Annotated in this window: 43 protein-coding genes and 2 riboswitches (1 of these 45 only partly in view); of the genes, 24 read left to right on the top strand and 19 right to left on the bottom strand. The window is 66.7% G+C overall.

Annotated elements, in window-relative coordinates:
* The 3 genes from EWH21_RS21320 to EWH21_RS21310 form a co-directional block, all read left to right on the top strand.
* Positions 1-204 (top strand): IS3 family transposase (locus tag EWH21_RS21320; protein WP_277699275.1); only part of this gene is annotated, 204 nt, incomplete at its 5' end.
* A 785-nt stretch (positions 205-989) separates the two neighbouring features.
* Positions 990-1,874: a sugar nucleotide-binding protein gene (locus EWH21_RS21315; RefSeq protein ID WP_037055752.1), complete on the top strand. Its 885-nt coding sequence runs from the start codon at positions 990-992 to the stop codon at positions 1,872-1,874.
* Complete coding sequence (locus EWH21_RS21310; protein ID WP_277699274.1) at positions 1,867-2,790, top strand: NAD-dependent epimerase/dehydratase family protein; 924 nt, start codon at positions 1,867-1,869, stop codon at positions 2,788-2,790. Before EWH21_RS21315 ends, EWH21_RS21310 begins: the two co-directional genes overlap by 8 nt.
* 55 nt (positions 2,791-2,845) lie before the next feature.
* On the opposite strand, the gene EWH21_RS21305 is transcribed toward EWH21_RS21310, so the two are convergent.
* Positions 2,846-3,529, bottom strand: a complete 684-nt coding sequence (locus EWH21_RS21305) for an OmpW family outer membrane protein (RefSeq protein WP_179554971.1) — start codon at positions 3,527-3,529, stop codon at positions 2,846-2,848.
* A gap of 193 nt (positions 3,530-3,722) precedes the next feature.
* On the opposite strand from EWH21_RS21305, the gene EWH21_RS21300 reads away from it, so the two are divergent.
* From EWH21_RS21300 to EWH21_RS21275, 6 genes are read left to right on the top strand one after another with little or no spacing between them, the layout of a single operon-like run.
* Entirely contained in the window at positions 3,723-4,496 is a 774-nt protein-coding gene (locus tag EWH21_RS21300; protein WP_047584896.1) for a DUF3450 domain-containing protein, read from the top strand.
* Positions 4,493-5,845 (top strand): MotA/TolQ/ExbB proton channel family protein, encoded by a 1,353-nt coding sequence (locus tag EWH21_RS21295; protein WP_277699273.1) that lies wholly within the window; start codon positions 4,493-4,495, stop codon positions 5,843-5,845. Before EWH21_RS21300 ends, EWH21_RS21295 begins: the two co-directional genes overlap by 4 nt.
* Complete coding sequence (locus EWH21_RS21290; protein WP_037055760.1) at positions 5,838-6,386, top strand: MotA/TolQ/ExbB proton channel family protein; 549 nt, start codon at positions 5,838-5,840, stop codon at positions 6,384-6,386. Before EWH21_RS21295 ends, EWH21_RS21290 begins: the two co-directional genes overlap by 8 nt.
* Positions 6,387-6,397: 11 nt before the next feature.
* Positions 6,398-6,808, top strand: a complete 411-nt coding sequence (locus EWH21_RS21285; RefSeq protein WP_003463247.1) for a biopolymer transporter ExbD — start codon at positions 6,398-6,400, stop codon at positions 6,806-6,808.
* Positions 6,808-7,491 (top strand): energy transducer TonB, encoded by a 684-nt coding sequence (locus EWH21_RS21280; protein WP_037055761.1) that lies wholly within the window; start codon positions 6,808-6,810, stop codon positions 7,489-7,491. The genes EWH21_RS21285 and EWH21_RS21280 overlap by 1 nt, the downstream gene beginning before the upstream one ends.
* 2 nt (positions 7,492-7,493) lie before the next feature.
* On the top strand, positions 7,494-8,591 hold the full coding sequence (locus EWH21_RS21275) for a tetratricopeptide repeat protein (RefSeq protein ID WP_277699272.1): 1,098 nt from the start codon (positions 7,494-7,496) through the stop codon (positions 8,589-8,591).
* A 105-nt stretch (positions 8,592-8,696) separates the two neighbouring features.
* Here EWH21_RS21275 and EWH21_RS21270 read toward each other — a convergent pair whose 3' ends face one another.
* From EWH21_RS21270 to EWH21_RS21255, 4 genes are all read right to left on the bottom strand, one after another.
* The gene (locus tag EWH21_RS21270; protein ID WP_047584884.1) at positions 8,697-9,218 is read right to left on the bottom strand and encodes a DUF3299 domain-containing protein; all 522 of its coding nucleotides are present in this window, start codon (positions 9,216-9,218) and stop codon (positions 8,697-8,699) included.
* Positions 9,219-9,276: 58 nt separating this feature from the next.
* Positions 9,277-10,542 carry an ABC transporter permease gene (locus EWH21_RS21265; RefSeq protein WP_152489697.1) on the bottom strand — a complete coding sequence of 422 codons (1,266 nt, stop codon included), beginning with the start codon at positions 10,540-10,542 and terminating at the stop codon, positions 9,277-9,279.
* Position 10,543: 1 nt separating this feature from the next.
* A complete protein-coding gene (locus EWH21_RS21260; RefSeq protein WP_179554968.1) occupies positions 10,544-11,251 on the bottom strand; it encodes an ABC transporter ATP-binding protein in 708 nt (235 codons plus the stop codon).
* A 111-nt stretch (positions 11,252-11,362) separates the two neighbouring features.
* Positions 11,363-11,938 (bottom strand): DUF2796 domain-containing protein, encoded by a 576-nt coding sequence (locus EWH21_RS21255; RefSeq protein ID WP_277699271.1) that lies wholly within the window; start codon positions 11,936-11,938, stop codon positions 11,363-11,365.
* Between the two features lie 113 nt (positions 11,939-12,051).
* Here EWH21_RS21255 and EWH21_RS21250 point away from each other — a divergent pair, with 113 nt between their 5' ends.
* The gene (locus EWH21_RS21250) at positions 12,052-12,399 is read left to right on the top strand and encodes a hypothetical protein (RefSeq protein WP_047584876.1); all 348 of its coding nucleotides are present in this window, start codon (positions 12,052-12,054) and stop codon (positions 12,397-12,399) included.
* Positions 12,400-12,457: 58 nt separating this feature from the next.
* Here the strand turns inward: EWH21_RS21250 and trxA are convergent, their stop codons facing one another.
* From trxA to EWH21_RS21235, 3 genes are read right to left on the bottom strand one after another with little or no spacing between them, the layout of a single operon-like run.
* Positions 12,458-13,330 (bottom strand): thioredoxin, encoded by an 873-nt coding sequence (trxA, locus tag EWH21_RS21245; RefSeq protein WP_152489694.1) that lies wholly within the window; start codon positions 13,328-13,330, stop codon positions 12,458-12,460.
* A gap of 54 nt (positions 13,331-13,384) precedes the next feature.
* Positions 13,385-14,044 (bottom strand): 50S ribosomal protein L11 methyltransferase, encoded by a 660-nt coding sequence (locus tag EWH21_RS21240; RefSeq protein WP_277699270.1) that lies wholly within the window; start codon positions 14,042-14,044, stop codon positions 13,385-13,387.
* A complete protein-coding gene (locus EWH21_RS21235; protein WP_277699269.1) occupies positions 14,041-14,475 on the bottom strand; it encodes a hypothetical protein in 435 nt (144 codons plus the stop codon). The genes EWH21_RS21240 and EWH21_RS21235 overlap by 4 nt, the downstream gene beginning before the upstream one ends.
* A gap of 101 nt (positions 14,476-14,576) precedes the next feature.
* Here EWH21_RS21235 and nrdR point away from each other — a divergent pair, with 101 nt between their 5' ends.
* The 13 genes from nrdR (at position 14,577) to EWH21_RS21170 (ending at position 24,453) form a co-directional block, all read left to right on the top strand.
* Positions 14,577-15,041, top strand: coding sequence for a transcriptional regulator NrdR (gene nrdR, locus EWH21_RS21230; RefSeq protein ID WP_037055795.1), 465 nt, complete (start codon positions 14,577-14,579; stop codon positions 15,039-15,041).
* A complete protein-coding gene (ribD, locus tag EWH21_RS21225; protein ID WP_150606701.1) occupies positions 15,041-16,159 on the top strand; it encodes a bifunctional diaminohydroxyphosphoribosylaminopyrimidine deaminase/5-amino-6-(5-phosphoribosylamino)uracil reductase RibD in 1,119 nt (372 codons plus the stop codon). The genes nrdR and ribD overlap by 1 nt, the downstream gene beginning before the upstream one ends.
* A 150-nt stretch (positions 16,160-16,309) precedes the next feature.
* Positions 16,310-16,464: riboswitch (FMN riboswitch) on the top strand.
* Positions 16,465-16,590: 126 nt separating this feature from the next.
* Complete coding sequence (locus EWH21_RS21220) at positions 16,591-17,253, top strand: riboflavin synthase (protein ID WP_037055799.1); 663 nt, start codon at positions 16,591-16,593, stop codon at positions 17,251-17,253.
* An 11-nt stretch (positions 17,254-17,264) separates the two neighbouring features.
* A complete protein-coding gene (gene ribBA, locus EWH21_RS21215) occupies positions 17,265-18,344 on the top strand; it encodes a bifunctional 3,4-dihydroxy-2-butanone-4-phosphate synthase/GTP cyclohydrolase II (RefSeq protein WP_037055800.1) in 1,080 nt (359 codons plus the stop codon).
* 258 nt (positions 18,345-18,602) lie between these two features.
* Positions 18,603-19,079, top strand: a complete 477-nt coding sequence (gene ribE, locus EWH21_RS21210) for a 6,7-dimethyl-8-ribityllumazine synthase (RefSeq protein ID WP_012019761.1) — start codon at positions 18,603-18,605, stop codon at positions 19,077-19,079.
* On the top strand, positions 19,076-19,555 hold the full coding sequence (nusB, locus tag EWH21_RS21205) for a transcription antitermination factor NusB (RefSeq protein ID WP_037055802.1): 480 nt from the start codon (positions 19,076-19,078) through the stop codon (positions 19,553-19,555). The genes ribE and nusB overlap by 4 nt, the downstream gene beginning before the upstream one ends.
* A 45-nt stretch (positions 19,556-19,600) precedes the next feature.
* On the top strand, positions 19,601-20,554 hold the full coding sequence (gene thiL / locus EWH21_RS21200) for a thiamine-phosphate kinase (protein ID WP_277699268.1): 954 nt from the start codon (positions 19,601-19,603) through the stop codon (positions 20,552-20,554).
* Positions 20,555-20,569: 15 nt separating this feature from the next.
* Positions 20,570-21,097 (top strand): phosphatidylglycerophosphatase A, encoded by a 528-nt coding sequence (locus EWH21_RS21195; protein ID WP_037055806.1) that lies wholly within the window; start codon positions 20,570-20,572, stop codon positions 21,095-21,097.
* Positions 21,098-21,106: 9 nt separating this feature from the next.
* Positions 21,107-21,841, top strand: a complete 735-nt coding sequence (locus EWH21_RS21190; protein WP_037055809.1) for a transporter substrate-binding domain-containing protein — start codon at positions 21,107-21,109, stop codon at positions 21,839-21,841.
* Between the two features lie 18 nt (positions 21,842-21,859).
* Entirely contained in the window at positions 21,860-22,504 is a 645-nt protein-coding gene (locus EWH21_RS21185; protein ID WP_152489689.1) for a TIGR02281 family clan AA aspartic protease, read from the top strand.
* A 124-nt stretch (positions 22,505-22,628) separates the two neighbouring features.
* The gene (gene ribA, locus EWH21_RS21180; protein ID WP_037055814.1) at positions 22,629-23,249 is read left to right on the top strand and encodes a GTP cyclohydrolase II; all 621 of its coding nucleotides are present in this window, start codon (positions 22,629-22,631) and stop codon (positions 23,247-23,249) included.
* Positions 23,246-23,659, top strand: a complete 414-nt coding sequence (locus EWH21_RS21175; RefSeq protein WP_037055817.1) for a hypothetical protein — start codon at positions 23,246-23,248, stop codon at positions 23,657-23,659. The genes ribA and EWH21_RS21175 overlap by 4 nt, the downstream gene beginning before the upstream one ends.
* Entirely contained in the window at positions 23,659-24,453 is a 795-nt protein-coding gene (locus EWH21_RS21170) for a cobalamin-binding protein (RefSeq protein ID WP_134675793.1), read from the top strand. Before EWH21_RS21175 ends, EWH21_RS21170 begins: the two co-directional genes overlap by 1 nt.
* 204 nt (positions 24,454-24,657) lie before the next feature.
* Here EWH21_RS21170 and EWH21_RS21165 read toward each other — a convergent pair whose 3' ends face one another.
* The 7 genes from EWH21_RS21165 to EWH21_RS21135 form a co-directional block, all read right to left on the bottom strand.
* Positions 24,658-26,523 (bottom strand): TonB-dependent receptor, encoded by a 1,866-nt coding sequence (locus EWH21_RS21165; protein ID WP_277699267.1) that lies wholly within the window; start codon positions 26,521-26,523, stop codon positions 24,658-24,660.
* An 83-nt stretch (positions 26,524-26,606) separates the two neighbouring features.
* A riboswitch (cobalamin riboswitch) is annotated at positions 26,607-26,810 on the bottom strand.
* Positions 26,811-26,931: 121 nt separating this feature from the next.
* Positions 26,932-28,833, bottom strand: a complete 1,902-nt coding sequence (gene dxs / locus EWH21_RS21160) for a 1-deoxy-D-xylulose-5-phosphate synthase (RefSeq protein ID WP_037055825.1) — start codon at positions 28,831-28,833, stop codon at positions 26,932-26,934.
* Positions 28,834-28,915: 82 nt separating this feature from the next.
* Positions 28,916-29,866: an alpha/beta hydrolase gene (locus tag EWH21_RS21155; protein WP_277699266.1), complete on the bottom strand. Its 951-nt coding sequence runs from the start codon at positions 29,864-29,866 to the stop codon at positions 28,916-28,918.
* 6 nt (positions 29,867-29,872) lie between these two features.
* Entirely contained in the window at positions 29,873-33,145 is a 3,273-nt protein-coding gene (locus EWH21_RS21150) for a carboxyl transferase domain-containing protein (RefSeq protein ID WP_277699265.1), read from the bottom strand.
* 141 nt (positions 33,146-33,286) lie between these two features.
* Complete coding sequence (locus tag EWH21_RS21145; protein WP_277699264.1) at positions 33,287-34,174, bottom strand: farnesyl diphosphate synthase; 888 nt, start codon at positions 34,172-34,174, stop codon at positions 33,287-33,289.
* Complete coding sequence (locus EWH21_RS21140; RefSeq protein ID WP_037055831.1) at positions 34,171-34,413, bottom strand: exodeoxyribonuclease VII small subunit; 243 nt, start codon at positions 34,411-34,413, stop codon at positions 34,171-34,173. The genes EWH21_RS21145 and EWH21_RS21140 overlap by 4 nt, the downstream gene beginning before the upstream one ends.
* Positions 34,414-34,601: 188 nt before the next feature.
* Positions 34,602-35,372, bottom strand: coding sequence for a sulfite exporter TauE/SafE family protein (locus tag EWH21_RS21135; protein WP_277699263.1), 771 nt, complete (start codon positions 35,370-35,372; stop codon positions 34,602-34,604).
* Between the two features lie 188 nt (positions 35,373-35,560).
* Between EWH21_RS21135 and EWH21_RS21130 the strand changes: the two genes are divergently transcribed.
* Positions 35,561-36,436, top strand: a complete 876-nt coding sequence (locus tag EWH21_RS21130; protein ID WP_134675787.1) for a DMT family transporter — start codon at positions 35,561-35,563, stop codon at positions 36,434-36,436.
* Positions 36,437-36,440: 4 nt separating this feature from the next.
* Here the strand turns inward: EWH21_RS21130 and EWH21_RS21125 are convergent, their stop codons facing one another.
* The 4 genes from EWH21_RS21125 to EWH21_RS21110 all read right to left on the bottom strand — a co-directional run.
* Entirely contained in the window at positions 36,441-37,469 is a 1,029-nt protein-coding gene (locus EWH21_RS21125; RefSeq protein WP_277699262.1) for a PleD family two-component system response regulator, read from the bottom strand.
* Between the two features lie 62 nt (positions 37,470-37,531).
* Positions 37,532-38,536 carry a chemotaxis response regulator protein-glutamate methylesterase gene (locus EWH21_RS21120; RefSeq protein WP_277699260.1) on the bottom strand — a complete coding sequence of 335 codons (1,005 nt, stop codon included), beginning with the start codon at positions 38,534-38,536 and terminating at the stop codon, positions 37,532-37,534.
* Entirely contained in the window at positions 38,533-40,800 is a 2,268-nt protein-coding gene (locus EWH21_RS21115) for a hybrid sensor histidine kinase/response regulator (protein WP_277699259.1), read from the bottom strand. The genes EWH21_RS21120 and EWH21_RS21115 overlap by 4 nt, the downstream gene beginning before the upstream one ends.
* On the bottom strand, positions 40,797-41,252 hold the 3' portion of the coding sequence (locus EWH21_RS21110; protein ID WP_277699258.1) for a chemotaxis protein CheW. The gene runs 225 nt beyond the window's last position; the window shows 456 of its 681 coding nt (coding positions 226-681); its start codon lies beyond the right edge, outside the window; it ends in the stop codon at positions 40,797-40,799. Before EWH21_RS21110 ends, EWH21_RS21115 begins: the two co-directional genes overlap by 4 nt.

Below are 41,252 nucleotides of genomic sequence, written 5' to 3'. Positions count from 1 at the left end.
AACGCGGTCGCGGAGAGCTTTTTCCAGTTACTGAAGCGGGAGCGCATCCGACGGAAAACCTACAGCACCCGCGAAGAAGCTCGCAGTGATGTGTTCGATTACATCGAGATGTTTTATAACCCCAAGCACCGGCACAGCAGCGCTATGCAGCTATCGCCAGTGGAGTATGAAAAGCGCTATTTTCAGAGCTTGGAGAGTGTCTAGGAAACCTGGGGCGATTCACTGGGCTATCTCCTTTCTCAATTTTGCACGTATAAACGGGGTCGTTGGTCACAATGGCTACCTTGAATCCGCGCTGGACCAGGCAGGAGGCTACAGCAACAGTTATTGGGGACTTTCCTACTCCCCCTTTGTAGGCTGTGATGGATAGGGTTTGCCCAGACTCAGATTTAAAAATGTAATCTTTCAGTTCAGGCGGAATGGCTATGCCTGAACGGTGAAAGAAGCACCAGAGAGAGCGGTGCGTTGGATTTCTTGATGATGAGTCAAAGGTCGATTCATACGATCTCCATGTGCGGTCTTTCACTCCCGCCCAGTAGGCGGCCTGAGGCACGCTGATGAAGTTCGACTCGCGTGCATGTTTCAAGCATTTACGAAGATGATTATCCATGGTGTCTCCTCATGCGTTTTATCAAAGGATATGAGGAGGGCGAGCGCAGCAACAGTTGAGCTTTGTGCCACGTTCGCGGGCAGCGTCCCTTGAGGGCTCCTCAGCTAGATCCGCTGGGAGCCATTGATTTGCATGAGTCGGCCTGTGGGGATGAGCGTCTGGCCCCCTCCACGATTGGGATGGCACTGCTTTACAGGGTGACGGCCGCTGCTGAAACAAGCAAAATGTAAACAACCCGTCCCGTTGCAGGGGGCTTATTTACATTTTTTCTGTTCGGAGATCGTTATGTGTGTCCAAGGCCTTGATTTTCAAAGGGTATTCGACCTGTTTACGCTCTCCATGTATACAGAACCGTTCTAAGCGGAGCGGGCTCTAGCCTATGCGAATGCGCCTGATGCTGCTGGGCGGCGGCAGTGCCCTGGGGCAAGCGCTGATCCGTCTGGGTGCCGAGGAGGACATTGGCTTCCTCGCGCCCAGGCCGCCGGAGAATGGTTGGGATGCCGCGAGCCTGACCGACCTGCTCGACGACACGCGTCCTGACGCGCTGATCAACCTGGCGTACTACTTCGACTGGTTCCAGGCCGAGTCGGTCGCCGAGCCGCGCCTGGCGACCCAGGAGCGTGCGGTGGAGCGTCTGGCCGAGCTGTGCCAGCACCATTCCATCGTTCTCTTGCAACCTTCCAGCTACCGGGTGTTCGACGGCTCGCGGGTGACGGCCTACAGCGAGAAGGAAGAACCCATCCCCCTCGGCGTGCGCGGCCAGGCCCTGTGGCGCCTGGAGCAGAGCGTGCGGGCGATCTGCCCGCGGCATGTGCTGCTGCGCTTCGGCTGGCTGCTCGATGACAGTCGCGAGGGCCGCCTGGGGCGTTTCCTGCTGCGTGCAGAGCGTGACGACGCCTTGTTCCTGGCCGATGATCGGCGCGGCAACCCGACGCCGGTGGACGACGCCGCGCGGGTGATTCTCGCCGTGCTCAAGCAGCTCGATTGCGAGTCGCCGCTGTGGGGCACCTACCACTATGGCGGGCACGAGGCGAGCACGTCGCTGAGCCTGGGGCAGGCGGTGCTGACGGAGGCGCGCAACTACCGCAGCAACCTGGTCGAGGACGTATCGGCGCAAGCCCATGCCGCTCGCCCGGATGCCGCCGATGAACCGCAGCATGCGGTACTGGCCTGCAAGAAGATTCTTCACACTTTCGGTATCAAGCCGCGCGCCTGGCGTGCGGGTCTGTCCAACCTACTGGATCGCTACTATCGCCATGGCTGAATTTCTCGTAACGGGCGGGGCCGGCTTCATCGGCTCGAATCTGGTCGACGCACTGCTTGCGGCCGGTCATGACGTGCGGGTGCTGGACAACCTGTCCATGGGCAAGCGCAGCAATCTGCCGCTGGACAACCCGCGCCTGTGCTTCATCGAGGGCGACGTGGCCGACGCGCAGATCGTCGCCGAAGCCGTCGCTGGCTGTGCAGGTGTCGCGCACCTGGCGGCGGTGGCCTCGGTACAGGCCTCGGTGGATGACCCTGTCGCGACGCACCAGAGCAATTTCATCGGTACCCTGAACGTCTGCGAGGCCATGCGCCAGCAGGGCGTGCGGCGTGTCGTCTACGCTTCCAGCGCGGCCATCTACGGCAACAATGGCGAGGGCGTGGCGATCGACGAAGCCACCGCCAAGGCGCCGTTGACGCCCTACGCCTCGGACAAGCTGGCCGGCGAGCATTACCTCGATTTCTATCGTCGCCAGCATGGCCTGGAGCCGGCGGTGTTTCGTTTCTTCAATATCTTCGGGCCGCGCCAGGATCCGTCCTCGCCGTATTCCGGGGTGATCAGCATCTTTACCCAGCGTGCGCAGCAGGGTCTGCCGATCAGCGTCTTCGGCGATGGCGAGCAGACGCGCGATTTCTTCTATGTGGGCGATCTGGTCGCGTTGCTGATGCAGGGCCTGCTCAACCAGCAGGCAGTGCTCGAACCGGTCAACGTCGGCTGGAGCCAGGCGGTCAGCCTCAACCAGCTGCTGGCCGAGATCGGCACGCTGTACGGCGGCCTGCCACAGGTGACGCACCTGCCGGCACGGGCTGGCGATATCCGCCATTCGCGGGCCGACAATTCGCGCCTGCAGGCGCACTACGTGATGCCGGAACAGACGCCCTTGCGCGAAGGGCTGCGACTGTTGCTCGGGCTCTGAGCAGGAGGAAAAGAAAAAGCCGGCGAAAGCCGGCTTTTTCTTTTGCCCGGGGTTATCAGAACTTGTAACCCAGACCCACCATGTAGACGAAGGGGTCGACGTCCACGTCCACCTTGACCTTGTCGCCGGCCAGGTAGGTGGTGCCGGTGGTGTCGATATCGATATAGCGCACCTGGGCGTTGAGCATCAGGTTGTCGCTCAGCATGTAGTCCATGCCGATCTGCCCGGCCAGACCCCAGGAGTCCTTCATGTCCAGGCCGCTGAAGCCCTTGCCTTCGGCTTCGCTGCTCAGCTCGGTATCGAAGAACCAGGTGTAGTTGATGCCGACGCCGACATACGGCTGGAAGGCAGAGCTCTTGTCCAGCGGGTAGTAGATGGCGCTGATGGTCGGCGGCAGGTGCTTGAGGCTGCCCAGCTTGCCATTCAGACCGGCGAAGGCACCCGGCATGCCTTTCACGCCGACGTCATGGCTGAACGGGGTGGCAGCCAGCAGTTCGATACCGAAATTGTCGGTGACCATGTAGGCGAAGTTCAGGCCCAGCTGGGTGTCGCTGTTCAGCGTAGCGCCGCTGCCGGCGACCTTGCCCAGAACGGCGTGATCGATGTTGCCGCTGTCTTCGTGCGGATCAACGGTGATGGCACCGGCACGAACGATGATGTCGCCAGCCTGGTGGGCCTGAGCGACGGGGGCAGCGATGGCGAGGGCCAGCAGTGAGGCAGTGAACAGTGACTTGTACATAGCGAGCTCCAGTTCGAGTCGGTTGTGTCTTTGGCTGGAATCAATGCTAAGCCAAGCAACAATTCGCTTTTTGACCTGGCTCAATAGATCGGTGGGCTCTGCCACGGAGCTTTGTCCCATTGCTTAGAATGCATCTCTAGATGATAATGTTTCTCTTTTTGAAGCAAGCCTGTCTGTCGAGGACCCCCTGCGCATGAATCGCTTCCCCCTCCGTTCCCTGGCCGTCGCCCTGTTGTTGGCGAGCGGCTCGCTGGCTGCTGCGCCGCTGGATGCCGCGCTGGACGAAAGCCAGCGTCTGGCCGCCGAGGCCAAGGCCTCCCAGGGCCGCGTCGAGCAGCTGGATGATGCCAGCCGCGAGATGCTCAATGAGTACCGCAATGCCTTGCAGCAGGCTGAAGCTTTGAAAGGTTATAACAGTCAGCTGCGCGACCTGGTCGACGCCCAGCGCCAGGAGCTGGCCAGCTACCAGAAGCAGCTCGACGGCATCGAACGTACTCAGGAGGCGGTGAGCCCGCAGATGGTCAGGATGGTCGAGGTGCTGGGCGAGTTCATCGCCGCCGACCTGCCGTTCCTGCCGGAGGAGCGTGAGGATCGCCTGGCCCAGCTCAAGGACCTGCTGCCGCGTGCCGACGTCAGCCTGGCCGACAAGTACCGCCGCATCCTCGAGGCCTATCAGATCGAAAGTGACTATGGTCGCACCCTGGAAGCCTGGCGCGGCGAGCTGAGCCAGGCCGACGGCAGCTCGCGCAGCGTCGAGTTCCTCCGTCTTGGCCGCAGCATGCTGTATTACCAGACCCTGGATGCGCACGAGAGCGGCTGGTGGAACCCGCAGGCCAAGGCCTGGCAGGTGCTCGACGGCGGTGCTCGACGTCCGCTGACCCAGGCCATCGCCATCGCCCGCCAGCAGCAGGCGCCTGCCGTGCTGTCCCTGCCGATCAAGACCCTGGCCGAGGAGGCCGCACAATGAGTCGTCGTGTTGTAGCCGTACTGGCGCTCAGCCTGTTGCCAGCATTGGCCGCCGTGGCCGAAACCCTGAGTCCCGATCAACTGCTGCAGCGCATTCGCAGCGAGCGTGCGGCCGAAGCCAGCGCCATGCAACTGCGCGAGCAGGCCTTTCTGGCCAAGCGCAGCGAGCAGGCGCAACTGCTCGCGAGCGCTCGTTCCGCGCTGAATGCGCAGAAGACCGAGAGCGAACGCCTGAAGGCCGAATTCGACCGCCAGGAGGCCGAACTGGCCGAGCAGGAGAAACTGCTGGCCCAGCGTGTCGGCCACCTGGGTGAATTGTTCGGCGTGGTCCGCCAGAGCGCCGGGGATGTTGCCGGTCAATGGCAGGACAGCCTGCTCAACGCGCAGTACCCGGAGCGCCTGAAGCGTCTCAAGGCACTGGCCGAGAGCCGTTCGCTGCCGTCCGCCGATGACCTCGACAGCTACTGGATGCTGCTGCTCGAAGACCTGGCCGCCAGTGGCCGCATCGAGCGCGTGACGCTGCCGGTGGTCAATGCCGATGGTTCGCGCCAGGAGCAGCAGGTGCTGCGTGTCGGCACCTTCGGCGCCTATGGCGAGGATGCCTTCCTGCGTTACGACGCCGACGCCGGGCAGCTGGTCGCTCCGCCACGTCAGCCGTCGGGCCTGGGACAGGTCGAGGATTATCTGAGCAGCACCGAGGCGCTGGCGACCCTGCCTGTCGATCCGAGCCGTGGCAGCCTGCTGGCGCAGCTGCAGCAGCAGCCGACGTTGTGGGATCGCCTGCAGCAGGGCGGCCTGGTCGGTTGGGTGATCGTCGTGCTGGGCGGCCTGGGCCTGCTGCTGGCGCTGTGGCGGATGGTCTATCTGGCGCGCGTGGGCAGTGGCGTCAAGGCGCAGATGCATGACCTCAGCGCGCCGCGTGACGACAATCCGCTCGGGCGGGTGATCGGCGTGCTGGGCGCCAAGCCGCAGCTGGCCGACCTGGAAACCCTGGAGCTGAAACTGGACGAGGCGATCCTCCAGGAAACGCCGCCGCTGGAGAAAGGCCAGGGCCTGCTCAAGCTGCTGGCCGCCGTTGCCCCGCTGCTGGGGCTGCTGGGCACCGTGACCGGCATGATCGTGACCTTCCAGGCCATCACCCAGAGTGGTGGTGGCGGGGACTCGCGCCTGATGGCCGATGGTATTTCCCAGGCACTGGTGACCACCGTGCTGGGCCTGGTGGTGGCGATCCCGCTGCTGTTCCTGCACAGCCTGCTGGCCAGCCGCAGCAAGGGGCTGATCCAGGTTCTGGAGCAGCAGAGCGCGGGCCTGATCGCCCTGCACCTGTCGGGAGCGTCGCGCCGTGACTGATCTGTTCGCCTTCTGGCTGCGTGCGGTCGACAGCGCCTATGCGCTGCTCGACTTCATGAGCGCCGGTGGCGTGGTGATGTGGGCGCTGGCGGTGCTCTGCATCCTGTTCTGGACCCTGGTGTTCGAGCGCTTCTGGTACATGCGCAGGATCTTCCCGCTCTGGGTCCACGAGCGCCGCGAGGCCTGGCAGCAGGTGCTGGCGGACGACAACGGCAACTGGCAGCGCGCCGTGCGCCTGGCCTGGCTGGCGCAGGCGCGCCAGCAGCTGGCGGCGCCATTGCGCCTGGGCAAGACCCTGGTGGCGTTGTATCCGCTGCTGGGCCTGCTCGGCACCGTGCTGGGCATGATCGCGGTGTTCGACGTGCTTGCCCTCAACGGCACCGGTAACCCGCGCGGCATGGCCGCAGGCGTCTGGCAGGCGACCCTGCCGACCATGGCCGGCATGGTCCTGGCCATTCCCGGATTGTTCAGCCTGGCGCGCCTCGAGCGCGAAGCCAGCCAGGCCATCGAGCGGCTGGCCGACCAGCTGCGTCACGACTGAGATCGCCCAACATGAGAATGCGTCGCCACCACCAGCAGGACGAAGACACCGGCATCGACCTTACGCCGATGCTCGACGTGGTCTTCATCATGCTGATCTTCTTCATCGTCACCAGCTCCTTCATTCGTGAGTCCGGGGTCGAGGTCCAGCGCCCGCAGGCGGAAACCGCCAGCCCGCAGGACAAGGGCAACATCCTCATCGCCGTCACGGCCGACGGGCAGATCTGGATGGACAAGCAACCCGTGGACATCCGCAGCGTGCGTGCGCACGTCGAGCGCATGCGCGTCGACCAGCCGGATGGCGCGGTGGTGGTGCAGGCCGACCAGGACGCACGCACCGGTCTGGTGGTCCAGGTGATGGATCAGGCGCGTCTGGCCGGTGTGCAGGACGTCGCCCTGGCTGCCGGTAGCGGAGTCAACTGATGCGCCTGCCGCTGTCGTTTCTCGGTGCCTGCCTGATGGCCCTGGGGCTGTTCGCCCTGATGCTCTACATGGTTGCACCGCCCAGCGCGAAGGTCAGCCAGGACCCGGTCAGCGTGGCCAACTTCGTGCGCATGGATGGCAACGCCAGCGAGACGGCCAGCCGCACTCGCCAGCAGGCGCCCCAGCCACCGCAACCGCAGACCCCGCAACCGCCCACGCCGCCGACCCCGCAGACGGCCACGCCGAATGCCAACCTGCCGGCGCTGGACATCCAGCTACCCAGCCTGGCCAGCGGTATCGCCGTCAACAGCGCGCCGGCACCGAGCCTGTCCGGGCTGGCTCCGGGCGCGCCGGCACCGACCCCTCCGAGCAATGCCAGCGAGTCGGGCGGGCAGATGGGCGGTATGGAAAGCGAAGTCATGCCGCTCAATGACGTGCGTCCTAAGTACCCGGATCACGCCCTGCGCCGTGGTATCGAAGGTTTCGTCAAACTGGCTTTCACCATCAATCGCGCCGGCAGCGTGGAGAACATCCGCGTGCTGGAAGCCAGCCCCCGTAACGTGTTCGAGCGCGAAGCGCGTCGGGCCGCGGCACGCTGGCGCTTCGCACCTCGGACCGAGGGCGGTCTCGCGGTGGATCGCGAAGCGGTGAAAACCCTCTACTTCCGACTGGAAAGGAGCTGACCATGTACCGTTGGTTGTTGCTCGTGATGCTCAGTGCTACGGCCGTGCCCGGCATGGCCCAGCAAACCGTCGACCCGGCCGTTTTCCGTGCCCTGAACAGTGCGCAGGTCGCGCAGCAGAAAGGCGACTACGCGGCGGCCCGCAAGGCACTGGACGCGGTCAAGGCGTCTGGCGGCAGCCTCGAGGAGGCGTTGATCTGGCGCAGCAAGGCCTATGTGGCCTGGTCGGCGGGCAACAACGCGCAGGCCATCGACTGGCTGGACAAGGCGGTCCGCAGCGGCAAGCTGGACGACGAGATGCTGGTCGTCGAACGCCTCAACCTGGCCAAGCTCAACCTGGGCGAGCGGCGCTACGCCAAGGTCGTCGAGCTGCTGGCGCCGGGTCAGGGCAGTGCCTCCGAGGAAGTGCTGCAGATGCTGGTGCAGGCCTATCAGGGCATGAACCAGCCAGCCAAGGCGCTGCCGCTGGCAGAACGCTACGTGCAGGCCAACCCGCGTGCTGCGGACATCTGGCTGCAGTTCCTGGTGGGCGCCAATGCCGATCTGAAGCGTTATGCCCAGGCCGTGCGCTGGCAGCGCCAGTTGCTGGCGCGCAAACCGGACGATGCCAAGGGTTGGCGCCAGCTGGCTGGTCTGCAGCAGATGGCTGGCAGCAACGACAAGGCCCTGGCCACCCTGCGTGCGGCGCACAGCAAGGGCCTGCGTTTCAGCGAGTCGGAACTGGACAACCTGGTGCTGCTGGCAGGCGCTGCCGACCAGCCCTGGCAGGGCGCGAAGCTGCTCAAGGGCATGCTCGACAGTGGCCTGCTGGCCAACACGGCTGCCCGTCAGGAGCGCCTGGGGCTGTTCTGGTGGCAGGCGCGTGACCGCGTCGCCGCCGTGCGTGTGCTGCGGCCGCTGGCCGAGCGCAGCGGCAACGGCAAGCACTGGCTGTACGTGGCGCAGCTGGAACTGGAGCAGTCGCGCTGGCAGGCTGGCCTGGAGGCGCTGGCGCGTGCCGAGCGCAACGGCGCCGAGCGGTCCAAGGTGCGCTCCTGGCGGCAGTGGGCAGAAAGCGAGCTGCGCTTCGAGCGAGACAATCGCGTCGCCAGTCGTGGCTGATGCTGACGGACATGAAAAAGCCAGACGCGATGTCTGGCTTTTTCATGTCCGGGATCTGTCCGTCGTTCATTTCGCGGCTGAAGCCGCTCCTACAACCGCTCCGGATCAACTGTCGGGCAGTTCGTAGGCGTAGATCTTGTCCGCTTCCATCTGGTAGCCGACCTCGGCCAGTTCGCTGGTGACGTGCTCCACCTTCATCGGTCCCTCGACCCAGAACGGCTGGTACAGCGCATCGAGCAGCACGCCGAGCTCACTGGTGACATGCACGATCTGGTTCGACGGCGGTGGCGGTACGTGGATGCAGGCACCGAAGTAAGGCACCAGCAGGAATTCCACGACCCGCCCTTCATCGGTGACGTCGAGCGGTACGATGTAGCCTGGCAACTTGACCTTCTGCCCGTTGAGCTCCTTCACCACCGGTGCTGCCGGCGCCTGCTGCGTGGCGGCCGGGCCCGACTCGGACAGGGCATCCGCCAGCTGCGAGAGGTCGTGGATGGGCGCCGGGTCGACAATCTGCGGCGGGGCGTTGGGCGGAATCAGTTCGGACCAGGTGAGTTCGCGCACCTCGGCGGCGGCCAGTGGCAGTGCCAGGGTCAGCAGCAGGGTGGCGAGCAGGGGGCGGGACATGAAGAACCTCGTTTCAGGGGCGCCCGCGCAGTGTACGCCAGACGCCCCCTGTTTGGCCTCAGAGCCTGATCGACAGGCCGTCGGCCAGTGACTGCCGGTAGGCGCGCCAGGCGGGCACGCTGCCCATCAGCAGGGCGGCGAGGAGGATGCCCCCGAGCAATTTCCATTCGTAGCCCGTTGGAGCACTGAGTGCCAGGTACAGGCCGTAGTTGGCCTGCACATGGCCCTGAGCGAGGGCGATGCCCAGGTACAGCAGGGCGAGACCGAACAGCACGCCGGCGAGGGCCAGGGCGAAGGCCTCCAGCACCAGCAGGCTGGCGATATGCCAGGGGCGGGCACCGACCGAGCGCAGAATGGCCATCTCCCGGCGACGTTCGTTGAGGCTGGTGAGAATCGCCGTGAGCATGCCGATCAGGCCGGTCAGCACGACGAACAGCGACACCACGAACAGTGCCTGCTCGGCGGTGCCCATCAGGCTCCACAGCTCTTGCAGCGCCACCCCGGGCAGGATCGCCAGCATCGGCTCGCCACGGAACTCGTTGATCTCGCGTTGCAGGCTGAAGGTGGCGATCTTGCTGTTGAGGCCGAGCATGAAGGCGGTGATCTGCTTGGGTTGCAGGTCCATGGCGCGTGCCTGATCGGCACTCACTCGCGCATCGCCACGGGCCGGCATGCCGTTCTGCCAGTCGACGTGCAAGGCCTCCATGCCCGCCAGCGAGATGTGCAGGGTGCGGTCGACGGGGGTGCCGGTCCGCTCGAGGATGCCGACCACGGTGAAGGGCTTGTCATCGTGCTTGACCAGGCTGATGGTGGCGACGCCATGGGCCAGCACGATCTTCTCGCCGAGGCCGTAGCCCAGCGCTTGTGCCACTTCGGCGCCCAGTACCACCTCGAACGGATCGTCGGCGAAGGTGCGGCCCTGGGCCAGCCGCAACGACTGGCTGCGGGCATAGCGGTAGTGGTCGAAATAGGCGCCGCTGGTGCCCATCACCCGGTAGCCCCGGTGTGAGTCGCCGAGGGAAATGGGGATGGCCCATTTCACCTGGCGATGATTGGCGAAGTGCTCGAAGCTGTCCCAGCGGATGTTGTTGGTGGCGTTGCCGATGCGGAATACCGAGTACAGCAGCAGGTTCACGCTGCCGGAACGGGCGCCGACGATCAGGTCGGTACCGCTGATGGTGCTGGCGAAGCTGGCGCGGGCCTCGGTGCGTACGCGCTCGACAGCCAGCAGCAGGCAGACCGACAGGGCGATGGCGAACACCGTGAGCAGGGCGGTGAAGCGGCGGTTGGCCAGGCTGGCCAGGGCGATACGAATCAGGTGCATCTCAGACCTCGACGGGCTTGGCGGCGCGGTTCAGCTCGCTCAGCGAGACATTGCGGTCGAACAGCGCGGCCAGGCTCTGGTCATGGCTGACGAACAACAGGCTGGCGCCTGCGGCGCGGCATTCGGCGAACAGCAGCTGGAGAAAGGCTTCGCGGGCGTCGAAGTCCAGCGCCGAGGTGGGTTCATCGGCGATGACCAGCTCCGGCTGGCCGATCAGGGCGCGGGCCGCCGCGACGCGTTGCTGCTGGCCGATCGACAGCTCGTCCGCGCGACGCCCGAGCAGATCGGCGCGCAGGCCCAGGTGTTCGAGCAGTGCCGTGGCGGCCGCATCGATGCTGCCGTGGCGCTGTTGCGCGCGTTCGGCGCGCTGGCGCGAGAAGCGACAGGGCAGCTCGACGTTTTCGCGTACCGAAAGAAACGGCAGCAGGTTGAACTGCTGGAAGATGTAGCCGGTGTGGTCGACGCGGAAACGGTCGCGCGCGGCGGCGGAGAGCTGTGCGAGGTCCTGTCCCAGCAGGCGGATGTGACCGCTCTGGGCGCGCTGCACGCCGCCGAGCAGGCCGAGCAGCGTGGTCTTGCCGCTGCCGCTCGGGCCTTTGAGGAACAGGGTTTCACCGCGCGCCAGGGTGAAGTCGGGGATGTCCAGCAACTGCGCTTGTCCGGGCCAGGCGAAGCCGAGGTTGGCGAGTTCGATCAGAGGTTGGGTCATGGTCTGCTGCGTGTCGGGAAAATGCGCTCAGCGAGGAGCGAGCCGTGCGCTCGAACGGGCCAATGGCAACGGCGCGGCGAACAGGGCTCGCTCCTGCAACGGGACGTGGCGTCAGAAACTCAGACGCGGTTGTGCCGGTGTCAGTTGCATCCCTTGCTGGCCGTTCGGGCCGATCAGTTGTACCTGAATCTTCTCGGTCGCGGGGAAACGCTTGAACAGTTCGCTGAGATCCAGTTGCTGCAGTTTGGCGCTGCTGGCGCATTCGAAGCGATAGAAGGCCTGGATATCGCTGTGCTCGCCTTCATGCTCATGATGCTCGTGCTCGTGCTCGTGCTCGTGGTCCGCGTCGCCGAACAGCGGGCTTTCCAGTTCCACCTCGCGGGTCTTGCAGTCACCGCTGGCCAGGGCGAACAGGCCGATGGGCTGCTCCAGCTCACGCTTGGTCGCCGCGACCTTGGCTTTGTCGGCCTCGCTCTTGGCGGCATGCTCGAAACCGACCAGGTTCATGGCCGGGCTTTCCAGCTGCAGCTCCAGCAGGTTGCCGTCCAGTGCCACGTTCAGGCTGGCGACACCATGTTCATGGGCACCCAGGCTGTCATGGGCGTGTTCGTCATGGTCATGCTCGTGGGCCTGGGCGGCGACCAGGGGCAACAGGGCGAAGGGCAGGGCGAGCAGCAGGTGGCGCATGGGAGTCTCCGGCGTGAGGGCAATAAAGTTGTTACGTTATAACAACTTTATTGCTCGGCTGGCCAGCCTGTCGTCGTCATGGGAGCATGTCGGCTTCGAATGGGAGGGTGAGTATGGTGCGTATCCGTGGGCGGATCGGGGATTGGCCAGTGGACCTGACGCTGGAGCTGGATGCCGAGGACTGGGCGCAGCTGGCGCAGCGTGTCGCTGTCGCGCCCGTCGCCGCTGAGGGGCCGTCAGCCGCCCCGGTCGAAGCGGCGGACGCCCTGTGGCAGACCGCATTGCAACTGGTGCGCGATGCCGGGCAGGTCGAAGGACCGAGGTTGCTGGCGCAGTTGGCGGCGCTGGCAGGGGGCGAGGCTGCGGGCAAGCGCTTGCTGGTACGCCTGCGCCACTGCGAGCAGATTCGCATGGAGACCGGCGCGGATGCGCCGATCTATCACTGGCAGGAGCAGCGGTAAGCTGCAAGAAGACGTATGGCTCCTGATTCCGCTTGCGGCTCGAGGCTTGCAGCTGCTCTCAGTAGATCGCCTGGTACAGCTTGCGGCGGTAGGCGGTGACCAGCGGATGGTCGCCGCCGAGCAGGTCGAACACCTGTAGCAGGGTCTTGTGCGGCAGGCCGTCCTGGTAGCTGCGGTTGCGCACGAACAGCCTGAGCAGGGCATCCAGCGCGGCCTCGTACTGCTGGCGGGCCAGTTGCTGCACCGCCAGCTGGTACACCGCTTCGTCGTCCTCCGCGTTCTGTGCCAGGCGGCTCTTCAGGGTGGCGACTTCCGGCAGGTCGGCAGCCTGGCGCAGGAAGGTCAGCTGGGCCTTGGCGCCTGCCAGAGCCTGCTTGTGCTCGTCGCCTTTCACGGCGTTGAGCACGGCTTCGGCTTCACCCAGTTCACCGCGTTCGGCCAGGCAGCGGGCGTAGAGAATCAGGGCGGCAGCATGCTCGTTGTCCTCGGTCAGCACCTGCTTGAGCAGGGCCTCGGTCTCGGCGAAACGGCCTTCGCTGAACAGCGCCTGGGCGGCTTCCATGGGGTCGGCGGCGGCGGGCGCCGGCTCGGCCACGTGCGGCTTGAGCATTTCCCGAATCGCCGCTTCCGGCTGGGCACCGGCGAAGCCGTCCACCGGCTGGCCGTCCTTGAACAGCACCACGGTCGGCAGGCTGCGGATACCGAAGCGCATGACGATGTCCTGCTCGATATCGCAGTTGACCTTGGCCAGCAGCAACTCGCCGGCATATTCCTCGGTGATCTTCGCCAGCATCGGCATCAGCGCCTTGCAGGGCGCGCACCACTCGGCCCAGAAGTCCACCAGCACCGGTTTGTGGAAGGAGTTCTCGATGACCAGTTGCTCGAAGCTGGCAGCGCCGGAAATGTCGAAGATGTAAGGGGAGTCGCTCATGTTCGGTCTCGCAAGGGCAGGCAATAGTCTATTAATGCGGGCGGTGAGGCCCGGTTACAAGGGGCGGGTCGCGTGGTACAGGCTGACTTCGCGGAACTCGGCGGGCTCGGCCAGATCCGGCCAGGTACAGCCATCGAGCAGCGCCAGGCGGCGATAGAGCGGGTGCTGGAAGTCCTTGACCCGTGAGTCGGCCACCAGGGCCTGGTGCCCGCGACTGAGGAAATGATCGAGCAGTGGCAGGTTGGCGCGGTCGTAGAGTACGTCGGCGACCAGGATCAGGTCGAAGCGATCCGCTTCGGCGAAGAAGTCCGCGGAGTAGCTGAGCGTCACCCCGTTGAGCGCGGCGTTGGCGCGGCAGGCGGCCAGCGCCAGCGGGTCGAGGTCGCAGGCCACCACCTCCGCAGCCCCGGCCTTGGCCGCCGCGATGGCGGCGACGCCTGAGCCGGCGCCAAAGTCCAGCACGCGCTTGCCGCGCACCCACTCGGGGCGTTCGGCCAGCCAGCGCGCCAGCACCAGGCCGCTGGCCCAGCAGAAGCACCAGTAGGGCGGCTCCTCGAGGATGCGCCGGGTCTCTTCGGCGTTGAAGGCTCGGTCCATGTTGCTGGCATCGATCAGCCACAGGGCGATCTCGCTGCCGGGCAGCGTTTCGGCGACCAGGCGGGCGTCGCCGAGCAGTTCGCCGAGGGCCTGTTGCAGAGCCTGTGGGGCGTTCATGGTGCCGGCACCAGGTGCAGGGGGCCGAGGTCCTGGTCGTGCAGGTGGGTGATGGCGCGTGCCGGCAGGCGCTGCACCAGGCGCCCGGCCTGGCTGACGCGGCCACGCAGTTCCACGCGCTGCGTCTGGCTGGGCGGCACGACGCTCAGTGGCAGGTGGAACGGCAGCGCCTGGCCGTCGCCCCGCAGGTGCGCCTGCCCGAGCAGTGCGCTCGGCCGCCCGCTGAGGTCGATGGCCAGCAGCGCCAGCTCCACATCGGCACCCTGAGCGACACCCAGCAGTTGCCCGCGCAGGGCGGGTGTTGGCGTGGCGACGCTGGCGGGAGGCGCGTCCGTCTCGGGGGCGGGGGCCGGCACTGCCGGCTGCTCGCTGGCGCAAGCGACCAGCAGGCCGCTCAGGGCCAGAACTAAGGGGTTGCGGTAGCGGGTCATCACATCCTCGATATCTCGTGCGGGCGCCCCTATAGCTTAATTTGTCTTGCTGCTTCTATGCGCTACCATGGCGCCTTTACCGCCATCAGCCCGCGCCTGCCATGCACTGTCCGTTCTGTGATGCCAACGACACCAAGGTCATCGATTCCCGTCTGGTCGCCGAGGGCGACCAGGTTCGCCGCCGTCGCGAATGCGTGGCCTGCGGTGAGCGCTTTACCACCTTCGAAACCGCCGAACTGGTGATGCCGCGCCTGATCAAGCAGGACGGCAGCCGGCAGCCGTTCGACGAGGAGAAGCTGCGTGCCGGCATGCAGCGTGCGCTGGAGAAGCGTCCGGTCAGCGTCGAGCGGCTGGAAGAGGCCATCGCCCGTATCAAGCAGCAACTGCGTGCCACCGGCGAGCGCGAAGTGAAGTCGCTGGTGCTCGGCGAGCTGGTGATGAGCGAGCTGAGCAAGCTCGACGAGGTGGCCTACATCCGCTTCGCGTCGGTCTATCGACGCTTCCAGGACCTCAACGAGTTCCGCGAAGAAATCGAGCGCCTGGCTCGTGAGCCGTCGAAAAGCTGATGAGCGAGCGCGATCATCTGTTCATGGCGCGGGCACTGAAGCTGGCGCGCAAGGGGCTTTACTCCACTCATCCCAACCCACGGGTCGGCTGCGTCATCGTGCAGGACGGGCGGATCGTCGGCGAGGGCTGGCATGCCCGTGCCGGCGAGCCCCACGCCGAGGTGCACGCGTTGCGCCAGGCCGGCGACAAGGCGCGCGGTGCCACGGCCTACGTCACGCTGGAGCCCTGCAGCCACCATGGGCGCACGCCGCCCTGCGCCGACGGGTTGATCGCCGCTGGCGTCGGCCGGGTCGTGGCGGCCATGCAGGACCCCAACCCGCAAGTGGCAGGCAACGGTCTACGGCGTCTGGCCGAGGCGGGTATCGCGGTCAGTTGCGGTGTGCTGGAGAGCGAGGCGCGGGCGCTGAATGCCGGCTTCATCAAACGCATGGAGCAGGGCTTGCCGTTCGTGCGGGTCAAGCTGGCGATGAGTCTGGACGGGCGCACGGCCATGGCCAGTGGCGAGAGCCAGTGGATCACCGGGCCGTCGGCGCGCGCCGAGGTGCAGCGCCTGCGCGCGCAGGCCAGCGTGGTGCTGAGCGGCGCCGATACACTGCTGGCCGATGACGCGCGGCTGACCGTACGCGCCGACGAACTGGGCCTGGGCGCAGAGCTGACGGCGCTGGCGCAGCGTCGTCCGCCGCTGCGCGTGCTGGTCGACGGGCGTCTGCGGGTGCCGCTGAGCAAGGCATTCTTCCAGGTCGGCCCGGCGCTGGTGGCGACCTGCGCCGCCGCCACCGCACGCGATCGTTATCTCGCCGAAGGGCATGAGCTGCTGGCCGTGCCCGGCAGCAATGGTCATGTCGACCTGCGCAAGCTGTTGCTGGAGCTGGCGGCGCGCGGTGTCAACGAGGTCCTGGTCGAGGCCGGGCCGCGTCTCGCCGGCGCCTTCGCGCGGGCCGGGCTGGTGGATGAGTACCGCATCTTCATGGCCCCCAAGTTGCTGGGTTCCAGCGCGCGCCCGCTGCTCGAACTGCCGCTCAACCGCATGGCCGAGGCGCCGCAGTTGAAGATCCTGGATATCCGCGCGGTGGGCGACGACTGGCAGGTCACGGCCGTTCCCGAGCGCCAGCCTTAGGCGGCGAGCCCGTTCCACGCCTGGCGGGAATGCGCGCTCGGCGCCTGTGTGGGGCCTGCCTGGGCAGCACGTGGGCGTCCACGAGCGGGCGCTCTGTAGCCGGCAGCGGCTTCGTTATGGTAAAACGCCACGCGGCCATTCGCTTGGCCGCAACGTTCTCAGGGCGGGGCGCAATTCCCCACCGGCGGTAATGGTTCGCAGAACCTAGCCCGCGAGCGCTCGCCACGGCACCTGCCGTGCGAGGTCCAGCAGACCCGGTGCGATTCCGGGGCCGACGGTATAGTCCGGATAAAGAGAGAGCGGGATTCCCTCCACGGGCGCCTCGTGCGTGTCCGCGAAATCCCTATCGATCGGCATTGCCCTGTTTTTGACCAAAACAGGAGTTCGTCCATGCTGTTCAGCACCATCTTCAACGTGAAACCGGAGGGCGCATGTTCACCGGCATAATCGAAGCCATCGGCAGCATCCGCGCCATGACGCCCAAGGGCGGCGACGTGCGCGTCTACGTGGCCACCGGCAAGCTCGACCTCGGCGACGTCAAGCTCGGCGACAGCATCGCCGTCAACGGCGTCTGCCTGACCGCCGTGGAACTCCCCGGCGACGGCTTCTGGGCCGATGTCAGCCGCGAGACCCTGGCGCGCACCGCCTTCGTCGACCTGAAGCCCGGCAGCGCCGTCAACCTGGAAAAGGCGCTGACGCCTACCAGCCGCCTTGGCGGGCATCTGGTCAGCGGTCATGTCGACGGTGTCGGCGAGATCGTCGCCCGCGCCGATAACGCCCGCGCCGTGCAGTTCAAGGTGCGCGCGCCGCGCGAGCTGGCTAAGTACATCGCGCACAAGGGCTCGATCACCGTCGACGGCACCAGCCTGACCGTCAATGCGGTCGACGGCGCCGAGTTCGAGCTGACCATCGTCCCGCATACCCTGGCCGAGACCATCATGGTCGACTACCAGGCCGGGCGTAAGGTCAACCTCGAGGTGGACCTGCTGGCGCGTTACCTGGAGCGCCTGCTGCTCGGCGACAAGGCCGCCGAACCCAAGGCCTCGGGCCTGACCGAAAGCTTTCTCGCCGAACACGGCTACCTGAACAAGTGAGATGCGCCACCATGGCCCTGAATACCGCTGAAGAACTGATCGAAGACATCCGCGCCGGCAAGATGGTCATCCTCATGGATGACGAGGACCGCGAGAACGAAGGCGACATCATCATCGCCTCCGAGTGCGTCACGGCCGAGCACATCAACTTCATGGCCCGCTTCGCCCGTGGCCTGATCTGCATGCCGATGACCCGCGAGCGCTGCGAGTTGCTCAACCTGCCGCTGATGGCTCCGCGCAACGGTTCCGGTTTCGGCACCAAGTTCACCGTCTCCATCGAGGCCGCCGAAGGCGTGACCACCGGCATCTCCGCAGCCGACCGCGCTCGTACCGTGCAGGCCGCGGTGGCCCGCAGCGCCGTGGCCGAGGACATCGTCAGCCCCGGTCACATCTTCCCGCTGATGGCGCAGCCCGGTGGGGTGCTGGCGCGTGCCGGCCACACCGAGGCAGCCTGCGACCTGGCGCGCATGGGCGGGTTCGAGCCGAGCGGCGTGATCTGCGAGATCATGAACGAAGACGGCACCATGGCGCGTCGTCCGGAGCTGGAGAAGTTCGCCGAGGAGCACGGTCTCAAGATCGGCACCATCGCCGACCTGATCCACTATCGCCTGATCCACGAGCGCACCGTCGAGCGCATCAGCGAGCAACCGCTGGACACCGAGCTGGGTCAGTTCAACCTGGTGACCTACCGCGATGGCGTGGAGAACACCGCGCACATGGCGCTGACCCTGGGAACCATCTGTGCCGAGGAACCGACCCTGGTGCGGGTGCACAACATGGACCCGCTGCGTGACCTGTTCATGGTCAATCAGCCGGGGCGCTGGAGCATGCGTGCGGCCATGGCCGAGGTCGCCAAGGCTGGTAGCGGTGTGGTGCTGCTGCTGGGCAACCCGATGACCGGGCCGGAACTGCTGGCGCTGATCAGCCGCCAGCAGCCTGCCAATCCGGCGACCTACAGCACCGTCGGTGCCGGTTCGCAGATCCTGCGTGACCTCGGCGTGCGCAAGATGCGCTTGATGAGCTCACCGATGAAGTTCAACGCGATATCCGGCTTCGATCTCGAGGTTGTAGAATACCTGCCGGCTAAATAAGAAGCGGCTCGACAGAGCCGCATCCGATGACCCTCTCCCGCTGGGGGAGGGTGCCCGCAGGGCGGGAGAGGGCTGCACAGCATGTGCTCTCCCACAGCCCCTCCCCCATGAATGGAGAGGGGAGCTAAGACTTGTAGCCCGGATGCCATCCGGGGACATCGGCACACTGGCTCCGGATGGCATCCGGGCTACGCTGATCAACGAATTCGTTTTCGGAGCGCGCGACGCTCCGGCTCTTTAACCCATGTGAGACCTGTCATGACCCTGAAGACCATCGAAGGTACCTTCATCGCCCCCAAGGGCAAATACGCCCTGGTGGTAGGCCGTTTCAACAGCTTCGTCGTCGAGAGCCTGGTTAGCGGCGCCATCGATGCCCTGGTCCGCCACGGCGTGAGCGAGAGCGACATCACCATCATCCGCGCACCGGGTGCCTTCGAGATCCCGCTGGTCACCCAGAAGGTCGCCCAGCGTGGCGAGTACGCGGCCATCATCGCCCTTGGCGCGGTGATCCGTGGCGGTACTCCGCACTTCGAATACGTCGCCGGCGAGTGCACCAAGGGTCTGGCCCAGGTTTCCATGGAATACGGCGTGCCGGTCGCCTTCGGCGTGCTGACCGTCGATTCCATCGAACAAGCCATCGAACGTTCCGGCACCAAAGCGGGTAACAAGGGTGCCGAAGCTGCGCTGTCTGCCCTGGAAATGGTCAGCCTGCTGGCGCAGTTGGAGGCCAAGTGAGCAATTCCGCTAACGGCCAGCCGGCCAAGAAGGGGCCGAGCGGCAAGATCCTCGCGCGTCGCGAAGCTCGTACCCTGGCCATGCAGGCCCTCTACTCCTGGCATATCGCCGGGCAGCCGCTGAACGAGATCGAAGCGCAGTTTCGCGTCGACAACGACTTCAGCAAGGTCGATGGCGCCTACTTCCACGAGATCCTGCACGGCGTGCCGCGGCAGAAGACCGAACTGGACGAGGCCTTCACGCCGCTGCTCGACCGCCCGCTGGAAGAGATCGATCCGGTCGAACTGGCCATCCTGCGGCTGTCCACCTACGAGCTGAAGAACCGCGTTGACGTCCCCTACAAGGTGGTGATCAACGAGGGGATCGAGCTGGCCAAGGTGTTCGGTGCCACCGACGGGCACAAGTTCGTCAACGGCATCCTCGACAAGCTCGCACCCAAGCTGCGTGCCGCCGAAGTCAACGCCAACAAGCGCTGATCATGACGCTGGCAGTGGCTTGGGCGCGCCCATGGGGAATGCACTGTGGGTGAGTTCGAGCTGATCCGCCGCTACTTCGCCAGCGCCCTGTGTGCCCGACAGGGTGATGGCGTGGTGCGCGGCATCGGTGATGACTGCGCGCTGCTGAGCGTGCCTGCCGGCGAACAGCTGGCGATCTCCACCGACACGCTGGTTGCCGGGGTGCACTTCCCCGAGGCCTGCGATGCCTTCCTGCTCGGCCAGCGCGCGCTGGCCGTGTCTGCCAGTGACCTGGCCGCCATGGGCGCTACGCCACTGGCGTTCACCCTCGCCATCACCCTGCCGGATGCCTGCGATGCCTGGCTGGCCGACTTCGCCCGTGGCCTGCAGGTCATGGCGCAGGACTGCGCGCTGGCGCTGGTCGGTGGCGACACCACGCGCGGGCCGCTGAGCCTGACACTGACCGTGTTCGGCCGCGTGCCGGCCGGGCAGGCGCTACTGCGCAGCGGCGCACAGGTCGGCGACCTGCTCTGCGTAGGCGGTGAGCTGGGCGATGCCGCCGGTGCCTTGCCGCTGGTGCTCGGGCAGCGCGAGGCGGGGGACGACAGTGGCGCAGCGTTGCTGGCCCGCTACTGGTCACCGCAGCCGCAGCTGGCCCTCGGCCAGGCGCTGCGCGGGCGTGCCACGGCGGCGCTGGATATCTCCGATGGCCTGCTCGCCGATTGCGGACACATCGCCAGCGCGTCGCAGGTCGCCTTGCAGATCGAACTGGAGCGGCTGCCATTGTCGGCGCCGCTGCGTGCTTTCGCCGGCGAGCAGCAGGCGCGGGTCTGCGCGCTAAGTGGTGGCGACGACTACCGCCTGGCCTTTACCCTACCGCCAGCCTTGTTCGACGAGCTGCAGGCAGACTGGCCCGAGGTACGGGCCATCGGCCGCGTGCTGGCGGGCAGTGGCGTGCAGTTGCTGGATGCGAACGGCCAGCCCATCGAGTCGCCACGTGGCGGCTACCAACATTTCTGACAGGACGGAGTGCGCGTGACCGATCACCCCAACCAGGTTCCCGCCGAATACGTGCCGCCCTCGGTATGGCGCAATCCCTGGCATTTCATCGCCTTCGGCTTCGGCTCCGGAACCCTGCCCAAGGCGCCTGGCACCTGGGGCTCGCTGGTGGCGCTGCCGTTCGTGCCGCTGTGGCAGATGCTGCCCGACTGGGGCTACTGGCTGATGCTCGGGGTGACCATGCTGTTCGGCTTCTGGCTGTGCGGCAAGGTCGCCGACGACCTGCGTGTGCATGACCACGAGGGCATCGTCTGGGACGAAATGGTCGGCATGTGGATCACCCTCTGGCTGGTGCCCGAGGGTTGGCTCTGGTTGCTGCTAGGCTTTCTCATGTTCCGCCTGTTCGACATCGTCAAACCCTGGCCGATCCGCTGGATCGACCGCCACGTGCACGGTGGCGTGGGCATCATGCTCGACGACATCATCGCCGGGGTGTTCGCCTGGCTGGCCATGCAGGGACTGGTCTGGGGCTGGGACAGGTATGGGGCCGTGCTGGGTTTCTGAGGGGCTGCGATGCGGATTAGACACGGATGGCTGTGCCTGCTGCTGATGCTGGGCAGCATGACCTGCGCCCAGGCTCGGGATGATCTGCCGCACGAGATACGTCTGGCCAGCGAGGTCTGGGAGGCGTACACCGAGGCGGATGGTACGGGCCTGGGCTGGGACATCATGCGCAAGGTCTTCGAGCCGGAGGGCGTGAGCCTGGCCATCCACAGCGTGCCCTACACCCGTTCGGTGGGGCTGGTGCAACGCAATGAGGCCGATGCCTGGGTCGGTTCCTACCGCGATGAGGTCGAGGACAGGGTGTTCTACCCCAAGCACCATTACGACACCGACCGTATCGTCGCGCTGAGCCTCGAGGACAAGCCGGTGCCGACGCTGGAGAGCCTCGGCCAGTACCGGCTGGTCTGGGTGCGTGGCTACGAATATCAGGAATATCTGCCGAATGTGCACGATTACCGGGAAGTGCAGCGGCGTGGCGGTATTCTCGGCATGCTCGACCTCGGGCATGCGGACTTCTACATCGATGCGCGTCCCGAGGCCGAGTACGTGCTCAAGGCTGCCAGCCATCCGGAGCGTTATCGCCTGACCGAGCTTACCCGCCTGCCGTTGTTCCTCGGCTTTGCCGACACACCGCGTGGTCACGCCCTGGCCGAGCTGTATGACCGGCGCATGGCCGCGCTGATCGCCAGTGGTGAGCTGCGGCCGATCTTCACGCACTGGCATCAACCTTACCCATTCGACTGAGCCGGGAGACCACTGCTCATGCTGCTACGCCACTGTCTTGTCGCCCTCGTGCTGTCGTGCTCGGGCCTTGCCTGGGCTGCTTCGCAGGTGCAGGTGGTCGGCCTGTTTCCGGGGGCGGCGGTGCTCAATGTCGATGGCCAGCGCAAGATGGTGCGCGTCGGGCAGACCGGCCCGGGCGGCGTCCAGGTGGTCAATGTCGACAAACAGGGTGCGTTGCTGCGCGTGGACGGTGTCGAACGCATGTATCCGCTCAGCCGTGAATACAGCGCCGGGTTCGCCGAGCCGGTGCGCAAGCGCCTGAGCATCGCCAAGGGCATTGGCGGCCACTACTGGGTCGCGGGGTCGGTCAACGGCCAGACGGTGCAGTTCCTGGTCGATACCGGCGCCACCAGCATCGCGCTCAACGATGCGCATGCCAGGCGCCTGGGGATCGACTACCGGGTTTCCGGGCGCCCCATGCAGGTCAGCACCGCCAGCGGCGTCACCCGTGGCTGGCGGGTGACGCTCGATCGGGTCAAGGTCGGCGATCTTGAGGTGCTTGGCGTCGAGGCCGTGGTGCTCGAGGGCAGCGCGCCCAGCGATGCCCTGCTGGGCATGAGCTTCCTCGGACGGGTTGGCTGGCGCGAGGAGCAGGGCATGCTGGTGCTGGAGTCGAAGCACTGAGCCCTGCGCCGGGATAGTCGATCATTTCTCTCGATACTGATGATCGGCAATTCTGACTGACCTGCCAGCGGGGGCTGCTGATACAATGCCGGCCCTGTTTCGTACTCATTGCTAGGAGTATCCGGTGTCCGTCGTGTTTGTCGCCGCCTCCCAACTGCCCACCCCCTTCGGTGTGTTCACCATGCACGGCTTCCTCGATGAAGCGACCGGCAAGGAGCACGTCGCCCTGACCTTCGGCGAAGTGGCCGACGGCGCACCGGTGCTGGGGCGGCTGCATTCCGAATGCCTGACCGGTGACGCCCTGTTCAGCCTGCGCTGCGACTGCGGGGCTCAGCTGCAGGCGGCATTGCAGGCCATCGCCAACGAAGGCCGTGGCGTGCTGCTCTATCTGCGTCAGGAAGGCCGTGGCATCGGCCTGCTGAACAAGATTCGCGCCTATGAGCTGCAGGACGGTGGCGCCGATACCGTTGAGGCCAACGAGCGCCTGGGCTTCGGTGCCGACCAGCGCGACTACGCGATCTGCCTGCCGATGCTCGAACACCTGGGCATCCAGAGCCTCAAGCTGATGACCAACAACCCGCGCAAGGTGAAAGCTCTGGGCGACATGGGCATCGCCGTGGATCACCGTGTGCCGCTGCAGATCGCGCACAACCCCTACAACAAGCGTTATCTCGCCACCAAGGCCGGCAAGCTCGGCCACATGCTGGGCAACCAGCACCAGGGCGAGACCGAGGAAAGCCTGTGACCCGAGGCCAGGTGAAGCGCCGCCTGGCGCTGGCCTGGTGGCGTCAGCTGGGCGTCGCACTGGCGCCGCTTGTCGTGTTCAACCTGCTGTTCGGCGGCGGGAGCACCACGGTGCTGACCATGCCGCTGTTCGTCGCCGGCCTGGCCGCGATGTTCGTCAGCCTGCCGCTGTTCGCCGCCTACAAGCGCGCCCTGGTGGCCACCGAGAAGGCCCTCGACAGCGATGACGAAGCGGCTGCCTGGCTGGAGCTGGATCGTGTGCGCCTGCGCGCGCTGCTCGCTGCCGCGTTGCCCGCCTGGATCGCGGCGCTGGCGGTACTCGCCGGGCTCGAGGCGATTCCCCTGATGCTGCTGGCGCTGTCGTCCATCGTGCTGCACTGTCTCTATCGCATTCCCCGCCAACTGGGCTGATGCGCGCGCTGCTGCTGACCCTGTGCGTGCTGGCGCTACCACTGCCGGCTGCCGAGCGGGTGATCAGCCTGGCGCCTTCGCTCAGCGAAATCATGCTCGACCTGGGCGCTGGCGACCGCCTGGTCGGTGTGCTCGAAGGGGAACAGCAGCCCGCCGGCGTGGCCCATCTGCCGACGGTCGGCCGTTATGGTCAGCTCGAATTCGAGCGCCTGCTGCAGCTCGCCCCCGACCTGATCCTGATCGCCCCGGGCAGCGTGCCGCCGGCACAGCAGGCGCAGTTGCAGCGTTTCGACATCCCGCTGCTGGTGATCGAACCGGCCCGCCTCGACCTGCTGGGTGATGCCTTCGTGCAGATTGGCCAGCGGGTGGGCCGGGCGGAGCAGGGCGAGCGCCTGGCGGCCGAGTTTCGCGAGCGGCTGGCGGCGCTGCGTCAGCGCTATCGGCGCGAACGACCGCTGGCGGTGTTCTATCAGATCTGGCATCAGCCGCTGTACACCATCGGTGGCGAACAGTTGATCGGCGATGCGCTGCAGGTGTGCGGCGCACGGAACCTCTTCGCCGAGCTGCCACAGCCTGCGCCGCAGGTCAGCGTGGAGGCCGTGCTGGCGCGCGATCCGGACATCATCCTGGGCGGCAGCAATGCCGAGCTAAGCGCCTGGCAGGCCTGGCCGCAGCTGCATGCCGTGCGCCAGGGCCAGGTATGGACGGTGCCGGACAAGGGCCTGGAACGGCCCAGTCTGCAGATGCTCGGGGCGATCGAGCAGCTGTGCGAGCGGATGGCCGGAGCGCGTTAGTGCCACGGGATGTGCAGTGCTTCCGCAGGCAGGCTTGGCCGCCTGTGGATATTGCTGGGGTGGGTTGCGCTCGATGTGGCGCTAACCCACCACCGCCGCCATGTGCTCCAGCGCTGGTGGGTTACGCGGCGCTCCCGTTCATCGGCGCTTGCCAGATTGGCGTTCGGCGCCGCTAACCCACCCTACGCGGGCTGTGCATCGACATCAGATCTGCGGCGTCCAGGTTACGGCGAGCAGTGCGGTGCGTCCGGCACTGTTGTAGCCGAAACGCCCGTTGGGCGTGCTGTACGTGGCTTCTGCGTAGTCCCGGTCCAGCAGGTTATCCAGCTTCAGGCTCAGCCCCAGTTCCTGGGTGGCCTGCCAGGCTGCGCGCAGGCTGAGCAGGCCGTAGCCGCTCATCCTGATCTGGTTCTCGGCATCGTCGTAACGACCACTGAGCGCACGCCAGCCAGCGCCAATCGACACGTCACCGAAGCGGCGGTCGATATCCAGCGTCAGCGTACGTTTGGCGCGACGCTGCAGGGTATGACCGCTGTCGCGATCGCGCGGGTCGATCAGGGACAGGGCCAGGTTGCCTTGCCAGCCGAACAGTTCCTGCTGCACTGCGGCCTCGAAGCCATTGATCCGGGCAGTCTGAACGTTCTGCGGAATGAAGTTCTCGTCCAGAACGATGGCATCTTCGATCTCGGTTCGGTAAACGGAGGCCTGCAGCGAGCCTGTGTCGCTGTACCGGCTGCGCCATTGCAGTTCGTAGCTCCTGGAGCGTTCCGGGGTGAGCTCGGGGTTAGCGCTGGGGAAACACATGCTGCCGAAGCAGAAGTCCGGGTAATACAGGTCATTGAAGGTTGGCGCGCGGAAGCCTTCGCTATACGACAGAATCAGGTCGTTGGCGTTGCCCAGCGGCAGAGTCAGTGCCGCATTCCAGGTGTTTTCGTGGCCGAACTGCTGGTTGTCGTCATGGCGCAAGCCGATCTCGGTGGAAAAGTTTTCCCCGCTGTAACGATGCTGGATGAAGGCTGCGCGGTTCCAGCGCGAATCCTCGACGAAGTCCGTGGTGCCCTGGGCTCGATCCTCGTACCAGTCCAAGCCCAGCAGCAACTGATGGTTCTCGGTGAGTGTCAGCGTGTTCAGCCAGTTGGCGGCGTCACGGTATGTGTTGAACTGGCTGACTGAGCCCCCCGGTTGATCATTGCCGCTATCGCGTTTGTCTTCGCTGTGGCCCAGTTCTAGGCGACTGCTCCAGCTATCGCTGAGCTGTGCGTCGATGAAGCCGGAAGCACTGCTGAGCAGGTAGTCGGTAGTCGGCAGCGAGCCGCTGAAGACATCGTCGTACTCCACCTGGCCACGCTGGTCGAGCAGGTTGAAGCCGATCTGCAGGCTGTCATCGATGCGGTGCGACAGACTCAGGCTCAGTGAGCGGTTGCGGTAGGCATCGTCGTCGCCATTGGCGCCGAAACCGTCGCGGGTCGCGTCGATACCGGCCGTCTCATCCAGTGCAGCGCCCAGGTGAAAGCGGGTGCGCTCATCGCCCCCGGAAAGACCAAGGCTGCGCTGGTAGGTACTGTCGCTGCCGGCTGCCAGGCGCACGTAAGGGGCGAGCCCCTGATCATCGCCCTTGCGGGTGAAAATCTGTATCACCCCACCGATGGCGTCGGAGCCGTAGAGTGCCGAACGGGCGCCACGCACGACCTCGATACGCTCGATCTGCTCGGGGGCGAGAAACTCCAGGCTGCTGGTACCACTGGATGCCGCGGCGATGCGTTGGCCATCGACCAGCACCAGCGTTTGTGCGGTGCTGGTGCCGCGCAGAAACACGCCCATCTGGCTGCCAGTACCGCCAGTGCGGACGACGCTAAGACCGGGAACGCGCTGCAGCAGCTCTGCAACGCTGCTGACCTGCAAACGCTCGATATCGTCACGCTCGAACACGGTGGTGGCCGCCGTGGCCTGGGCTTGTGGTTCGGGCATGCGGCCCGAGGTGATGACCAGGGGCTCGGCCACGTAGGGTTCGCTGGCCAGTGACAGGCCAGGCAGGACGGCAATGGCCAGGGCCAGGCGAGACGCTCTCATGATGATTTCCTCAAGGTCGGCAGACTTTCGAGGAGGACAGCAGCCAGCGCGTGGGCGGCGCTTGACCGTGCTGCCCTCCGCAACACCAGTCGATCCGCCTTGGCCGGTCTCCGGGCTCTCGACCCCTATCCGCCTTCCCGGGGGCTCCCAGTGGCGGTTGGATAGGGACAAGCGTGATGCTTGCAGTCGATTACCGTTGCGGGGGCAGCGTCGGGATTGCTCATGGAGAGCGCACCGACTTCCCGTTCAGCAGTCCGTTGAAAACTACCTGCGTTGGCGTTTTTTAACGGCTTGCTGACGCCGCTTGCGCAGCGCACCCTGGCGGAACATGAAGTGCGCGCACCTTAGTGCGCGCGCAGCGGCATGGCAAGCAAGCCCGGCTCATCCGGCGATGAGCGGGGCTCATGCTCAGAGCAGGTTCAGGCGTTCGCGTACCGCGCGTTCGATGCCGGCATCGTCCAGGCCGCACTCGGCGAGCATCTGGCTGGGCTTGGCATGCTCGACGTAGTAGTCCGGCAGGCCGAGGTGCAGCATCGACACCTGGCGGTTCTCGGCGGCGAAGAATTCGCTGACCGCGCTGCCGGCACCGCCCATCACGGCGTTTTCCTCGAGGGTCACCAGCAGCTCATGGCTGTCGGCCAGCTCACGCAGCAGGGCCTCGTCCAGCGGTTTGACGAAGCGCATGTCGACCACGCTGGCGTCCAGCGTCTCGCCAACCCGCAGGGCTTCGGCCAGTTGCACGCCGAAGGCCAGCAGGGCGACGCGCTTGCCCTGGCGACGGACCACGGCCTTGCCGATTTCCAGCGGTTCGAGGCCCGCATCGAGTGGGGCGTTGGGGCCGGTGCCACGCGGGTAGCGCACGGCTGCCGGGCCGTCGAACAGGTGGCCGGTGGTGAGCATGCGGCGCATCTCGTTCTCGTCGCTCGGCGTCATCACCAGCATGCCGGGGATGCAGCGCAGGTACGACAGGTCGAAGCTGCCGGCATGGGTCGGGCCGTCTTCGCCGACCAGGCCGGCGCGGTCGATGGCGAACAGCACGTCGAGGTGCTGCACGGCCACGTCATGGATCAGCTGGTCATAGGCGCGCTGGAGGAAGGTGGAGTAGATCGCCACCACCGGCTTGGCGCCCTCGCAGGCCATGCCGGCCGCCAGGGTCACGGCATGCTGTTCGGCGATGGCGACATCGAAGTAGCGCTCGGGGAAACGCTCGCTGAAGGCCACCAGGTCGGAGCCTTCCTTCATCGCCGGGGTAATGCCGACCAGGCGCTCATCGGCCTCGGCCATGTCGCACAGCCACTGGCCGAACACGTTGGAGTACTTCGGGCCGCTCGGCCGCTTCGGGCTGGAGAGCGCTGCGGCCGGCGGCGTCACCGGCTCCAGCTTGGTGATGGCGTGATAGCCGATCGGGTCGGCCTCGGCCGGCGCGAAGCCCTTGCCCTTCTTGGTCACCACGTGGAGGAACTGCGGGCCGTCCAGGTCGCGCATGTTGCGCAGGGTGGCCAGCAGGGTCGGCAGGTCGTGGCCGTCGATGGGGCCGACGTAGTTCCAGCCCAGCTCCTCGAACAGGGTGCCGGGCACCAGCATGCCCTTGGCATGCTCCTCGACCTTGCGCGCGATTTCCCAGGCACCGGGCAGGCGCGAGAGCATCTTCTTGCTGCCTTCGCGCATGCTGGCGTAGGTGCGGCTGGAGATGATCTTGGCCAGGTAGTTGGACAGGCCGCCGACGTTCTTGGAGATCGACATGTCGTTGTCGTTGAGGATCACCAGCATGTTGGCGCCGACGTCGGTGGCATGGTTGAGCGCTTCGAAGGCCATGCCGGCGGTCAGGGCGCCATCGCCGATCACCGCCACGCTCTTGCGCTTCTCGCCCTTCAGGCGGGCGGCGATGGCCATGCCGAGGGCGGCACTGATGCTGGTGCTGGAGTGGCCGACGCCGAAGGTGTCGTACTCGCTCTCGCTGCGACGCGGGAAGGCGGCCAGGCCGTCACGCTGGCGCAGCGTGCCCATGCGCTCGCGGCGACCGGTGAGGATCTTGTGCGGATAGGCCTGATGGCCGACGTCCCACACCAGGCGGTCGTCGGGCGTATCGAAGACGTAGTGCAGGGCGATGGTCAGTTCGATCACGCCGAGGCCGGCACCGAAGTGACCGCCACTCTGGCCGACGCTGTAGAGCAGGTACTGGCGCAGCTCGTCGGCGAGGGTTTCCAGGTCCGCTTCGGCCAGGCGACGCAGTTCGTCCGGCGTATTGGCGCTGTCCAGCAAGGGCGTCAGCGGGCGCTCGCGGGGGATCTCGTGGAAAGTGGTCGGCATCAGGCGAATCGTTATAGGTGTAAAAGATGCGGCAGTTTACCTGATGCCAGGAAAACAGCCCAATCCGCTGACCAGATCGCCGTCAGCGGTAGTGCCGCGCGAGAAACGCCAGCAGCAGTTCGCTTACCCGCTCGCCGCACTCGGCCTGCAGCCAGTGGCCGGCGCCCGGCAGGTCGTGGCGCTCCAGGTGCGGCACCTTGTCGCCCATGCGCTTGAGCGTAGGCGCCTCGAAACGGCCGACCGGGTCGTGCTCGCCGAGCAGGAACAGCGTTGGCTGCGTCACCTGACGTGCGGCCAGATGCTCGGTGCGTTGCCAGTTGCGCTCGAAGTTGCGGTACCAGTTCAGCGCGCCGCGAAAGCCGTGGCGTTCGAAGGTGCGCAGGTAGTGGGCGAACGTCGCCTCGCTGCACCAGGGCGGCAGCGGGATGTCGGCCGGCATGCCGTCGAACAGCCGCGCATCGGTCGGTTTGTCCGTTGCCAGCAGGGCATCGCCCAGGCCGCCGAGCAGCAGGCGCAGGCTGCGGCCGATGTCCGTGTCCAGTTCGGCCTCGGCCAGCCCCGGCTGCTGGAAGTAGAGGATGTAGTGGAAGCGTCCGGCGTAGGCCTCGCGCATCATCTCGATGGCCGGGCGTTTCGGCCGGCCGCCGAAGGGCACCGACAGTGCGCCCAGGGCCCTGACCCGTTGCGGCTCGAGCAGGGCCAGATGCCAGGCCACCGGCGCGCCCCAGTCATGGCCGACCACCGCGACCTCGCGCTGGCCGAGCAGGTCCATGGCCGCCTGGATGTCGCCGCACAGGGTAAGCAGGTCGTAGGCTGCGGTATCGCTCGGCGCGCTGCTGGCGCCATAGCCGCGCATCTCCGGGGCGAACACGCGATAGCCGGCACTGGCCAGCGCCTCGATCTGCGGGTGCCAGGCGTACCAGCATTCGGGAAAACCGTGCAGCAGCCACACCGGCCGGCCGTGCTCGGGACCGGCGCTGTACAGGCTGAGTTCGATGCCGTTCACGGCGAGCAGACGATGTTCGATGTGCATGGGTGTTTACCAGGTGTCGATGAAGGGACGCTTCTTGCCCTCACGCCGGGGGGGGCGTGGCGCCGCATTGAGGCCACGCAGCAGCCAGGCGCGGCTGTCGGCCGGATCGATCACGGCATCGATCTCCAGGTAGCTGGCCATGTTCAGGGCCTTGCCGTTGTCGTAGGCCTTGGCCACCAGCTTGTCGAACAGGGCCTGGCGGGCGGCCTCGTCCGGCTGGGCGGCCAGCTCCTTGGCGAAACCCAGGCGCACGGCACCCTCCAGGCCCATGGCGCCGAACTCGGCACTGGGCCAGGCGGCGGTGAACAGCGGCGAGTGGAAGCTGCCGGCCGCCATGGCCTGGGCGCCGAGGCCGTAGCCCTTGCGCAGCACCAGGGTGAAGAAAGGCACCGTGAGGCTGGCGGCGGTGACGAACAGGCGCGAGACATGGCGCACCGTGGCCTGCTTCTCCGCCTCCGGGCCGACCATGAAACCGGGGGTGTCGCACAGCGATACCACGGGCAGGTCATGCGCCTCGCACAGCTGCAGGAAGCGCGCGGCCTTGTCGCCGGCCACGGCGTCGATGGCGCCGCCCAGGTGCGCGGGGTTGTTGGCGATCAGGCCGAAGGGCTTGCCCTCTATGCGGATCAGCGCGGTGATCAGCCCGGGGGCGAACTGGCGGCGCAGTTCCAGCACGCTGTCCTGGTCGGCGAGTAGTTGGATGACCTGGCGCATGTCGTACACGCGCAGGCGGTTCTCCGGGATCACGTGGCGCAGTTCGCGGTTGTCGCTGGCGTGCCAGTCGCTCAGCGCTCCCTGGAAGTAGCCCAGGTACTGCCTGGCCACGGCGACCGCCTCGGCTTCATCTTCCACCAGCACGTCGATCACCCCGTTGGGACCCTGCACGCTGCTCGGGCCGACCTGCTCGGGTTTGCAACTGCCCAGGCCGCCGCCTTCGATCATCGCCGGGCCGGCCATGCCGATGCTGGCATTGCGCGTCGCGATGATCACGTCGCAGCAGCCGAGCAATGCGGCGTTGCCGGCGAAGCAGCGCCCGGACACGACCCCCACCGTCGGCACCAGGCCGGAGAGCTTGGCCATGGCGACGAAGGTGTGGCAGTCCAGCCCGGCCACGCCGACGAAATCGGTATCGCCCGGCCGGCCGCCGCCGCCTTCGGCGAACAGCACCACGGGCAGGCGCCATTGTTCGGCCAGCGCCAGCATGCGGTCGGTCTTCTTGTGATTCATCACCCCCTGGGTGCCGGCGAACACGGTGTAGTCGTAGGCGATGGCCATGCAGCGCGCCGCCTCGCTGCCGAAGCGTTCTGCGCCCACGGTGCCGATGCCGGCAACCAGGCCGTCGGCCGGGCTCAGTTCCAGCAGCTCTTCGGGCGAACGCCGGCGGCGCTGGGCGGCGAGGGCCATGGCGCCGTATTCGATGAAGCTGTCGGCGTCGAGCAGGTCCGCCAGGTTCTCGCGCACGGTGCGCTGGCCAGTCCTGCGGCGCTTGGCCACGGCCTCGGGGCGGCGGGCGTCGGTCAGGCGGGCATGGCGTTCGAGCACTTCGGCCAGGTCGGCGCGGACGTGAGCCAGGTCGATGGCCTGCTCGCCGTGCAGCGCGCCGCCATCGACCTCGGCCGGTTCGACGAACAGCAACGCCTGGCCCTCGCTTACCGCGCTGCCCTCTGTCACGGCCAGTGCGCGGACGACGCCGCTGTGCTCGGCCTTGACCTCGAATTCCATCTTCATCGCCTCCAGCACGGCGATGTTCTGGCCCACCGCGATGGCATCGCCGGCGCGCACCGAGAGGCTGACCAGCACGCCGGCACTGGATGCATGCAGCGCCAGGGTGCCGGGCGGGGCATCGACCTCCGGTTGCGTATCGCTGGCGGCCTGGACGCCGGCGAAGTAGCGATGCGGATGGGCCTGCTCGCGGGCTGCCAGCAGCGTGTCCAGATGACGTTCGACATAGGTGGTGTCGACCTGGTTGGTGCGTACCTCGTCGTGTTGCAGCAGGTTCTGCAGCAGGTGCAGGTTGCTCGCCACGCCCTCCAGGCGGAATTCGCAGAGCCCGCGATAGGCGCGGCGCAGGGCGCCTGGGTAGTCGCTGGCGCTGGCGATCAGCTTGGCCACCAGCGAATCGTAGGCCGGGCTCACGGCATAGCCGGCATAGCCGCAGCCATCGATGCGCAGGCCGGGACCGGACGGCGGCTGGTAGGCGCTGAGCACGCCGGCAGCCGGGCGTGCGCTGCCATCGGCATGCAGCGACTCCAGATTCAGGCGCACCTGAACGGCATAGCCGTTGGTCGCCGGCGGTGTGAGCAGGCCCAGGTCGGCCAGGCTTGCGCCGGCGGCCAGGTGCAGTTGGCTGTGCAGCAGGTCGATGCCGGTGACCTGCTCGGTGACGGTGTGCTCCACCTGCACGCGCGGGTTGGCCTCCATGAAGTAGAAGAGTCCCGGCTGGTCGAGGTCGAGGAGGAACTCGAAGGTGCCGATGCCCTGGTAGCGCACTTCGGCAGCCAGGCGCAGGGCGCTGGCGATGATGGCGTCGCGGATGCTGGCGTCCAGGTCCGGGCTGGGAGCGATTTCCACCAGCTTCTGGTGGCGCCGCTGCAGGCTGCAGTCGCGCTCCCACAGGTGGCTGACCGCGCCGCTGCCATCCCCGAGCACCTGCACCTCGATATGCCGGGCGCGGCACACGCGTTTTTCCACGTACAACGCGCCGCTGCCGAAGGCGCCCAGGGCTTCCGATGCGCAGCGGGCGAAGGCGTCGGCCAGCTGTGTCGGATCATCCACCGCACGCATGCCGCGCCCGCCGCCACCGGCCAGGGCCTTGAGCATCACGCTGCCGTGCTCGCGCAAGAAGGCCTCGGCCTGCTCCAGGGTGACGGCGTGGTTGAGGCCGGGCACCAGCGCCACGTCGCAGCGCTGGGCGAGCGCGCGGGCCGCCGCCTTGTCGCCGAACAGCTGCAGGGTCTCCGCCGTCGGGCCGATGAAGGTCAGGCCTGCCGCCTGGCAGCGGCGGGCGAACTCGGCATTCTCGGCGAGAAAACCATAGCCGGGGTGGATCGCCGTGCAGCCGTGCGCCACGGCGCTGGTGATCAGCTGGTCCATGTCCAGGTAAGCGGCCACCCCGCGTCCCACGAGTGCCACGGCGAGGTCGGCCTTGCGCGTATGCAGCCCGGCCGCGTCGTCCTCGGCGAACACCGCCACCGAGCGGATGCCGAGATCGGCACAGGCCTGGGCAATGCGGATGGCGATCTCGCCACGGTTGGCGATGAGCAGGGCGGGGAAGGGCATGGCGGCTCCAGACGTCTTGTCGTTATGGAGCCATCTTAGGAGGCTGGGCGCAGGGGTAAAGCAAGCCTCATGCGGCGATCATGCGGTCATAGATGACAATGATGGTGCGATCACGGCGGCAGCCGCTTTCACGAGAGCGGCCTAGCTGCGCCGCTCGACGATGTAGCGCGCCAGCTCGCGCAGCGGTTCGGCGCTGTTGCCGAAGGCGCGCAGCACGTGCAGCGCCTGGTCGCGCAGCTCCAGGGCATAGTCCTTGGCGGCGTCGAGGCCGAGCAGGGCCGGGTAGGTGGGCTTGTCGTGGGCCTCGTCCTTGCCCTGGGTCTTGCCCAGGGTGGCGGTATCGCTCTCCACGTCGAGGATGTCGTCCTGCACCTGGAAGGCCAGGCCGATGGCGCGGGCATATTGCAGCAGGGCCTTGAGGCTGAGGTCGTCGGCCTTGCCGCTGGACAGGGCCCCCAGCAGCACGCTGGCTTCGATCAGGGCGCCTGTCTTGTGCCGGTGCATGGTTTCCAGCGCCTCGCGGTCGAGTTTCTGTCCGACCGAACCGAGGTCGATGGCCTGGCCGCCGACCATGCCGGATGGCCCGGCGGCACCGCCCAGGGCACTGAGCATCTGCAGGCGTACCTCGGGGTCCTGCGGGTTGCGGCGGCGGTCGGCGAGGACCTCGAAGGCCAGGCTCTGCAGGCCGTCGCCAGCGAGGATGGCGGTCGCCTCGTCGAAGGCCTTGTGGGTGGTCGGCTGGCCGCGACGCAGGTCGTCATCGTCCATGGCCGGCAGGTCGTCGTGGACCAGCGAATAGGCGTGGATCAGCTCCACCGCACAGGCGGCGCCATCGGCTCGCTCGATATCGCCTTGCAGGGCTTCGCAGGCGGCGTAGACCAGCAGCGGGCGCACGCGCTTGCCGCCGTTCATGACGCTGTAGCGCATGGCCTGGTAGAGGCGTTCGAGTTCGTCGCGCGGGGCCTGGAACAGTTCATCCAGCGCCGCGTCGACGCGGCTCTGGCAGCGCTTCTGGTAGCTCGCGATCATGCCTGTTCGTCCGTGTCGAACGGCGCGGCCTGCAATTCACCATCGCGTTCGAGGAGGATCTGCACCTTCTGCTCGGCCTGGGCCAGCGAAGCCTGGCATTCGCGGGTCAGGCCAATGCCCTGCTCGAACGCGGTCAGCGAATCCTCCAGCGACAGCTCGCCGCTCTCCAGGCGCTCGACCAGCGTCTGCAGTTCGGCAAGGGAGTGTTCGAAGTCGGGAGCGGCTTTCTTGCGGGCCATGGCGCGGGTTCTCGCTGATTCTGGAACGGGCGCGACACTAGCAGAGCCGCGCCTCTCGGGCAAATCAGCGGGGCTGATCGATAGGCGCTTGTAGGAGCGGCTGGGCGGCATTCCGTTCTGTCCGCGATGCTGTCCAGGCACCCACCGGCCATCGCGGCTGAAGCCGCTCCTACAAAGGAGTCGCTTCATTACGCGGAGAGGTAGGTGCTCCAGAAGTAATAGAGGGTCATGCCGCTGCCCACCAGGATCACGAAGCTGCGCAGCAGCGCGGGCGGCAGTTTCTCGCCCAGTGCGCCGCCTGCGTAGCCACCCAGGGTGGCGCCGGTGAGCAGGATGACCAGCTCGTACCAGCTGACGCGGCCGGCGATGACGAAGGTCAGGGTGGCGACGCTGTAGATCACGGCCGAAATCAGATTCTTCAGTGCATTGGCACGGGCCAGCGGATGCCCCTCGATGGAGAAGGCCGCCAGTTGCAGGATGCCCATGCCGGCACCGAAGTAGCCGCCATAGATCGACACGCCGATATGCGCCCCCAGCGAAAGCGGCGTGTGGGGCGGATGCTCGGCCTCCTTGCGCCGCGCCGCCAGTGCGCGCCCCAGCCAGGGGCTGGCGGCGAACAGTGCGGTGGCGGCCAGCAGCAGCCAGGGGATCAGCACGCGGAATACATCGTCGCCGCCGGCCAGCAGCAACAGGCCGCCGAGCAGGCCCCCGGCCAGGCCTGCGCCCAGCAACGGCAGCAGGTAGCGGCCCAGCGGGCGCAGCGAGGCACGCGCGGCCCAGGCACCGGCCAGGCTGGCGGGCCACAGCGCCACCGCGTTGGTCGCGTTGGCGGTCACCGGCGGCAGCCCGGCGGCGAGCAGTGCGGGGAAGGAGAAGAACGTACCACCGCCCGCCAGGGCGTTCATGCCGCCGGCGGCGAAACCGGCGAGGGCCAACAGCAGCAGATCGAACGGGGACATCGGGCAGGCTCGCACAAAAAGAGTGCAGCATAGGGCTGACCGTACGGTCAGCCAAGTACGACCAAGGTCCGCTCGCAAAGTGGCGCCGGGGCGGACAGGTGCTCGACGGTGCTGGCCGGGGACCTTTATCAGGCCTATAGTTAGTTGCCTTGCTAATCATTTGCGGCGCGCCGCGCGTCGAGTATCCAATGACCTCCCTTCCGCTATCCGGCGCCAATCACCCCTTCAAGGGGATCGCGCTCATGGTCGTGGCGACGTTCATGTTCGCCAGCCACGACGCCATGTCCAAGTACCTCTCGGGGTTCTACCCGATCATTCTGATCGTCTGGGCGCGCTATCTGGTGCATACGCTGCTGATGGCGGGCATCTTCCTGCCGCAGTCGGGGCTGCGCGTGCTGCGCACCAAGCGCCCCGGCCTGCAGGTGCTCCGGGCGCTGTGCCTGCTGGGCGTCAGCCTGCTGTTCACCTCGGGGCTGATGTTCATCCCCCTGGCGGAAGCGACGTCGGTGATCTTCCTGGCGCCGTTGCTGGTCACCGCGCTGTCGGTGCCGTTGCTCGGTGAGCGCGTCAGCCTGGGCCAGTGGCTGGCGGTCAGCGTCGGCTTCGTCGGCGTGCTGGTCATCGTCCATCCGGGGGGCAACCTGTTCACTCCCGCCGTCCTGCTGCCGTTCAGCGCTGCCTTCTGTTTCAGCCTCTATCAGCTGCTGACACGGCGCCTGAGCGAGGTGGACAGCGCCACCACCAGCAACTTTCTCGCCGGGCTGGTCAACACCCTGGTGATGAGTGCGCTGGTGCCGTTTTTCTGGCACGTCCCTAGTCTTACCCATGGGTTGATGATGCTGGCGTTGGGCGGTTTCGGCATGGGGGCGCACCTGCTGCTGACCCATGCGTTCCGGCATGCGGCGCCTGCATTGCTGGCCCCTTTCGGCTACGCGCAGATCATCTTTGCCGGCCTGCTGGGCATGCTGGTGTTCGGTCACACGCCCGACAGCACGACCCTGATCGGCATTCTGATCATCTGCCTGAGCGGTCTGGCGGCGGCCTGGCAGACCCGCCGCCGCTGAGGCCTCAGCGCTCAGTCGTTTCGCTCGCCTGCGCCACCTGGTTGCGACCGCTGTGCTTGGCCAGGTACAGGCCTTCGTCCGCCTTGATCACCAGGCTCAGCGGGGCGCGCTCCGCCGAGGGGCGAATGGTGGCGACGCCGATGCTGATGCTGATCGACGAGCCGGCCTTGGGCAGGTCGTGGGGGATGCCCAGGGCCTCGACGGCACGGCGGATCTTCTCCGCCTGCAGACGGGCGCCACCCATGGCGGTGCCTGGCATGATCACGGCGAATTCCTCACCACCGTAGCGCGCGGCCAGGTCGCTGGCGCGGGTGCAACTGCTGCGCAGGGTCTCGCCGACCTGGCGCAGCACTTCGTCGCCGGCCACGTGGCCGTGCTGGTCGTTGTAGGCCTTGAAGTAGTCGACGTCGATCATCAGCAGCGACAGCTCGCTCTGGTCGCGCTGCGCGCGGCTCCACTCGATCTCCAGGTACTCGTCGAAGTAGCGGCGGTTGGCCAGGGCAGTGAGGCCATCGGACTTGATCAGGCGTTGCAGCACCAGGTTGGTGTCGAGCAGCTGCTGCTGGCTCTCGCGCAGGGCGCGGTAGGCTTCGTCGCGTTGCAGCAGGGTCAGGTAGGAGCGCGAGTGATAGCGAATGCGCGCCAGCAGCTCGATGACGTCCGGCAACTTGACCAGGTAATCGTTGGCGCCAGCGGCGAAGGCGGCGCTCTTGACCTTGGGGTCTTCCTTGGTCGACAGGACGATGATCGGCACGTCGCGCAGGCCCGGAGCGGTACGGTACTGGGAGAGCAGTTCGAGGCCGTCGACGCCAGGCATGATCAGGTCCTGCAGGATCACCGTCGGCCTGATCTGCTGAGCCACGCTCAGGGCCTGCTGCGGGTCGGAGCAGAAGTGGAAGTCGATATCGCTCTCTTCGCTCAACGCACGCCGCACGGCCTCGCCGATCATGGCCTGGTCATCGACCAGCAGCACCATCATCGAATAGTCGGGCAGGCCATGATGGTGAATCGGATTGTCTTGAGGCCCTTGCATAAATGCGTCTCCGCCGGTGTGTTCGTTAAGGGGGCGGCGACTCTGGCCGCCAATTGGCATTCTCAGCCCAGGTGCTCGACCAGGCGTGCCGCGATCCGTTTCAGGGGCAGCACTTCCGTTGCTGCGTCGAGTGCCACGGCGGCCTTGGGCATGCCATAGACGGCGCTGCTGGCCTGGTCCTGAGCGATGGTGTGAAAGCCGCGTTCGCGCATCTGCTTCAGGCCTCTGGCGCCGTCACGGCCCATGCCGGTCAGCAGCACGCCGATGGCCTCGCCGCGCCAGTGGCTGGCCACGCTCTCGAAGAATACATCGATAGAGGGCCGATAGACCTGATCGACCGGCTCCGGTCGATAGACCAGGTGCCCTTCCGGGGCCAGGTACAGGTGATTGTTGGTGCCGGCCAGCAGCACGGCGCCCGGTTGCAGGACCTCGCCCTCCCGGGCCAGGCGTACCGGCATGTGCGCCTCGCTGGCGAGCCACTGGGCCATGCCCGCGGCGAACACCTCGTCAACGTGCTGGACCAGCACGATGCTGGCGGGAAAGTCGGCGGGAATCTGTTGCAGCAGCTCCACCAGCGACGCCGGCCCACCCGCCGAGGCGCCGATGGCGACCAGGCGCTTGCCACGGTTGTCGCTCTTGCGCACGACGCTCGGCTTGACCGTGCGCGAGGCCTTGTGCCCGATCATCCAGGCGATGTTGTGGATCTTGCGCCGGACGCTGGCGGCGTCGAGCACCAGTTGCGGGCCGAGCGACGGGGCGGCGACCACATCGAGCGCGCCGACGCCCATGGCGTCGAACACCCGCGCCATGTTGCGCTCGACATCGGAGGTGACGATGAGAATGGCGCAGGGCGTGTCCTGCATGATTCGTCGGGTCGCCTCCACGCCGTCCATGCCCGGCATCAGCATGTCCATCAGCAGCAGGTCCGGCAGGTCGTCGTGGCAGCGGCGCACGGCTTCTTCGCCGTCACTGGCGACCCAGATCAGCTCGTACTCCGGTTCCGCAGCCAGGGCGCGGCGCAGGGCCTCGACGGCCAGCGGCATGTCGTTGGCGATGGCAATCCTCATTCGCGGGCTCCGCCGATCAGGGTCTGCACGGCGTCCAGCAGGGCTTCGTCGTGGAAGCTCGCCTTGGCCAGGTAGTAATCGGCGCCGGCCTCCAGGCCGCGACGGCGATCCTCTTCGCGGTCCTTGTAGGACACCACCATCACCGGCAGGGTGCGCAGGCGGGGGTCCTGGCGGACCTGGGTGACCAGCTCGATGCCGTCCATGCGTGGCATGTCGATATCGGTGATCAGCAGGTCGAAGTGCTCGGCGCGCAACGCGTTCCAGCCGTCCATGCCGTCGACCGCCACCGAGACCTGGTAGCCGCGACTGAGCAGCAGCTTGCGCTCCAGTTCGCGCACGGTCAGCGAATCGTCCACCACCAGCACGCGCTTGCTCACCGTCTGGCGGGCGTTGCTGGCATGGTCGACGCGGTCCAGATGGCCGGTGCCGAGCAGCTTGCCCACGGAGTTGAGCAGGTCATCGACATCGAGGATCAGCACCGGCGTGCCGTCGTGCAGCAGCGCACCGGCGGCCACGTCACGCACCTTGCCCAGGCGCGCATCCAGCGGCATCAGCACCAGGGTGAATTCACCGAGGAAGGCTTCCACCGCCAGGCCGTGGTACTGCTCGCGATCGCGAATCAGGACGATGGGAATGCTGTCGTCATCGTCCTGTTTCTCCTGGCGTTGCAGCAGCTGCGCTGCCGAGATCAGACCGACGTGCTCGTCCTCCAGCCAGAAGTGCTGGCGGCCCTCGAGCTGGACGATGGCGCTGCGCGGCAGGCGCAGCATGCGTTCGATCTGGGCCAGCGGGAAGGCGTAGGCCTCGCCGCCGATGGTCACCACCAGGGCGCGCACCACCGACAGCGTCAGTGGCAGCTCGAGGTGGAACAGGCAGCCCTGGTCCGGCTGCTGCAGCAGGCGCACGTTGCCACGCATGCGGCGAATCTCGTGCTGCACCACGTCGAGGCCGACACCGCGACCGGACACTTCGGTGACCTGCTGGCTCATGCTGAACCCAGGCAGGAAGAGGAAGGCCAGCAACTCTTCCTCGGTCATCTGCTCGACCTGCTCGGCGGAGGCGAAGCGCCGTTTGACCACGGCCTCGGTGACGCGCTGCAGGTCGATGCCGGCGCCGTCATCGCTGACCTCCAGCACCAGCATGCCGGCATGGTGACGTGCGCGCAGCTGCACCACGCCCTCTGCCGGCTTGCCTTTGCGCGAGCGCAAGGCGGGCGGCTCGATGCCATGGTCGACGGCGTTGCGCAGCAGGTGGGTCAGTGGCGCCTCCAGGCGCTCCAGCACGTCGCGGTCGACCTGGGTGTTCTCGCCCTCGATCTCCAGGCGGATCTGTTTGCCCAGCGTGCGGCCCAGGTCACGCAGCATGCGCGTCTGTCCGGTCAGCACGTCGGAGAAGGGGCGCATGCGCGACGCCAGCGCCAGGTCGTACAGTTGCTGGGTACGCTGGCCGCCGTGCCAGACGAAGTCGTCGAACAGTTCCTGGTGGCCCTGCAACTGCTGCTGGCACTCGATCAGCAGGTTGCGGCTCTCGTTGAACAGCGCCTGGGCGGTGGCATCCAGGTCACTGCCCAGCAGGTGCTCGCGCAGGGTTTCCAGGGTGCGCCGGGCCGACTCCTGCTGGCGCTTGAGGCGGTGCAGCGACTCGCTCAGCGGCTTGGTGCGCTGGAACTCCACCAGCGACTTGCCGGAGAGGTCGATGAGGTGGTCGAAGCGCTCGGCCGAGACCCGCAGCACGCGGCTGGTGCGCTCCTCCGGGACGGCGGGTTCGAGCGTGGCGCTGGCCGGTGCGCTGGCGGGCTCGGCGGCGTCGCCCGCCTCGGCAGGCGTTTCCTGCGCCTCGGGGCTGGTGGCCGGCAGGCGCAGCGTCGGCACGGCGTTGCCAAGCAACACCTGCAAGCGGCTGGTGACGGCCTCGATGCGCGCCTCCAGGTCGGCATCCTGCTGCGCCTGGCCGATGCGCAGGAGCAGGTCGGACCCCTGCAGCAGGGCGTCGATATGCTCCGGCAGCAAACGCAGCAGCCCCTCCTGGGCGGCGACCAGCAGGTCCTCCATCGCATGCGCGACCTGCACACCATGGTCCAGACCGACGATGCGTGCGGCGCCCTTGAGCGAGTGCGCGGCACGCATGCAGGCTTCCAGCTGGCCGGCGTTGCTCGGGTCGCGTTCGAGAATCAGCAGGCCGGTATCGAGTACCTGCTTCTGCGCCTCGGCCTCCAGCCGGAACAGGTCGAGCAGCGATGCATCCCTCATCTGGTCCGGTGTCACGCGAGGCTCCCGATCATGTTCTGCAGCAACTGCTCGTCGTTCAGCAGGGTGATGCTCTGTCCCCGCCATTGCAGGACGCCGGCAGTGAAGCGGCTGATGGTTCGCTTGTCATCCTGCTTGGCATTGCTGATGCGTGCCAGCGGGATTTTCTGGATGCCGCTGACTTCGTCGACCGGCACGACCAGCGGGCCGCTGCCGCTTTCCAGGATCAGCATGCGCGGGATGACGCGCTGGCCGCTCTGTCGGCTGTCGTCCGTTTCGATATCGAGCAGCTCGCTCAGCGACAGGCAGGCGACCAGCGTGCCGCGCACGTTGGTCACGCCCAGCAGGCCGGTGCTCTTGCGGTGCGGCAGGCTGTGGATCGGCGACACCGGCATCACCTCGGCCAGGCAGCGGGTGGCGATGGCCAGCCATTGCTCGCCGAGGCGGAAGATCAGCAGTGAGCGTTGCTC

Origin of the sequence: Pseudomonas sp. REST10 (assembly GCF_029542605.1) — a bacterium.
Lineage (GTDB): Bacteria > Pseudomonadota > Gammaproteobacteria > Pseudomonadales > Pseudomonadaceae > Aquipseudomonas > Aquipseudomonas khazarica.
This window is presented reverse-complemented; position numbering and strand designations above follow the sequence as displayed.

Excerpts from the sequence above, each read along its gene's own strand:
- EWH21_RS21315 (WP_037055752.1), top strand. The coding sequence starts at position 990 with ATGCGAATGCGCCTGATGCTGCTGGGCGGCGGCAGTGCCCTGGGGCAA.
- EWH21_RS21310 (WP_277699274.1), top strand. The coding sequence starts at position 1,867 with ATGGCTGAATTTCTCGTAACGGGCGGGGCCGGCTTCATCGGCTCGAAT.
- EWH21_RS21305 (WP_179554971.1), bottom strand. The coding sequence starts at position 3,529 with ATGTACAAGTCACTGTTCACTGCCTCACTGCTGGCCCTCGCCATCGCT.
- EWH21_RS21300 (WP_047584896.1), top strand. The coding sequence starts at position 3,723 with ATGAATCGCTTCCCCCTCCGTTCCCTGGCCGTCGCCCTGTTGTTGGCG.
- EWH21_RS21295 (WP_277699273.1), top strand. The coding sequence starts at position 4,493 with ATGAGTCGTCGTGTTGTAGCCGTACTGGCGCTCAGCCTGTTGCCAGCA.
- EWH21_RS21285 (WP_003463247.1), top strand. The coding sequence starts at position 6,398 with ATGAGAATGCGTCGCCACCACCAGCAGGACGAAGACACCGGCATCGAC.
- EWH21_RS21280 (WP_037055761.1), top strand. The coding sequence starts at position 6,808 with ATGCGCCTGCCGCTGTCGTTTCTCGGTGCCTGCCTGATGGCCCTGGGG.
- EWH21_RS21275 (WP_277699272.1), top strand. The coding sequence starts at position 7,494 with ATGTACCGTTGGTTGTTGCTCGTGATGCTCAGTGCTACGGCCGTGCCC.
- EWH21_RS21270 (WP_047584884.1), bottom strand. The coding sequence starts at position 9,218 with ATGTCCCGCCCCCTGCTCGCCACCCTGCTGCTGACCCTGGCACTGCCA.
- EWH21_RS21265 (WP_152489697.1), bottom strand. The coding sequence starts at position 10,542 with ATGCACCTGATTCGTATCGCCCTGGCCAGCCTGGCCAACCGCCGCTTC.
- EWH21_RS21260 (WP_179554968.1), bottom strand. The coding sequence starts at position 11,251 with ATGACCCAACCTCTGATCGAACTCGCCAACCTCGGCTTCGCCTGGCCC.
- EWH21_RS21255 (WP_277699271.1), bottom strand. The coding sequence starts at position 11,938 with ATGCGCCACCTGCTGCTCGCCCTGCCCTTCGCCCTGTTGCCCCTGGTC.
- EWH21_RS21250 (WP_047584876.1), top strand. The coding sequence starts at position 12,052 with ATGGTGCGTATCCGTGGGCGGATCGGGGATTGGCCAGTGGACCTGACG.
- trxA (WP_152489694.1), bottom strand. The coding sequence starts at position 13,330 with ATGAGCGACTCCCCTTACATCTTCGACATTTCCGGCGCTGCCAGCTTC.
- EWH21_RS21240 (WP_277699270.1), bottom strand. The coding sequence starts at position 14,044 with ATGAACGCCCCACAGGCTCTGCAACAGGCCCTCGGCGAACTGCTCGGC.
- EWH21_RS21235 (WP_277699269.1), bottom strand. The coding sequence starts at position 14,475 with ATGACCCGCTACCGCAACCCCTTAGTTCTGGCCCTGAGCGGCCTGCTG.
- nrdR (WP_037055795.1), top strand. The coding sequence starts at position 14,577 with ATGCACTGTCCGTTCTGTGATGCCAACGACACCAAGGTCATCGATTCC.
- ribD (WP_150606701.1), top strand. The coding sequence starts at position 15,041 with ATGAGCGAGCGCGATCATCTGTTCATGGCGCGGGCACTGAAGCTGGCG.
- EWH21_RS21220 (WP_037055799.1), top strand. The coding sequence starts at position 16,591 with ATGTTCACCGGCATAATCGAAGCCATCGGCAGCATCCGCGCCATGACG.
- ribBA (WP_037055800.1), top strand. The coding sequence starts at position 17,265 with ATGGCCCTGAATACCGCTGAAGAACTGATCGAAGACATCCGCGCCGGC.
- ribE (WP_012019761.1), top strand. The coding sequence starts at position 18,603 with ATGACCCTGAAGACCATCGAAGGTACCTTCATCGCCCCCAAGGGCAAA.
- EWH21_RS21190 (WP_037055809.1), top strand. The coding sequence starts at position 21,107 with ATGCGGATTAGACACGGATGGCTGTGCCTGCTGCTGATGCTGGGCAGC.
- EWH21_RS21185 (WP_152489689.1), top strand. The coding sequence starts at position 21,860 with ATGCTGCTACGCCACTGTCTTGTCGCCCTCGTGCTGTCGTGCTCGGGC.
- EWH21_RS21170 (WP_134675793.1), top strand. The coding sequence starts at position 23,659 with ATGCGCGCGCTGCTGCTGACCCTGTGCGTGCTGGCGCTACCACTGCCG.
- EWH21_RS21165 (WP_277699267.1), bottom strand. The coding sequence starts at position 26,523 with ATGAGAGCGTCTCGCCTGGCCCTGGCCATTGCCGTCCTGCCTGGCCTG.
- dxs (WP_037055825.1), bottom strand. The coding sequence starts at position 28,833 with ATGCCGACCACTTTCCACGAGATCCCCCGCGAGCGCCCGCTGACGCCC.
- EWH21_RS21155 (WP_277699266.1), bottom strand. The coding sequence starts at position 29,866 with ATGCACATCGAACATCGTCTGCTCGCCGTGAACGGCATCGAACTCAGC.
- EWH21_RS21150 (WP_277699265.1), bottom strand. The coding sequence starts at position 33,145 with ATGCCCTTCCCCGCCCTGCTCATCGCCAACCGTGGCGAGATCGCCATC.
- EWH21_RS21145 (WP_277699264.1), bottom strand. The coding sequence starts at position 34,174 with ATGATCGCGAGCTACCAGAAGCGCTGCCAGAGCCGCGTCGACGCGGCG.
- EWH21_RS21140 (WP_037055831.1), bottom strand. The coding sequence starts at position 34,413 with ATGGCCCGCAAGAAAGCCGCTCCCGACTTCGAACACTCCCTTGCCGAA.
- EWH21_RS21135 (WP_277699263.1), bottom strand. The coding sequence starts at position 35,372 with ATGTCCCCGTTCGATCTGCTGCTGTTGGCCCTCGCCGGTTTCGCCGCC.
- EWH21_RS21130 (WP_134675787.1), top strand. The coding sequence starts at position 35,561 with ATGACCTCCCTTCCGCTATCCGGCGCCAATCACCCCTTCAAGGGGATC.
- EWH21_RS21125 (WP_277699262.1), bottom strand. The coding sequence starts at position 37,469 with ATGCAAGGGCCTCAAGACAATCCGATTCACCATCATGGCCTGCCCGAC.
- EWH21_RS21120 (WP_277699260.1), bottom strand. The coding sequence starts at position 38,536 with ATGAGGATTGCCATCGCCAACGACATGCCGCTGGCCGTCGAGGCCCTG.